This is a genomic window from Methylocaldum szegediense (assembly GCF_949769195.1).
Lineage (GTDB): Bacteria > Pseudomonadota > Gammaproteobacteria > Methylococcales > Methylococcaceae > Methylocaldum > Methylocaldum szegediense.
Map to the genome: position 1 here is coordinate 3,450,074 of NZ_OX458333.1, position 55,055 is coordinate 3,505,128.

Genomic DNA, 55,055 nt, shown 5'->3' on the forward strand with positions numbered 1-55,055 from the left:
TTCGGCGCTAAGACGATGGGAATATCGCGTGCGCTATGTTCGATGGTGGCTCTCTGTTCGGACGTGAACCCAGTCGTCCCGATGACGATCCGCTTACCGTACTCACGGCATATCGCGAGGTGTTCCATCGTAGCGTCGGGGCGGGTGAAGTCGATGACCACATCGAGATTTGAAATGGCTTTACGCAGGTCGCCAATCACAGGAAGATCTAGCCTGGGTATGCCCGTTAACTCCCCGGCGTCCTTCCCTACTGCGGGGCTGTCTTTTCGCTCCACGGCGGCTGTCAATGACATACCGTTGGTGCCAAGACAGGCGCGTATCAAGGCTTGTCCCATACGGCCAGCGGCGCCGACGATTCCAACTTTGATCATGATGACATTCTCGAGATTTGGCTAAAATTTTTTGCGCGGCGGGTGCTCGCTGCCAGATACGGTCGCCTCTAAAGTCCGAGCTTATCGAAGAACTGCCTTACGCCATCGAACCAGCTATGGGCTTGTGGACTGTGGTGACTGCCGCCGCCGCTCAGGGACTCGTCCAGCTTCTTGATGAGTTCAATCTGCTCCTTGTTGAGATGCACCGGCGTCTCGACGCGGACTCGACACAGGAGGTCGCCCGGGGGACCTCCGCGCACCGGTTTTACCCCTTTACCCCGAAGCCGGAACAGCCTTCCGGTTTGCGTTTCCGGTGGAATCTTAAGTACAACCTTGCCATCAAGTGTCGGCACTTCAAGTTCGCCGCCCAAGCACGCGGTCGGAAAACTGATTGGCACTTCGCAATAGAGATTGGCGCCATCGCGGGTGAAAATCGGGTGTTCCTTAACCGAGATTTGCACATACAGATCACCTGGGGGCCCGCCAAATTCTCCCGCTTCGCCTTCGCCCGCCAAACGTATGCGATCCCCGGTATCTACGCCGGGTGGAATTTTGACCGACAGGGTCTTGGTTTCCTGGACGCGTCCTAAGCCGTGGCAGACACGGCAAGGGTCCTTGATTTGTTGACCTGTGCCGTGACAGGTCGGACAAGTCTGTTGAACGGCAAAGAAGCCTTGCTGCATGCGGATGGCGCCATGGCCTTGACATGTCGCGCAAGTCGTGGGACCGCTCCCTTTTTTGGCTCCGGTGCCGTTACACTCGTTGCAGGTGACGAAAGTCGGAACGCGAATCTTGACTTCCGTTCCGGCCACCGCTTCTTCAAGAGTGATTTCCAGGTTGTAACGAAGATCGGCGCCGCGTTGGGCGCGGGTACCCCGCCTTCGGCTCGTGCCGGTACCAGCACCGAAAATGTCCCCGAAAACGTCACTAAAGATGTCGCTGAAGCTTTCGCCAGTGAATCCGAATCCTCCGGCCGCTCCCATGGACGGGTCGACGCCGGCATGGCCAAATTGGTCGTAAGCGGCGCGTTTCTTCGGATCCGAAAGTACGTCGTAGGCTTCCTTGATCTTCTTGAATTGTTCTTCCGCGCCTGGATTGTCCCGGTTGCGATCGGGATGATATTTCATTGCCAAGCGGCGAAAGCTCTTTTTGATCTCGCTATCGCTCGCGTTACGCGGCACGCCCAAAAGTTGGTAATAATCTTCTTTCGCCATAACGTAAAGAGCCGCAGGGCTTCGCCTGCGGCTGAATTGGGATCAAAACGCAGTATGCAGCCGAATTTGCCTCAAATACTCCAACGTTCAACTTGACCATCGGTACTCCCCCGCCGGAACGCAACCGTGTCATGCATAGCGTTGAAGGCGAAGGGCAGTGGATACTCGGTTTTTGCTCATCCGCACCCGAGGCTCGGTTTGATACCAAGCAACAGAACGCTTTATTTCTGATCCTCTTTCACCTCTTCGAACTCGGCATCGACAACATCCTCTGTGGTTCTGGATTCCGCCTTTGGTTCCGTCTCTGCGCCGGTCGAACCTGCCGTCTCGCCTTTCTGTTGGTATAAACGTTCGGCCAGTTTACCCGAAAGTTCAGTCAAGCGTTCCGTCTTTCGTTCGATTTCGGCTTTGTTGTCACCGCTCATCGCGGTTTTCAGCTCGCTGATCGCTGCTTCAATCTCGCTACGCTCGCTAGCCGTCACCTTATCGCCAAGTTCACGCAGTGTCTTGTTCGTCGCATGAATCATGGCATCTGCATTATTGCGTGCAGTGACCAATTCGTGCAGTTTCTTGTCTTCTTCCGCATGTAGTTCCGCATCCTTGATCATGCGCTTGATTTCCTCTTCGCTCAGACCGCTGGAGGCGGTAATACGGATCGACTGCTGCTTGCCAGTTGCTTTGTCCTTGGCCGAGACATGCAGGATGCCGTTGGCATCGATATCGAAGGTCACTTCGATCTGCGGTATGCCCCGTGGAGCCGGCGGAATATCGGTCAGATCGAATTTGCCGAGAGACTTATTGTCTTTGGCCATTTCGCGTTCGCCCTGCAGGACGTGAATGGTCACCGCAGTCTGGTTGTCTTCGGCCGTGGAGAAGACCTGACTGGTCTTGGTCGGAATGGTGGTATTTTTCTCGATCAGCTTGGTCATGACGCCGCCGAGGGTTTCAATACCTAGCGACAACGGCGTGACGTCCAAAAGCAGTACGTCTTTGACCTGTCCGCCTAAAACGCCGCCTTGAATCGCTGCCCCCAGCGCTACCGCTTCGTCCGGGTTGACGTCCTTGCGCGCTTCTCTGCCGAAGATTTCCTTCACAAACTCCTGCACCTTCGGCATACGCGTCTGCCCACCGACGAGAATGACTTCATTGATTTCACTGGGCTTGAGGCCGGCATCCTTGAGTGCGGTTTCGCACGGTCCTCTAGTCTTCTGAATCAAATCTTCGACCAAGGATTCGAGCTTGGCGCGCGTAAGCTTCATGTTGAGATGCTTGGGCCCGCTGGCATCGGCCGTGATGTAGGGCAGGTTGATGTCGGTTTGTTGGCTCGACGACAACTCGATCTTGGCCTTTTCGGCCGCTTCTTTCAGACGTTGCAGGGCCAGCGGATCGTTATGCAGGTCGATGCCGTTTTCCTTTTTGAACTCGTCGCAGATGTAATCGATGATGCGCAGATCGAAGTCTTCGCCACCCAGGTGAGTGTCGCCATTGGTGGAAAGTACTTCGAACTGATGCTCTCCGTCGACCTCGGCAATCTCGATGATGGATATGTCGAACGTACCACCGCCGAGATCGTAGACGGCAACTTTAACGTCTCCGTGCTTTCTATCCAAACCAAAGGCCATCGCTGCCGCGGTAGGCTCGTTGATAATACGTTTGACGTCGAGCCCGGCGATGCGACCTGCATCTTTTGTTGCCTGGCGCTGGGAGTCGTTAAAGTAAGCCGGTACCGTAATGACCGCCTCTTTAACCTCTTCGCCCAGAAACGCTTCGGCATCCTTTTTCAGCTTCATCAACACGCGTGCCGAGATTTCCGGTGGCGCCATCTTTTTGCCATTAACCTCGATCCAAGCGTCTCCGTTATCGGCTTCGACGATCTTGTAAGGAACGAGATGTATGTCTTTTTGTACCTCGGAATCCTTGAACCGGCGTCCGATGAGGCGTTTGACCGCGTATAGGGTGTTCTTCGGATTGGTGATCGCCTGCCGTTTAGCGGATTGCCCCACCAATACTTCATTGTCGGGCGTGAAGGCTACTATTGAAGGGGTGGTGCGAGCGCCCTCGGCATTTTCGATCACGCGCGGTTTGCCCGCTTCGAGAATGGCCACACAGGAATTGGTGGTGCCCAAGTCGATGCCAATAATCTTCGCCATTTAATTCTCCAAATTAATCGATAGCTTGTCGGGAAGGATGTGGATTTAGCGCTAATGTGGGGGCGGCCATGCGGATTTCAAGCTTGCTCGTCGATACGTGTGGGTTCTACGGCGGCTTGGGCGACCACCACCATGGCCGGACGCAACAGGCGATCATGTAGGAGATAGCCTTTCTGGAAAACCTTTATCACCGTGTTGGGCTCGCTGTCCGCAGCCGGCTGCATCGCCATGGCTTGATGCAAGTCGGGATTAAACTTTTCGCCCATTGGGTCCACGGCTCTGATACCGAATTTTTCCAGTACCGTATTCAACTGCTTTAGCGTGAGTTCCATTCCTTCACGCAATTTCGCCACGTCCGTGCTTTCTCCTGCAGCGGCTTGTAGGCCCAGTTCGAGGCTATCAACCACGTTCAGCAGCTCTTTCGAAAATTTCTCGAGCGCATATTTGTTGGCATTCTGGAGTTCCTTTTCCGAACGGCGGCGCAGGTTCTCCAACTCGGCCTGTGTTCGAAGGAACTTATCCCAGTTTTCATTTGCCCGCCGAGTTGCTTCAGCCAATTGTTCCGCAAGTTGTTCGATTGGAGCCGGTTCGATAATACCTTCTTTCTTTTCGGTTTCTTTCGTCTCGATTGGCGCATCGACAGATGCGGGTTGAGTCGCTTGATCTGGTGCGTTGGGCGTCGATTCGGGCGAAGCCTGGTCTTTGCTCATAGATACGCTCCGTTTAAAAAAACAGCGAACCTGGTGCGTCTACGCACCAGGTCAGCTATTTCTACCAAAGTGAATTAATGAATGAATTAAAGATTAAGATGGGGACAGTGATTTTTGATTCAAGGCGGCCCCCAACAATTTCGCTGTGACGTCGACTAACGGGATAACCCGTTCATACGCCATGCGAGTGGGACCGATGACGCCCAGTACGCCTACCGTTTCTCCATTCATTGAATAAGATGCGGTTACGAGGCTGCACTGGTCCAATGCACGATAACCTGATTCCTCGCCGATGAAGATCTTTACACCAGGAGTTTCCAGGCAGCGGTCTAACAGGTGAACTAGGTCTTCCTTCTGATGAAATGCTTCAAATAACGAACGAAGCCGTTCCATGTTGGCCAAATCGGCAAAATCCATCAGGTTGAACTCGCCGGTCAGAACAAACGGCTTCCGACGTTTTCCTCTCTCTTTGATTGCTAAATCGGCAAACTCAGCTGCATCTATAATTTCCTGACTCAGCCGGTTCCGCATTTCCTGCAAGTCATTGAATAGACTCTCGCGAATTGCACTCAAATCCTTGCCGCCATAAGTGGAATTGAGGAAATTCGCCGCCGCTTGCAGATCGGCAGCAGAGAATTGGCGAGACGTGTGAATGATCTTATTGTGGACTTCTTGCTCATTCGTTACCAAGATGACCAAAAGGCGTTGTTCGGACAGCGGGATAAATTCAATGTGTTTGAAGGCAACGCTTTCTCGGCGCGGCAGCATTACTAGACCCGCCATATGTGTGATTTCCGAAAGCGCGCGAGATGCCGCGTCGATCAAGTCTTGGGGGTCTTCCTGGGTGCTTAGTTCTTGGCGAAGCTGGTGGACGATCTCTTGCTGCAAAGGCTTAATAGTCAGCAAGGTGTCGACGAAAAAACGGTAGCCGGTCACTGTTGGCATGCGTCCAGCCGATGTGTGCGGCGACGTGACCAACCCGATATCTTCAAGGTCCGCCATGATGTTGCGGATGGTTGCCGGGCTTAAATTTAGCCCGGTTTCGCGAGCCAAGGCACGCGAACCGACCGGTTGGCCTTCACCGATATAGCGCTCCACCAACACTTTAAGCAAGTGCTGTGCTCGTTCGCTCAATTGGGGATATTTAGGCACCGGTATCCTCGAATGGCAGGGTTAGCACTCGAAACCATCGAGTGCTAGAAAATTAGCAACCCCTAGATAATGTGTCAAGAAGCTCATACCATATCGCTCAACGCGCGTCTAATCTAAGATGTAGTCGAACTTTGTGGGCAGACGCAAGCGGCTCCAAGGAGACATTCATGCAAGGCGACTCGACGGTCCTCAACTATCTCAATCGCGTACTCGGTAACGAGTTGACCGGCATCAACCAGTACTTCCTTCACGCGAGAATGCACAAGAACTGGGGATTGGAAAAGCTCGGTCAACGCGTATACGCCGCATCGATCGGCAAGATGAAGCGTGCCGATAAGTTGATCGAGCGTATATTGTTTCTTGAGGGACTGCCGAATTTGCAGGATTTAGGACATTTGAAAATCGGCGAGAACCCGGAAGAGACGCTTGGTTGTGACCTTCAATTGGAACTTCAAAGTACGTCTTCGCTGCGGGAAGCCGTCGAGTTCTGCGAAAAAGCCGGAGATTACGTATCCCGAGATCTTCTGGAAGAGATACTCGAAGACGAGGAAGAGCATGTCCACTGGCTTGAGACTCAAGTGGAATTGATTCAAAAAGTCGGTCTGCAGAATTATCTGCAGTCTCAAATGTAGATTCCGGTACGGGCTGGCCAGGTTTACAGGTACACCGGAAATTCGCTGCATCGAAAACCTATGTCGTCTATTTTCCGGAACGTGGCCTTGGTCGGAAAGCCCGACGCACCACGCATTGCCGAAACCCTTTCTGGACTTTACCGGTATCTTGTCGGGAGAGGTCTGTGTGTATGGGTGGAAAGGGGCTGCGCTCATTTTGTAGCCGATTTTTCACCGGAGACATGCACCGTTTCCGAAGTGGGGCAGCGTTGCGACCTAGCGATTGTTGTAGGGGGTGATGGCACACTGTTATCGGCTGCGCGTGTGCTGGTGAAGTTCAATATTCCACTGATCGGAATCAATCTTGGGCGACTCGGATTTCTTGTGGATATTTCTCCGTCCGACGCGTGTGCCAAGCTGGATGAAATTCTTGAGGGCCGCTACAGCGCCGACGAACGCTTCCTGCTTCGGGCGAAGATTTGGCGCGGCGATCGCGTAATTCACGAGCAGACTGCGGTCAATGAAGTGGTCGTCCATAGCTGGAACGCTGCCAGCATGATTGAAATCGAGACGTCGATTAACGGTGTCTTTCTGAATTCACAACGCTCGGACGGGCTAATCGTATCGACTCCTACAGGGTCTACCGCTTACGCGCTCTCGGCTGGAGGGCCGATTCTGCATCCTACACTTAAAGCGATCGTATTGGCGCCAATTAACCCGCATACCTTAACGAATCGCCCGATTGTTGTGGCTGATGAGAGTGTCGTTGAGATTGCGTTCAGGCCCGGCAAGCAGTTTAAAGTGCAGGTCGTTTGCGACAATGTGTCGATTCCCGGTGTGGAACTCGAGGATCGGATTGAGATTCGAAGGGAACCCGAGGCTTTTCGCATCCTTCATCCGCTGGATTACGATTTTTTCGAGATCCTGAGAGCCAAGCTCAACTGGAGTTCCGGTTATCGAAGCTGACTATGCTCGTCCATCTCAGCATCCGAGATTTGGCTATTGTCAGATTGCTCGAAATTGAATTCGAGCAGGGCTTCACTGTGCTGACCGGCGAAACAGGAGCCGGAAAATCAATATTATTGACTGCGCTCGGACTGGCTTTGGGTGATCGCGCCGACTCCGGGTTTGTTCGCCCCGGAGCGGCCCGTGCCGAAATCAATGTTTCGTTTGCTCTGGATGACGCGCCCGATGCGCTTCGTTGGCTAGAGAAAAATGAATTATTAGAGGACGGTGAGTGTCTGATTCGGCGGGTAATCGGTCAGGACGGCCGCTCTAAGGCGTTCGTCAATGGTCGCCCGGTGACCTTGCAAGCCCTTCAGGAATTAGGCTCCAATCTGGTTGAGATACACGGTCAGCATGCTCATGTGCATCTTCTAAAGGCGGCGGAACAACGCCGGTTATTGGACGAGGCAGCTGGGAACGAAGCGCTGCTGATGCGGGCGGGCGATCTTTATGAGCATTGGCGGCGCGTTCGGGCAGAGCTGGATACACTCACCGGTTCTGCTCGGGATCAAGCTGCGCGGGAAGAGTTGTTGCGGTACCAAATCGAGGAACTGGAACAGCATGACATTGCTGGCCTCGACTATGGGGCGCTGATCGAAGAGCATACCTTACTTGCCAATGTCGGCAAAATCCTCAGCACCGGTCAGGCACAGCTCGACCTTCTCTACGAAGACGAGAGCCGCTCGGTCAACGCGCAATTGGCGCAAGCCATCCATGCCTTATCGGACTTAAGCCGACTGGCCCCTGAAATGGAAGGAACGACGGCTCTCCTAAATGAAGCGCAAGTGTATGTCAAGGAAGCGGCGTTGCAGCTTCGTCGTCAGCTCGATCGAGTCGAAACGGACCCCGGGCGTCTCGATTGGCTAGAACGACGCCTCGGCGATATCCATAGTCTTGCCCGAAAACACCAAGTGCGGCCGGAAGAATTGCCTGAACGGCTCGATTCCTTACGCTCTGAGTTAAGCAGTATTGTGCATGAATCTGAAAGAATCGAAGCCTTAGAATCGGAGCTTCAGCGGATTCTCGCAGATTATCAGAAAGTCGCCGACGCATTATCCGAACGCCGAAAAGCCGCTGCCTGTACATTGCAGTCGCGTATTTCCGAGGTGATCCAGGAATTGGGTATGCCACAAGGCCAATTTGTGGTGGAAGTAAGAACCGAGAGCGCGAAAGAACCAACACCCCTCGGGTGGGATCATGCAGAGTTTCTGGTAAGCGCCAATCCGGGCTTGCCGCCGCGTCCTTTAGCCAAAGTCGCGTCTGGCGGCGAGTTGTCACGCATCAGTTTAGCCATTCAGGTGGCGGCGACGGATTCTAAGACCGTTCCAAGCCTGATATTTGATGAGGTCGATACGGGAATCGGCGGACGAGTAGCCGAGATTGTCGGTCAAAAGTTGCGCGCGCTCGCTCTGGGGAGGCAGGTATTCTGCGTGACCCATCTGCCTCAGGTGGCGGCTCAAGGCCATTGCCATTTATTAGTGGAAAAGGTTAACGCTGACGGCATCACGCGATCGATCGTCCGAAAATTGTCTCGTGAGGACAGAAAGCGCGAGATTGCACGTATGCTCGGTGGAATCCGGGTAACGGAGCAAACTTTAGCGCATGCCGAGGAGATGTTGGACAGTCACTTACAGAGCGAGTTGGAGGTGTAAGTGCGGTCCAACTTCGGTCAAGAGTTTGATCTCAGTAGTGGCAAAAAAGAAGGCCGTCAACGGGCTTATCCTGAACCCATTGACTTTAAGCTCAGGACACGCCCGCCTAAGGGCTCAGAGGAGAACAGTCTACGCACACGCACTCCGAGCATGAGGTATAAACCACGCCGGCCGCTTTGATGCTGACTGCAAGTTGCATGGGCGGAATGTCGCGCGGTTGAACTGCGCGACATTCCGCCAGCGTTTATTTTGTTCCCTAAGGTCAATCTAACTCCGTGCCGTTTTCCACACTTGAATTGTCAGGTACGATGACGGTGGCCGTGGTTCTGCTCTCTTCAGTTGGCTGGTACCCGTCGGAATAGCGGTTGTCGTCGGTTGCCGATAAATTCTCGCTTGTTTCATGGTGATCGTCCTGAGGCGCCGTGGCATCTTCTAGTCCTTCACCAGATTCAATACGCTTGACGCCAAATCTCCTGTCCCGTCTGCCGCGCCCCCGACGTCTGGCTAAAGACCGGCGAGGTGATTTTCTGACTTCGGGATTCGAATTTTCCGCTTCGATTTCTTCTTTGTTCTCCGAAACGGACTCGAGCTCAACGGTTCCGATGGCAGGCATGTGGATTGACCTAGCGTCTTCCCGCTCGGCTAGATTTTCTTCTGGTGCTATAGACCGTGGCAGGTAGATGATTGGCGCTTCGGAATTTTCCTCGCGTTCGTGCGACGTGCCGGTCAGTTCATCCACGGTTGAAGTCTCATCGCTGGGCGTTGGCACGGCCATTATGGCTTGGGGCGATTCTTCATTTGTCGATTCATGACTAATCGTCAGGCTCTCCTCCATCCGCAGAAGGTCTTCCTCGGCCCTCTCCGGGACAAAGTCTCGGGACTGACTTGGTTGGCCATCGCGTGCTAAGCCAGATTCGCCCCTTCTAGAGCGCCTTCTCCGTGATCCCGCGCGCCTTGACTGATCTCGGATTCGGTTGTCGCCGTTGCTGGACTCCTGTTTCTCCGGAACAATCGTGCGAGTTTCAGGCTCTCGCGGTTCAAGGATTTCTCCACCAATGAAATGTTGGCGTTCCTTGACCTCGGCGGGTCGATAAGGCTGCGGCTGAGCCGCCTGCAAAGATGTTGATCTAGGCTTTTGGCTTGCTCTCTCCGTTTCTTCGTCGATCTTGCTTCCGGTCAAAATAGACCAAAATCGTTTGATGAAGCCTCCTGCAGCCTGTTTGCTGGCTCCAGAGATTGGTGCAGGGTGGGTAGGTAGAAATTCCTTGACGGCCGGCTCAGGGCTGACCGATGCGGATTCCCTCGTAAATCGGGGGAGCTCGGGTTCAGCCGAGCGGAACATCTGATAACTGGGTTTTCGGTCGCTTTCCTCTTCCGTGCCGGTGCTTCGCACACGCTGGATTTCGTACGCCGGCGTTTCCAGGTGCTTGCTGGGCACTACGATAACGCTGACTTGGTGGCGCTTTTCGATATCCGCGATAGCCGAGCGTTTTTCGTTAAGCAAGTACGTAGCAGAGTCGATCGGTAAATGAGCGATAACCTTCTCGGTATTTTTTTTCATCGCCTCTTCTTCGATGATCCGCAGCACCGAGAGAGCCAGCGATTGTACGCTTCGCACGGAACCTTGCCCGTTGCACCGCGGACAGGTGAGTAGACTAGACTCGCCCAACGACGGGCGGAGCCGCTGGCGAGACATTTCCAGCAAGCCGAAGCGGGAAATTCGGCCGATTTGAACTCGCGCGCGATCCGCTTTGATGGCTTCGCGCAGCCGGTTTTCTACAGCGCGCTGATTGCGCGCCGCCATCATATCGATGAAGTCGATGACAAACAAACCGCCCAAGTCTCGAAGTCTGAGTTGGCGCGCAATTTCATCGGCAGCTTCCAAGTTCGTGTTCAGAGCAGTTTCTTCGATATCGCCGCCTTTAGTTGCGCGAGCGGAGTTGATATCGATCGCAGTCAGTGCTTCGCTGTGATCAATGACAATGGCTCCGCCGGATGGCAGGGGGACTTCGCGGCTGTAAGCGGTTTCGATTTGGCTTTCAATCTGATAACGACTAAATAGCGGAACCGGATCTTGATACAGTTTTGCCTTTTGGATGAACTGCGGCATGACCTGTTGTAAGAAGCTGCGTACCAGCTTGAAAGTGCCAACATCATCGATCAGGATCTCGTCGATGTCGCTGCGGAGGTGGTCCCTCAGTGCGCGAATGATCACATTGCTCTCCTGAAAGATCAGGAAAGGCGCCGGCTTTTCCTTTGCTGAGCGGTCGATTGCCTCCCAAAGTTGCAAGAGATAATTGAGATCCCATTGCAGCTCTTCGGCCGATTTACCGCCGCCAGCGGTTCGAACAATCAGTCCCATCCCTTCCGGAATTTCGAGCTGGCTCATGACCTCTCGCATGTCAGACCGAATGTCGCCCTCGATACGTCGAGAAATGCCGCCGGCACGCGGGTTATTTGGCATCAGGACCAAGTAACTCCCAGCCAAACTGATATACGTTGTTAATGCCGCGCCTTTGCTTCCGCGCTCCTCCTTCTCGACCTGAACAATGACTTCCTGACCTTCCTTGATTAAATCCTTGATATCGCGCCGGGAGAACTCCTCATCCACGGCGTGACCGAAATAATTTGGTGTGATTTCTTTGAATGGCAAAAAGCCGTGACGCTCCGCGCCGTAATTGACGAAAGCTGCCTCGAGACTGGGTTCGATTCGTGTGATGATACCTTTGTAGATATTGGCTTTCTTCTGTTCTTTGGAAGGAATTTCTATATCAAAATCGTAAAGTTTTTGTCCGTCTACCAGAGCAACCCGAAGTTCCTCGGGTTGGGTAGCGTTGATTAACATTCTTCTCATTCGGCTGATCCTTTAGCGGTTCCCCGAAGAAGCGGAAAAGCGGTTTCATACAGTAGCCTTGTTTCTATCAGTCAAAATTGGGTTCTTAATTGACGTAAATGCGCCTAATGCGCTGAAAAACCAAGCCTTGACGCCGAAAGAGACTCCTGCCTCGATCAAGAGGAGGGATTTCCGTTTTCTTCAGGTAACCTGATACTCGCTCGTCATGGGTCGAGCGAAAAAAACCCTGCTGTTTTCGTCTGTTTTGGTCAAATCGCCCTATTAGGCATTTGACCCTTTAAACAATGTTCTGTCTGTCGCCAATGAAGGATTCCGGTCGGTAAGCGGTTCTCAGTTGGGTCTGATATAAGGTCGGATGGTCTAGGGCAGCCGCCGTATGGGCGGTCAAACCGGCCCATTCAGTCGAAGATCAAGTCATTTTCCCCTGATCATGCTCGACGCCCCACGAACCGCGAACCTACGGCTTTCCGTCCCCGAGCCAGGTAACCCTGAGTTAAAGATCGCTTCTTTAGGCATTCTTATAGGCCTTTGAGTCCTGGCCGTTCAGCGCTTTATGGGTTTCCAGGGCTGGCTAACGACTTGGCGTTCGGTTGCTGGCAACCGTGAGTTAACTATAACAATCTTAAGGGGAGTCATCAATTTAGCCAGGTAAAGCTGCTATCATGTCCTCATGAAACAAGCAGTGAACGGTGCTACCGTAAAATGGATAGAAGTCGACGAGGAAAGTGCGGGACAGCGGATCGACAACTTCCTGTTCACACACCTTAAAGGTGTGCCCAAAAGCCATATCTATAGAATTCTGCGCACCGGGGAAGTCCGCTGCAATGGCGGACGCATTCAGGCGCAAGAACGCCTACATGTTGGGGATTTGATCCGTGTTCCGCCTGTTAGATTGACGATCCGCGATTCCAAGCGGGTACCCAAGGACTTTGTGCGAGCCCGATTGGAGTCTCGAATTTTATACGAAGACGACGACCTCTTGGTTCTCAATAAGCCTGCAGGAATGGCGGTGCACGGTGGTAGCGGTTTATGTTTCGGTGTGATCGAAGGTCTTCGAGAAATCCGTTCAGGAGCGGGACTTTTGGAGCTCGTGCATCGGTTGGATAGAGACACATCCGGTTGTTTGCTGATTGCGAAAAAGCGTAGCGCCCTACGAATCCTGCACGAGCAGTTTCGCAACGACGAAGTTGAGAAGGTTTACTTTGCCCTCCTGGCCGGGAGGTGGAGCAGAGCCCGGTGGATGATCGATGCGCCGCTAAAAAGGAACGTTCTGCAGAGCGGCGAACGGTTGGTTAAGGTAGCACGGGATGGAAAGCCAGCAGTTACCGAATTCAGAAGAAAGGAACGTTACGCCAATTCGACACTGGTCGAGGCTCGTCCAATTACCGGGCGAACCCATCAAATTCGCGTTCACGCCCGATCCATGGGGCATCCCATTGTCGGCGACGAGCGGTATGGCGATGACGAGGTGAATCGGGACTTCCGTCGGCGTGGTTTGAAGCGTCTTTTCCTTCATGCTTTGGAGGCGGGCTTCCGTCACCCACGTACCGGAAAGCTGATCGAGGTGAGAGCTCCGCTCGATCAGGACCTTCGCGACGTTCTGAAGGGATTGCCGCGGTGAAGGACCGATTTGACCTCCTGGTTTTCGATTGGGATGGCACGCTATTCGACTCGGTGGGATGGATTGTCGAATGCTTGCAGCTGGCGGCGTCAGACTGTGGTCTTCCGGTGCCTTCCGATATGGAGGCTAGGTCCGTCATCGGTCTTGGATTGAAAGAAGCGATGGAAGTTCTATTCCCCGAATACCCTGCTGAAATGGCGCTTCGTTTAGCGGGATGCTACCGGCGTTATTACAGTAGCAAGGTAATTGGCGCTGACGGATTGTTTGCTGGAGTGTTGGACATGTTGACGGAATTGAAGCAGCGCGGCTACCGCCTCGCCGTTGCAACCGGCAAGACGCGATCCGGACTCAACCATGCGCTTGCCTTAACGGGCACAGAAAGGCTTTTCGACTCAACTCGTTGCGCAGACGAAACAGTATCCAAGCCTAACCCGGAAATGCTCCTTCAACTCATGTCCGAACTCGGTATCGATGAAAGTAGGACTTTGATGGTGGGCGATTCGCTTCACGATCTTCGTATGGCTCGAAACGCCGGAGTTGCTGCGGTAGGCGTAGGGTGCGGTGCGAACGATTTGGCGCAATTGATGGAATTGAGTCCTCTCCTGTGCATAGAGCGGACCACCGACCTTTTAAGGTTTTTGAATTGAGAAATCGATTTTTGTTTTGTGAAAAACACTATGGACCAACACGATATAAACGAAAATCAACGCGAGGCCGAAAAAAGAGCGCCATCTTCCGCGTGGGAACGGGAGACCTTGGAAAAAGTACTGTTGGCGACTCTTATGGAGCAGCGGAGGGCGCGACGCTGGGGAATATTTTTCAAGCTTTTGATGCTGGTCTATTTCGGGGTCGCGCTTTGGCTAGTTGCGCAACCGTTCTCTGAGCAGCGGAGTCGGAGCGCGACGAGCCATACCGCGGTTGTCGACGTGGCTGGCATGATTGCCGCAGGGGAAAAGGCGAACGCGGACTCGATTATAGAAGGGCTCAGGGCTGCTGCGGATGCAGCAGGTGCCAAGGGAATCATTTTGCGCATGAATACGCCCGGCGGGAGCCCGGTCCAGTCGGCTTATGTCTATGAGGAGATTCGACGAATAAAAAAGCTTAAACCTGAACTCCCGATTTATGCCGTAGTTGCGGACATGTGTACTTCTGGGGGTTATTACATTGCGTCCGCGGCGGATAAGATTTTCGTTAATCAGTCGAGTATCGTCGGGTCCATCGGTGTGATCATGGACAGTTTCGGATTTGTGGAAGCCATTAATCGGCTTGGGATAGAGCGCCGGGTGATGACAGCCGGTGAGCACAAAGCGATTCTCGATCCGTTTTCGCCTGTGGATCCAGTGGCGAAAGAGCATATCCAATCGGTGCTCAATGCCATTCATAAGCAATTTATAGATGCTGTACGGCAGGGGCGGGGCGAGCGTTTGAGGGAAGACGTCTCGGAACTGTATTCGGGGTTAGTCTGGACTGGCGCCGAAGGTCTCAAGCTCGGATTGGTGGATGGGTTTGGGGACGTTCGCTACGTTGCAGAGACGGTGATAGGTGCCAAGGATATAGTCAACTACACGCCTGAAGAAAGCCTGTGGGCTCGTCTAGCGAGCCGCATCGGTACGGCGTTTGGTTATATGCTCCGTAGCGCAATCTCGGTCGAACCTAGCCTGCACTAAAACGGCTTCGTTAATGAAGGAGATCGAGAAAGCATTCGAATTGATCGAAGAAGAACCGATTTATTCCGGCTTCTTCAGTTTGTCGCGCATCCGCCTCAGGCACACATTGTTTCGTGGCGGTTGGAGCGAGCCTTTGGATCGAGAATTGTTTCATCGGGGCCGGAGTGTTGCGGTGATTCCTTACGATCCTGCAGTTGATCAAGTGGTTCTGATCGAGCAATTCAGGGTTGGGGCCATGTTCGTAAATGAGGACCCTTGGCTGCTTGAAGTGGTCGCGGGTGTTGTTGAAGAGGGGGAAAGCCCTGAAGATGTCGCTCACCGTGAGGCTCGCGAGGAGGCTGGTTGTCAAATTCGCCGCTTGATTCATATAGCCGAGTTCTTTCCGACGCCTGGCGGATGCGCCGAGAAAGTCACACTGTTTTGCGGAATTGTCGATTCAAAAGGGTTAGAAGGTATTCACGGGCTTGACGAGGAGCACGAGGATATTCTGGCTCGAGTGGTGAGTTTTGACCAGGCGATGGAGTGGCTTGAGCAGGGGCGAGTTCAAGCGGCTATTCCCATCATTGGCCTTCAATGGCTTGCGTTGAATCGTGATCGGTTACGGAATATTTAAGAGTGTGATTCGAGCATTTTTCGGAACGCATTCACAATCTTCGGTAATTTAGGTGTTTTTCACCTTATAGCGGCCGCCATTGTGAGTTTGCAGTCGATATTATTTCCATCTGCAACGGGCGGAAGGATCCCCAAGAGTAGTTCTCAGGTCAGTGTCTTACAAGCGCTGGGATTCAGTCCAAATAGTTTCATCGGTAGTGGGTAATCTGCCGAAGTAGCGCGGCGATGTTGTTCTATCAGAGGCGGCGATTTAGTCAGCGTTTCCGTGAAGACTTTCGCAGAGGCAGGCGCCGCGCGGAGGAGATAAGAAAAATTATTTGACGAAACGCGTGGCTTTATTGATAATACTTAGTCTCTTGCGCGCCTGTAGCTCAGTTGGATAGAGTACCTGGCTACGAACTAGGTGGTCGGGAGTTCGAATCTCTCCAGGCGCGCCATTCATAATGCGCGCGGTGTTTGACGGAGTTGAGTTCTGTCTTATAATAACGCGCTCAGTCTGTTCCCCTGTAGCTCAGTCGGTAGAGCAGCTGGCTGTTAACCAGCGGGTCGGCGGTTCGAGCCCGTCCGGGGGAGCCATTTTTTTCTTGCGAGTTTCTGTAGCGTTTATGCGGGCTCGCGAATTGGGAACCTTGTCAATTAGGCCGTTGGTCAATCGTAGCCATCCTGAATTTTCCCCTCTATTCCTTTAGCGGTGTGTTCGTCGCCGGTCTGTGGGGTGTGGCTGCATCGAGGGAGTGGCAGTGTTCTCGGTATCCGTCCGATTCGGATGACATATTAGGAAATAAATGGATGTGGGATTGGTTGTGCCTTCAGGCTGATTGAGCGGTCTTGCCTTCTATTATTCCCTCTCTCTGCCTTTTTGCTCGATGTGACTGATTAAGGTCGTTTTGAGTGGACTTTGATCAACCCCTAAGTTTTGGGGTTCTGGAGGGATGTCGGGTGTTGGGCGTCGCGGTTTTCGGATGTCCAGTCGAAAGGCAACGAACTAACGCTGTCGAGTAAGGAGGGTGTTGGTTCTATCATGGCTTCGATATGTCAGGGATGATATTGACAAGTCGGCCTTTTGATTTTAAATTTCGGCGCTTTACCAGCGCTTTTTGGTGTTTTTAGGTGGTACGGGGTCCCTGGTGCCAATTTTCCCGAAGGTTAAGCGAAAAAGTTTTGGAGTTCGGTGATGACAACGATTAACCAGTTGGTTCGGAAGCCGCGAGTCAGAAAAAAAGACAAAAGCAATGTGCCGGCTCTGGACGGTTGTCCGCAGCGGCGTGGTGTATGCACCCGTGTCTATACGACTACGCCTAAGAAACCGAATTCCGCGTTGAGAAAGGTGGCTCGTGTTCGCTTAACGAACGGTGCCGAAGTGACCAGCTATATCGGCGGCGAAGGGCATAACTTGCAGGAACACTCCGTGGTCTTGATCAGGGGTGGTCGTGTAAAGGACTTGCCGGGTGTGCGGTATCACATTGTGCGTGGCAGTCTTGATACGGCGGGCGTTCAGAAGCGTCGTCAAGGTCGGTCTAAGTACGGTGCGAAGAGACCGAAAAGTTAACTGAGTTCTGGGTTGCGTTATGTCTAGAAGAAGGGTCGCTCAAAGAAGACAGGTTACTCCGGATCCGCGCTTTGGCAGCGAAATTCTGGCGCGCTTTGTCAACATGCTGATGTTGAATGGGAAGAAATCGGTGGCCGAAAAGGTCGTTTATGGTGCTTTGGATCATATCGCGGCTAAGACCAGTCAGCCGTCGTTGGATATTTTGATTAAAGCACTAGAGAATGTGCAGCCGCTAGTAGAAGTTAAGTCGCGACGTGTCGGGGGTGCCACCTATCAGGTTCCAGTCGAGGTTCGTCCGGCCCGCAGGATGACTCTTGCAATGCGATGGCTTATCGATGCAGCGCGTAAGAGAAGTGAGAAGGGAATGGTTATGAGACTCGCCGCGGAAGTACTGGATGCGAACGAAAATCGGGGAGCGGCAGTGAAAAAGCGGGAGGACACGCACCGAATGGCTGAGGCAAACAAGGCATTTTCACATTATCGCTGGTGAGCAGCGGTTTTAGATTTTTTCCAATCCAGGTTAGCGAAGGTTAAGACAGTGGCACGCACGACTCCAATCGAGAGATACCGGAATATCGGGATTTCTGCGCACATTGATGCAGGTAAGACTACCACTACAGAGCGTGTATTGTTCTATACCGGCGTAAACCACAAGATCGGCGAAGTTCATGACGGCGCCGCTACGATGGATTGGATGGAGCAAGAGCAGGAGCGCGGAATTACCATTACGTCGGCGGCGACGACGACCTATTGGCGGGGTATGGGACTTAATTATCCCGAGCACCGTATCAATATTATCGATACCCCAGGGCACGTCGATTTCACGATCGAGGTGGAGCGCTCCATGCGTGTGCTCGATGGTGCGTGCATGCTTTACTGTGCCGTGGGTGGTGTTCAGCCTCAGTCGGAGACGGTGTGGCGTCAGGCTACGAAATATGGCGTCCCGCGTATTGCGTTCGTGAACAAGATGGATCGCACCGGGGCTGATTTCTTCAAGGTTTATAAGCAGATGCGCGAACGTTTGCGCGCAAATCCGGTTCCTATTCAGATTCCCGTCGGTGCAGAAGATTCATTCAAGGGTGTGGTCGACTTGGTCAAGATGAAGTCGATCGTCTGGAACGAGGCGGATAACGGTACGACGTTTACTTACGAGGATGTTCCAGAGGAGCTCGCGGAACTTGCTGCGGAATGGCGGGAAAAGATGGTTGAGGCGGCAGCTGAGGCCGACGAGGAATTGATGAATAAGTATTTAGAGCAAGGAGAGCTTTCAGAGGAAGAAATTAAGAAGGGCTTGCGTAAGCGTACGATCGCTCTCGAAATCGTTCCAATGCTCTGCGGTTCCGCTTTCAAGAATAAAGGCGTGCAGGCGATGTTGGACGCGGTCGTAGACTATTTGCCGTCCCCGGTTGATATTCCTCCAATTAAGGGCGTGGATGCTAATACTGGGGAGCCCATCGAGCGCAAAGCGAGTGACGATGAGCCTTTCTCTGCGCTCGCATTCAAGATTATGACGGACCCGTTTGTCGGTACTCTAACGTTTGTTCGGGTATATTCGGGCGTATTGAGTTCAGGTGATAGCGTCATCAATTCGCAAACCGGAAATAAAGAGCGAATCGGGCGGTTACTGCGCATGCACGCCAATAACCGGGAAGAAATCAAAGAAATTCGCGCCGGTGATATCGCTGCATGTGTAGGTTTGAAGGATATTGTTACCGGTACGACGCTTTCGGCGGTGGAGAAGCCGGTTGTCCTCGAGCGTATGGAATTCCCTGAGCCGGTTATCTCAGTTGCGGTGGAGCCGAAAACGAAGAGCGACCAGGAAAAGATGGGGCTCGCGTTGCAGCGGTTGGCTCAAGAAGATCCATCGTTCCGCGTTCACACGGATGAAGAATCCGGTCAGACGATCATTTCGGGCATGGGTGAGTTGCATCTGGAGATCATCGTCGATCGGTTGAAGCGGGAGTTTAAGGTCGACGCCAACGTAGGTGCACCTCAGGTGGCCTATCGAGAAACCATCCGCAAATCCGTTGAGCAGGAAGGAAAGTATATTCGTCAGACCGGTGGGCGCGGTCAGTACGGCCATGTGTGGTTACGTATCGAGCCTCTGGAAACGGGTGGCTACGAATTCGTAAATGCCATTGTCGGCGGAGTCGTACCTAAGGAATACGTTCCGGCCGTGGATAAGGGCGTGCAAGAGCAGATGCAAAATGGTATACTGGCTGGCTACCCTGTCGTCGGTGTTAAGGTCACTCTGTTTGACGGTTCGTATCACGACGTCGACTCCAGTGAAATGGCATTCAAGATCGCGGCGTCCATGTGCTTCAAGGAGGGTGCTCGCAAGGCAAATCCGGTGCTGCTTGAGCCCATTATGAGTGTCGAGGTTGAGACTCCCGAAGATTACATGGGGGACATCGTCGGTGATTTGAACAGGCGTCGCGGTATGATCCTGGGAATGGAAGATAATGCCGGTATTAAGGTGTTGAGGGCAGAAGTCCCATTGGCTGAAATGTTCGGTTACTCGACTACGTTGCGCTCTCTTAGTCAAGGTCGAGCCACTTATTCTATGGAATTTAAGAAATACCAAGAGGCCCCCGCGAACATCGCGGATGCGGTGATTAAGAAGGCATCTGTGGGTTAACGTTTTGAGAATTAAGAAGTAGAGAGGTATCTAGGTCGTGTCCAAAGAGAAATTTACGCGCACGAAGCCGCATGTGAATGTGGGGACGATTGGTCATGTGGACCATGGGAAGACGACGCTGACGGCGGCCTTGACGAAGGTGGGAGCGGAGCGCTTTGGTGGAGAGTTCAAGGCCTATGATCAAATTGATGCGGCGCCGGAAGAGCGTGCGCGCGGTATCACGATTGCGACGGCGCATGTGGAGTATGAGTCGCCGAACCGGCACTATGCCCATGTTGATTGCCCTGGGCATGCGGACTATGTGAAGAACATGATCACGGGTGCGGCGCAGATGGATGGAGCGATTTTGGTGGTATCGGCAGCGGACGGTCCGATGCCGCAGACGCGGGAGCACATACTGTTGGCGCGTCAGGTGGGTGTGCCGTACATCGTGGTCTTTCTGAACAAGGTGGACATGGTGGACGACCCGGAGCTGTTGGAATTGGTTGAGATGGAGGTGCGCGAGCTGTTGTCGAAGTACGATTTTCCGGGGGACGACACACCGATTGTACGAGGCTCGGCATTGAAGGCGTTGGAAGGGGATCGGAGTGAGATTGGGGTGCCGGCGATTGTGAAGCTGGTGGAAGCGCTGGATGCGTACATACCGGAGCCGAAGCGCGACGTTGACAAGCCGTTCCTGATGCCGATTGAAGACGTATTTTCGATCTCGGGTCGTGGTACGGTGGTGACGGGTCGGATTGAACGCGGCAAGATCAAGGTAGGTGATGAGATCTCGATTGTGGGGCTTCGGGAGACGACGAAGACTACGTGTACGGGTGTTGAGATGTTCCGCAAGCTTCTGGATGAAGGGGTAGCGGGAGACAATGTTGGGGTGCTGTTGCGTGGCACCAAGCGGGAAGAAGTGGAGCGTGGTCAGGTTTTGGCGGCGCCGAACACGATTACGCCGCACACGCATTTTGAGGCGGAGATTTACGTATTGTCGAAGGAGGAGGGTGGACGTCATACGCCATTTTTCAACGGTTATCGGCCGCAGTTTTATTTCCGGACGACGGATGTGACGGGAGCGGTGGAGTTACCGGAAGGCGTGGAGATGGTGATGCCCGGTGACAATGTGAAGATCACGGTGAAATTGATTGCGCCGATCGCGATGGAGGAAGGTTTGCGCTTTGCGGTTCGTGAAGGCGGTCGGACCGTCGGAGCCGGCGTCGTATCCAAGATTTTGGAGTAGTTCCGTGCAGAAGCAGCGAATCAGGATTCGTCTTAAGGCGTTTGACCATCGCTTGATCGATCAGTCCGCCAGCGAGATTGTTGAAACGGCGAAGCGTACCGGTGCTCAGGTGTTAGGGCCTATTCCGTTGCCGACGAAGAAGGAGCGCTATACCGTTCTTATTTCCCCGCACGTAAACAAGGATGCGCGCGATCAATACGAGTTGAGGACGCATAAGCGTCTGATGGATATCGTTGAGCCAACGGATAAGACCGTTGATGCATTGATGAAGCTCGATCTCGCGGCCGGCGTAGACGTACAAATAAAGTTGAATTGACGTATTAGGAGCGATCGATGGCGTTAGGTTTGGTGGGGCGGAAGTGCGGCATGACCCGCATTTACGCCGAAGATGGCTCGGCCGTGCCGGTTTCCGTGATTCATGTGGAGCCGAATCGCATTGTGCAAGTCAAGACTCCGGATACCGACGGTTATCGCGCAATTCAGGTCACGACCGGAGTTAAGAAAAGGTCGCGTTTGTCCCGGCCGGAAGCAGGACACTACGCCAAGGCGGGTGTTGAGGCGGGGCGTGGTCTTTGGGAATTCCGGTTGGCCGATGACGATACGGCTCAGTATTCGGTTGGGTCCGAGTTAGGTGTCGATATATTCGAAGAGGGACAATACGTCGACGTCCGGGGCACAAGCATCGGAAAAGGTTTTGCAGGTGTCGTCAAGCGGCACAATTTTCGAACGCAGGATGCCACACATGGAAATTCGTTGTCCCACCGTGCTCCAGGGTCGATCGGCCAGAATCAGACACCAGGGCGCGTATTCAAGGGTAAGCGGATGGCTGGCCATCTTGGTAACGTCACGGTTACCGTTCAGTCGCTTAAGGTGTGCGCGATCGACAAAGAGCGTTCGTTACTACTGATTAAAGGAGCGGTTCCGGGCGCCAAAGGCTCGGATGTCGTCATTAGCCCGGCTGTTAAGAAGTAAAGAGGGTACTATGGGGTTGCAGATTCCATCGGCGGTCGATGGCGCGGCGGCGCTCGACGTTTCCGAGACCGTATTCGGGCGAGACTACAACGAATCTCTTGTCCATCAGTTGGTAGTTGCATATCTTGCCGGATCGCGGTCTGGTACCAAGGCACAAAAGACACGTTCGGAGGTGAGTGGTGGCGGGGCAAAGCCCTGGCGGCAGAAGGGCAGCGGACGAGCCCGTGCCGGTACCACTCGAAGCCCGCTTTGGCGCACGGGCGGCGTCACGTTTGCCGCGCGTCCTCGGTCTTATGTTCAGAAGCTGAACAAGAAAATGTACCGGGCGGGGATGAGGGCGATTCTTTCCGAATTGCTGAGGCAGGGGCGGTTGGTGGTCTGCGATGATATTTATCCCCCGGCCCCGAAGACCAAGGAGTTTCTAAAGAAGCTCGAACCCATTGGCTTCAATCGTGGCTTGGTGGTTACCGATGCCATGGATGAAAACCTGTTCCTAGCCGCTCGGAATCTCCGAGACATCACAGTTTGTACGGTAAGGTCTTTAAATCCTGTGGCACTTGTGCACAGCGAGAAGGTTATTCTGACATCGCAGGCTGCGAAGCAACTTGAGGACGGCCTAGCATGAGACAGCTGAGATTAATGAATGTCATTGAGGCGCCGATCATTTCCGAAAAAAGTACCGCTGCAGCCGAAAAAGCGCGGCAGATCGCATTTCGTGTGAAGCGGAGTGCAAGCAAACCGGAGATCAAGAAGGCTGTAGAACTTTTGTTCAAGGTCGAAGTTCAGTCCGTGCATGTCCTTAATGTGAGCGGCAAAGTCAAGCGGTCCGGACGCTTTGTAGGTAAGCGGGCGGACTGGAAAAAAGCGTATGTCAAGCTCAAGCCGGGATACGATATCGACTTGTCGGCAGGATAGGCGAGACGCAACTACATCGAACAAAATAACTGCGGGAATATCCGATGGCACTTATTAAATCGAAACCCACGTCCGCAGGCTCACGGTTTGTGGTTCGAGTGCGAACCGAAGGTCTCTATAAGGGTAGACCCTACGCGGGCCTTGTCGAAAAGAAGACGAGAAGTTCAGGCCGGAACAACCAAGGGCGCATCACTACTCGTCATAAGGGAGGCGGTCACAAAAGGTTTTATCGCGTTATCGACTTCAAGCGGGACAAGCTCGATATCCCAGGCAGGGTGGAACGAGTGGAATACGATCCGAACCGGACTGCCCATATCGCACTCGTCGTCTATAAGGATGGTGAACGTCGCTATGTGATCGCGCCCAAGGGAGTGGGTGTCGGTAGCGAGATTTTGTCGTCCGAGTATGCGCCGATCCGCCCAGGCAATTGTCTGCCGATTCGAAATATCCCGATAGGAACTCTCATTCATTGCGTAGAGTTGAAGCCAGGCAAAGGTGCGCAGTTGGCGCGTAGTGGTGGCACCTCGGCCCAGCTGGTGGCAAAGGAAGGAGCTTACGCGACGATAAGGCTTCGCTCGGCGGAAATGCGTAAGGTGCTGGTCGACTGCAAGGCAGTGATCGGTGAGGTGTCTAACCATGAACATAACCTGATTTCCATGGGAAAAGCGGGGGCGGCACGCTGGCGCGGAATTCGTCCTACGGTGCGAGGAGTCGCGATGAACCCCGTTGATCACCCGCATGGTGGTGGTGAAGGCAGAACCTCCGGTGGTAGACACCCAGTATCGCCTTGGGGTGTCCCGACAAAAGGGTATAAGACCCGAAGCAACAAACGCACCGATGCTATGATCGTGCGGCCTCGCAAGCAGAAATAGATAAGAGGTAAGAAACGTGCCACGTTCGATTAAGAAGGGACCGTTTGTGGACCATCACCTGATGAAGAAATTGGCCGAGATGGCGCAATCGGGGACAAAAAGGCCCATTAAGACCTGGTCGCGCCGGTCGATGATAATACCGGAGATGATCGGGTATACCCTGGCGGTCCATAACGGACGCCAACATTTGCCAATCCTCATAACCGACAACATGGTGGGTCACAAGCTTGGAGAGTTCGCCCCGACTCGAACGTATAAAGGTCACCAGGCGGACAAGAAGACGAAGTAGAGGCGGGTAAAATGGCAACAGTAGCGAAGCTGAGCAATACACGGATATCTGCGCAAAAATGCAGGCTCGTGGCGGATCAGATTCGGGGATTGAAAGTTGATCGGGCGCTCGACGTTCTTACCTTTAGTACGAAAAAGTCCGCACGAATTTTGAAAAAAGTGCTTGAATCCGCGATAGCAAACGCAGAGCACAACGACGGTGCTGATGTGGACGAATTAATGGTGAGCGCGATCGAGGTGGCCGAGGGGCCAACGCTGAAGCGCCTTTCGCCACGCGCAAAAGGACGTGCGAACCGGATTCTTAAGCGCACGTGCCATATAACCATTCAGGTCTCAGAACACCGATAAAAGGGCATTTATGGGACAGAAAGTTCACCCGACGGGCATACGGCTCGGCTACATTAAAGACTGGAGTTCGCGGTGGTACGCGTCGAGCAAAGACTACCCAGTCTTTCTTTATAACGATTTGAAGGTTCGGGAGTTCCTTAAGAAAAAGCTAGGGCATGCGTCAATTAGCCGGATCCAAATCAACCGGCCGGCGAATAACGCGCACATTACGATTCACACGGCGCGGCCGGGCCTCGTGATTGGAAAAAAAGGCGAGGATATTGATGCGCTCCGCCGGGATTTGTCGTCGATGATGGGGATCCCTGTACAGATTAGTATTGAGGAAATTCGGAAACCAGAATTAGACGCGCAGCTGGTGGCAGAAGGGGTGGCTCAGCAGCTAGAGAAACGGATTATGTTTCGCCGTGCCATGAAGCGGGCCGTCACGAATACGCTCCGCCTTGGTGCAGAAGGTGTAAAGATCAATGTGGCTGGTCGATTGAACGGCGCTGAAATCGCGCGCAGCGAGTGGTATCGCGAGGGGCGGGTCCCGCTCCACACGTTTCGAGCCGACATCGACTACGGTTTCGCAGAAGCGAAGACCACATATGGCGTTATCGGCGTGAAAGTGTGGATTTTTAAGGGCGAAGTTTTTACGACCTCAGAGAGCGAAGCGAAGAGCATCGCGCCGTCTGAAGCTTAATCGGGGCTAGTCGACCATGTTGCAGCCGAAAAGAACGAAGTACAGAAAACAGCAGAAAGGTAGAAACACGGGGCTGGCCACCAAAGGCAACCGGGTAAGTTTCGGCGAGTTCGGTTTAAAAGCCGTGGAGCGGGGGCGTATTACCGCAAGACAGGTCGAGGCTGCGCGGCGAGCCATTACGCGCCATATTAAACGCGGCGGGAAGATGTGGATTCGGATATTCCCCGATAAACCGATTTCGAAGAAACCTCTCGAAGTTCGGATGGGAAGTGGAAAAGGCAGCGTCGAATACTGGGTTGCGGAAGTCAAGCCGGGTACGATGCTCTATGAACTTGAAGGGGTAAGCGAAGAATTAGCGCGCGAGGCGTTTAGCCTTGCGGCCGCAAAGCTTCCGATAAAAACCACCTTTTCGTTTCGGACGGTTATGTAATGAAAGCCAACGACCTGAGATCGAAAACGCCGGGCGAACTCAAAGATCTGCTGCTTGAGCTTCACCGAGAACAGTTCAATCTGAGAATGCTGAAGGCAACTGGGCAATTGACCAAGCCGGATCAGCTACGGACCATCAGGCGAAATATCGCTAGAGTCAATACGGTTCTGACGGAGAAGAGTGGCGCAGTATGAGCGAAACAGTCAAGGCGCCCCGTACCGTAACGGGGAAGGTGATCAGTTCGAAGATGGACAAGACTATAACCGTGTTGGTGGAACGACTCGTATCCCATCCGGTTTACGGAAAGTATGTTCGAAAGACGAGCAAGTTAATGGCTCACGACGAGAACAACGAGTGCCAGGAGGGTGATGTCGTGGTTGTTTCGTCGACGCGCCCGTTGTCCAAAAGAAAGGTTTGGAAACTCGACAGAATTATTGAGCGGGCGAAGTGAGAGCTGTCAGCACAAAGAGAAAATGTGAGGGGTATTGAAGATGATTCAGATGCAAAGCAACCTGGATGTCGCCGACAACAGCGGAGCAAGAAAGGTCATGTGCATCAAGGTGCTGGGCGGTTCGCATCGCAGGTATGCAAACATCGGCGACGTCATCAAGGTCAGCGTCAAGGATGCCATCCCAAGGGGGCGTGTCAAAAAAGGCGAAGTCTACAACGCTGTAGTCGTTAGAACCAAAAAGGGCGTTCGTCGTGCCGATGGTTCGGTCGTTCGGTTTGACGGGAACGCGGCGGTGTTGCTTAACAATCAACTTCAGCCCATCGGCACCCGCATTTTCGGCCCTGTCACGCGAGAACTGCGCTCGGAAAAATTCATGAAAATCATCTCCCTCGCACCCGAAGTGCTTTAACGAGGAGCCTAGCTTCATGCGAAAGATTAAGAAAGGTGATCAGGTCATCGTAATCGCCGGTAAAGACAAAGGGAAGAGGGGAGTAGTGTTGACAGTGTCGTCCGATAACCGCGTTGTCGTCGAGGGTGTAAACGTGGTGAGGAAACATCAAAAGCCTATTCCGATGAGGGGAATAAGCGGCGGTATCGTAGAAAAACCCATGCCGATACATCGTTCGAACGTTGCATTGTTCAATCCGGCTACGAATAAACCCGACAAGGTGGGCATTAGACTTTTGGCCGATGGTAGGAAGGTTCGATATTTCAAGTCCACCAACGAAGTTATTGACGTTTGATTAGGCGGAAAACAAGTATGGCTAGGCTTCAATCCCTTTACAAAGAAAAGGTAGTTCCGGAGCTAATGAAGCGATTCAACTACCGGTCAGTAATGCAAGTTCCGCGACTGGAAAAAATAACTCTCAACATGGGTGTAGGCGAAGCCGTGGCCGATAAAAAAATCCTCCAGAACGCGATGGATGATCTTCAAAAGATTTCCGGACAAAAGCCTGTTGTGACTACGTCGAGAAAGTCGATCGCAGGCTTCAAGATCAGAGAAGGAATGCCTATAGGCTGCAAAGTCACCCTACGGCGTGATAGGATGTATGAATTTTTAGATCGACTAGTGAACGTTGCCATACCGAGAATTCGGGATTTCCGTGGATTAAACCCACGTTCGTTCGACGGTCGAGGGAACTATAGCATGGGTGTTCGGGAACAGATAATTTTCCCGGAGATCGATTACGACAAGATCGATGCGATAAGGGGTATCGATATAACGATTACGACCTCAGCGGTCAGCGACGAAGAAGCGCGGGCGCTGTTGGAGCAGTTCAAGTTTCCTTTTAGAACGTAAAAACGGCAATGGCAAAAAAATCGATGATTGCGCGCGAGAAGAAGCGTCAGGCGTTGGTGAGCAAGTATTACGAGAGGCGGTCAGCTTTGAAGGCCATCATCAAAAGTGCCTCCGCGACCGAGGAAGAAAAACATCAGGCTCAGCTTAAGCTTCAACAGTTACCCCGCGATGCGTCGCCATGCCGTTTACACAACCGGTGTAGCCTAACCGGGAGACCCCATGGCTTCTATCGAAAGTTCGGACTTGGACGGAACAAGCTACGGGAAGCCGTCATGCGTGGGGATGTGCCCGGCGTAACCAAGGCCAGCTGGTAATGGCTGATTAGCCCGACGAGAACTCGTAAAAAAACCAACCGTTTTTAGCGGAGAATAGAAATGAGTATGACAGACCCGTTGGCTGACATGATTGTCCGCATACGGAACGGGCAAGCCGCCGGAAAAAGTGAGGTCGTTATGCCCTCATCAAAGATAAAGACAGCAGTATGTCGGGTCTTGAAGGACGAAGGATATATCGCGGACTACGAAGTGATAGGCCAAACGGGCGGCAAGGCCGAACTCCGGGTACAGCTGAAATATTACAAAGGGCAGCCGGTGATCGAGTCATTCGAACGAGTTAGCAAACCCGGTCGCCGAATTTATAGATCGAAGGACAAACTACCGGTTGTTTTGGGGGGGCTAGGGACAGCTATCGTCTCTACCTCGAAAGGGGTCATGACCGACAAGGAGGCAAGAGAGGGTGGTCATGGTGGCGAGGTTCTCTGTCTGGTGTCTTAGTCGAGTGTAGGCAATGTCGAGAATTGCAAAAAATCCCATTCGTTTGCCAAAAGGCGTAGAAGCGAACATCGCCGGGGATTCGCTTACCGTGAAAGGGGCAAAAGGTTCGTTGACACGCCGCCTTAGCCCGAAGGTTCACGTTGAGATCGATAGCGGTGCTATAGTGGTCCGAGCCACCAATGGCGGTGATAAGCATTCTAACGCCATGGCCGGTACGACTCGAGCAACCATTGCGAACATGGTCACTGGAGTAAGCGAAGGGTTTGCTCGAAGATTAACGATGGTTGGAGTCGGTTATAGGGCGCAGGCGAATGGTAATGCGCTGAGCCTATCCTTAGGGTTCTCACACCCTGTTGAGATCAGGGCACCGGAAGGGATCACTATTGAAACACCGTCTCAAACCGAGATTGTGGTTAAGGGGTGCGACAAGCAAAGGGTAGGTCAGTTCGCTGCCGACATACGTGCGTATCGGCCGCCGGAGCCTTACAAGGGAAAAGGCATACGGTACGCTGACGAGGAAGTCGTCAGAAAAGAAGCGAAAAAGAAATAGGTGATTGATGGATAAGAAATTGGCGAGACTGAGACGAGCGGCAAAAGCCAGAGCGATCATTAGATCGCTGGGGGTTAACCGTTTGACTGTGCATAAAACCCCACGACACATCTATGCGCAGGTAACGAGTGCCGATGGCGCTCGTGTGTTGGTATCGGCTTCCACCGTGCAAACAGAGATTAAAGGAAATCTGAGGGCGACGGGAAATATAGAGGCAGCGAGAGTAGTTGGCAAAACGATAGCGGAAAGGGCGCTATCGGCGGGAATAACGAACGTTGCCTTCGATCGTTCCGGCTTTAAATATCACGGGCGCATCAAGGCGTTAGCTGACGCGGCGCGCGAAGCGGGCCTTTTGTTTTAGGAGGGCACCATGGCGAATCTAAGTGTCCAGAGCAGCTCATCTGAGGGCTTTCAGGAAAAGCTGGTAGCGGTCCGGCGCGTGGCCAAAGTAGTGAAGGGCGGACGCCAATTTGGGTTCACGGCTCTCACTGTCGTCGGTGACGGAAACGGACGTGTTGGTTACGGATTGTGCAAGGCCCGTGAGGTTCCGGTGGCGATTCAAAAGTCAATGGAACAGGCGCGAAGAAACATGCGCAAAGTCCACCTGAATGGTGATACTTTGCACTACGCGATTACAGCGAGCACAGGCGCTGCAAAGGTTTTCATGCAACCGGCATCTCAAGGTACAGGCATCATCGCAGGCGGGGCGATGCGTGCTGTATTCGAAGTGGCGGGTGTGCACAATGTCCTAGCCAAATGTATCGGCACGAACAACCCGATCAACGTCGTTCGTGCAACCATCAAGGGCCTGTCGGAGATCAAAGACCCGCGATATATTGCGGCAAAGCGCGGGAAATTGACGGAAAGTCGATCGGGGAAAAGTAAATGAGTGAAAAACAGCTCAAAGTTACGCAAATAAGGAGTGCGATCGGGCGGCTGAAGTCCCATAAAGCGTGTCTTCGTGGCCTCGGTATTAGACGGATGCACAAGCCCGTTTATGTCCAGGCAACAGCGGCGAACTATGGAATGATCAACAAGGTTGCTTATTTGCTCGAGGTCGAGGAAATTTAGATGTTTCTCAATTCGATTAAGCCATCCGAAGGCAGCAGAAAAAAGAAAACCCGAGTTGGTCGCGGAATCGGATCTACGCTTGGTAAGACCTGCGGCAAGGGGCATAAAGGCCAAAAGGCACGTGCTGGTGGTTTTCATAAAGTGGGGTTCGAGGGCGGGCAGATGCCGCTTCAGCGCAGACTCCCCAAGATTGGTTTCAAGTCGCGATCGAAAACGTTCTCCGCGGAGGTGCGGTTGAGCGAACTGAATAAGCTTGCCGGCTCGAGGATCGATATCCACGCACTAAAGCTTGCAAATCTGATCCCGGCGCGCGCGCGTTCAGTCAAGGTTATCGACTCTGGCCAATTAAACGCGGCTGTCACTCTCGTCGGCATAAAAGCGACCAAGGGTGCACGCGCGAAAATCGAAGCCGCGGGCGGATCAATTGAGGTATAAGTGAGTACGGCGAATTCTATTTTTACTGACCGATTCGGGAGGCTAACAGAGCTTCGTCAACGGTTGCTGTTCGTCATCGGTGCTCTGGTTGTTTATAGAATCGGGGCACATATCCCGATTCCAGGGGTAGATCCGAAGGCGTTGGCTGCAATGTTCGCGCAGCAGGGCGGATCTATCCTCGATATGGTGAATATGTTTTCGGGGGGCGCACTGAAGCGCCTCAGCATATTTGCGCTCGGTATCATGCCGTATATCTCGGCGTCGATTATCATGCAGCTGATGGCGGGCGTCATTCCAAAGTTGGAGCAAATAAAGAAGGAAGGCGAATCCGGAAGGCGAAAAATCAATCAGTACACCCGGTATGGCACCGTATTTCTTGCGACCTTTCAAGCCATCGGTGTTGGCCTTGCGCTGCAGAATCAATCGGCGTCAGGTGTTCCTGTGGTGATCAGCCCCGGATTCCATTTCATTTTTATAACCGCAGTGTCCCTGGTCTGTGGGACTATATTTTTGATGTGGCTAGGGGAGCAGGTAACCGAGCGGGGAATCGGAAACGGTATTTCCATCATAATCTTTGCCGGTATCGTCGCTGGATTGCCATCGGCTGTCGGGGGCACGCTTGAACTGGCTCGGACCGGGGAGTTGAGTATGATCAGCATACTCGCTCTGTTCGGAATCGCGCTCGGAGTGACCGCGCTCGTTGTTTTCGTGGAGCGTGGACAACGGCGAATCACTATTAATTACGCGAAACGACAAGAAGGGCGGCGGATGTACGCGGCCCATAAGAGCTTTTTGCCGCTGAAATTGAATATGTCGGGCGTAATTCCTCCGATCTTTGCGTCGAGTATAATCCTGTTCCCCGCGACACTCGCCGGCTGGTTCGGTAATAGCAAGAGCCTCGCTTGGCTGCAGGATATCGCGACCACATTATCGCCCGGTCAGCCGCTGTATGTCATTTGTTACGCGGCAGCGATCGTATTTTTCTGCTTTTTTTACGCCGCTTTGGTCTTCAATTCCAACGAAACGGCGGAAAATCTTAAGAAATCAGGTGCTTTCATACCCGGTGTGAGGCCCGGTCAACAGACGGCGGCATATATCGACGCTGTGATGACCCGTTTAACACTGGCAGGGGCGATTTATATAACGGCAGTATGCTTATTGCCCGAATTTCTCATCCTCTATTGGAATGTGCCATTTTATTTCGGCGGAACGTCTCTGCTTATCATTGTGGTTGTTGTAATGGATTTTATGTCGCAAATTCAAACCTATATTATCTCGCATCAGTATGAAGGGTTGCTGAAGAAATCGAATATCAAGCTCAGTTAGTCTGGTGCTAGTGTTAAGCGGTCAATCTATATCAGGGGAATTTCAATGAAGGTTCGTGCCTCGGTTAAGAAAATTTGCCGAAACTGTAAGGTTCTGAAGAGGAAAGGGGTTGTTCGCATTATATGTAAGGACGCGCGTCACAAGCAGCGTCAAGGCTAGGTTTAAGATGGCCTATTTTTACGTCAGATGATATGATGCGAGATTCAGCCCGATTCCAAGATGAAGTGGAGGCAGGATAAATGGCACGAATTGCGGGAGTAAATATTCCCGATCATAAGCACCTGGTCATTTCGCTTACAGCGATTTACGGAATTGGTCGATCCAGGGCGGCTTTAATTTGTCAAAATGCCGGAGTGAATCCGGCAGCTAAAGTCAGAGAATTGGCTGACAGCGATATTGAGCGTATCCGCGAGGAAGTTGCGAAGTTCGTGGTAGAAGGAGATCTGCGGCGCGAGACGGCAATGAATATTAAGCGGTTAATGGATCTGGGGTGCTATCGTGGTTTACGGCACCGACGCGGTTTGCCGGTCAGGGGGCAGCGAACGCGGACAAACGCGCGAACCCGAAAGGGTCCGCGTCGACCGATTCGCAAGTGATCGCTAAAAAGTTCGAGGTAAGACATCACTATGGCTTCATCTAGTCGTCCGGCAAAACGGATTAAAAGAGATATTTCCGACGGGGTTGTTCATATCAGCGCGTCTTTCAATAACACGATAATTACCGTTACGGATCGTAAAGGTAACGCGCTCGCGTGGGCTACCGCGGGAGCCTCCGGATTCCGAGGGTCTCGAAAAAGTACGCCTTTCGCGGCTCAGGTTGCTGCGGAAAAGGTCGGGAATATAATCAAGGATTTTGGCGTGAGAAATTTGGACGTCCGAATTAAAGGTCCGGGGCCGGGCCGCGAGTCGGCGGTCAGGACGCTGAATAACATGGGCTTTAAGATCACGAACATTATTGACAACACGCCGATACCGCACAACGGATGTCGTCCTCCGAAAAGGCGCCGGGTATAAGCAGAGGGGTAAAGAATGGCTAGATATCTAGGGCCAAAGTGTAAGCTTAGTCGAAGAGAAGGGACCGATCTGTTTCTTAAGGCGCGGGGCAAATCGCTGGAGGGAAAGTGCAAGTTGGACCAGCAGCCGGGGCAGCACGGCCAGAAGCGTGCTCGCATGTCCGATTACGCCATTCAGCTCCGGGAAAAGCAGAAACTACGTAGGATCTACGGTGTCCTGGAGCGTCAATTCCGAAATTACTATAAGACGGCTTCGCGCAGGAAAGGTTCGACAGGCGAGAATTTATTATCTCTGCTCGAATGCCGTTTAGACAATGTCGTCTACCGCATGGGGTTTGCTTCGACCAGAGCCGAGGCGCGACAGCTGGTCAGCCATAAGGCAATTATGGTCAACGACAGAGTATTGAATGTGCCGTCTTATCAAGTCATGCCGGGAGATGTGATCAGCGTTCGGGAGAAGGCGAAAAATCAGATGAGGATTAAGGATGCGCTGCAGGTCCTGGAACAGTACGGATTTCCTAGCTGGGTTGACGTTGATCCGAAGCAAATGCGAGGCGTATTTAAGTCGGTACCGGAGCGTAGCGATTTGGGTTCTGAAATAAACGAACAGCTGGTTGTCGAGTTGTACTCCAAATAATTGTTGGCCCGATTCGATGCAAAACTACTTAGCGAATTTAATTAAGCCGCGACTGGTTGACGTTAATCCTATTGATCGCAACAGCGCGCGGATCGTAATCGAGCCACTCGAAAGAGGGTTCGGTCACACGCTCGGGAATGCGCTGAGACGGGTACTACTTTCGTCAATACCCGGCTGGGCAGTCACGGAAGTGACGATAGAAGGTGTATTGCACGAATACTCGACCATTGACGGCGTGCAAGAGGACGTTATTGATATCCTCCTAAATCTTAAAAACCTCGCTATTCGCATTCCCGGTGGGCAAGAGGCAACGCTTAGGTTAAATAAAACAGGGCCTGGAAAGGTCACGGCAGCTGACATCGAGCTTACGCATGATGCGGAAATTTTCAACCCGGAACTCGAAATCGCGAATCTGACCCATTCGGGGAAGTTAAGCATGACCCTGAAGGTTGAAAAAGGTCGCGGTTATCAACCGGTCGGCGCCCGCAGTGCGGGACAAATGGAGTCGGCTGTCGGCGTGCTTAGAATCGACGCGTCGTTCAGTCCGATTCGTCGGGTGTCCTATCTGGTGGAGAATGCACGTGTCGAGCAGCGGACGGATTTGGATAAGCTCATCCTCGAGCTCGAGACAAACGGCACGGTTGACCCGGAAGAGGCTGTTCGTCAAGCGGCAACAATCTTGAATGAGCATTTGTCGGTGTTTGTTGCTCTTAAGAGCGAAGAGACACCAAAGGTTAGCGAGGAAAAACCGCGATTCGATCCGCTTTTGCTAAGATCGGTTGATGATTTGGAATTGACCGTACGGTCAGCGAACTGCTTGAAAGCGGAAAACATATTTTACATCGGCGATCTGATTCAAAGAACAGAAGTGGATTTGTTGAAAACGCCGAACCTTGGAAAGAAGTCGCTGACCGAGATTAAAGACGTTTTAGCTACAAAAGGGTTGTCGCTCGGCATGCGACTTGAGAATTGGCCCCCGGAGGGTCTTAAACGAGAGCAACAAGACTCCTAAAAATTGTTTGGTATTACAAATGCGGCATCGTAATTCGGGTAGAAAACTAAACATCACCGGTAGTCACAGGAAAGCGGTGTTTCGGAATCTCACGGCATCGTTGATTCGTCACGAAATCATTCAGACTACGTTGCCCAAAGCGAAGGAGATCAGGCGGTTTGCTGAGCCTCTGATAACGCTGTCGAAGAATAATAGCGTGGCCGCACGCCGAATTGCATTTGCACGTATTCGGGATCGCCGAGCCGTCGTTAAACTCTTCGATGAGCTCGGGCCGCGATTCAAGGATCGCCCGGGTGGTTACTTGAGAATCTTGAAGTGCGGCTTCCGCAAGGGTGACGCCACCCCGATGGCGTACGTAGAGCTTGTCGACCGCGTGAACAGATAAGCTTCAAACGGTCGAGGTGAATGAGGTAAAAGCGGCTCTACCCAAGCGTTGCTCCATGTCTACCTCCCTCGGTACGGGGAGGTCGCTTCGACCGGGGTCGGTAGCATATTCGATGCGGGTCCTTGAACAGAAAGCGCGGTTATGCAGGTATTTCGACCTGCGTAATCGCCCCCTCATAAACGGAAACTTCGACATCAAATAAACTTTGCGCGAGAGATGTCGGGCATCCGGCCGAAACCCCTCATTATGGGGATTCTGAACGTAACTCCAGACAGTTTTTCTGACGGCGGAAAATATTGTTCACCGGACGCCGCCCTGGCGCACGCGCAAAATATGGTGTCTGAGGGTGCGGATATTATCGACATCGGGGGTGAGTCCACCCGGCCTGGCTCAGAGCCTGTTAGCGAGAGAGAACAACTCGCGCGAATCATTCCGGTCATCAAGACGCTGCGGACCCATTTACCTGCGAACGTAATGCTAAGTGTCGATACGACAAGGAGCCGAGTCGCTCAGGAGGCATTGGCCGCCGGGGCGAATATGCTAAACGACATTTCGGCTGGCAGGGATGACCCCGATATGTTTACAGTAGCAGCAAAGGCAGGCGTGCCAATCGCGCTTATGCATATGCGAGGCAAACCGAAGAACATGCAAGACAATCCGGAATATGAGGATGTCGTCGAAGAGGTATTGAAATTTTTGGTGGAAAGGGCGGAGGTTGCCAAAGCCGCGGGTGTTGCCTCGGAAAATATTATCATTGATCCAGGTATTGGATTTGGGAAGCGAAAAGAGCACAACCTTAGGTTGATAAGAGAACTGTCCCGTTTTGTAGCAACGGGCTACAAAGTTCTACTCGGGGCGAGTCGGAAGCGCTTTATGGGGGCGATTTGTGGAGAGACGCGGCCGATGGAATTGGTTGGGGCGACTATCGCAACAACGGTGCTCGGCGTATCGGCCGGGGTGACGATGTTTCGAGTACACGATGTAAAGGCTAATCGTCAGGCTGCGGATGTCACAGCTGCGGTTTTGCAGATGTGATGTAGTTCCGCAGGTTGTCATCCGGTGATTATACTCGGCTAACGCCGGTCAATTGGTAGAGGGATAATACGCGGTTAGACAGCGGTGGTCATGCCGCTTGGACTGGAATGGCATGACTTGAACGGACGATCTGGTTATTTTCCCCTAAATAAATCAGCGTGGGTTTATAGCCTATAAGCTCGTTTTGATTCAGGCCGACATAGGCACATATGATTACCAAGTCGCCCGGAGCGGCAAGTCGGGCGGCCGCACCGTTAACAGAAATTATGCCTGATCCCTCTTGAGCACGGATCGCATAAGTCGTAAACCGTTCACCATTATTGATGTTATAAATCTGAATTTGCTCGTATTCCTTGATGCCTGAGCAATCGAGTAGCAAACCGTCAATGGCACAAGAGCCCTCATATTCGAGTTCAGAGTGTGTCACTCGAGCTCTATGTAACTTTGCTTTAAGCATCATCGTTTGCATACGTTCAACCTGGGCGTAGGCTCGTTAAATCTGGGAATTATCCGTAAAATCTACGGACCTAGCAACCCCGCACCGACCTAGTGCCCAAAAGAAGAGCGTACTACCCGTGATAGTGACAGAATTTCGCAATCAAAGTGCCGTCATTTCGTGTATCGTTGGATTGACCCTGTGATGGTGACCAGCGGCCGACGGCAAAAACCGGTTGACGACTCATGGCAGTGGAACGAAACGGTCGCTCGGGGCGATAAAAGCGACCTATCGTGTGCATGCTTTCTTTATGAGGAGGTCCGAGCAAGTCGAGTCGGTACAGGGTTCGGCGAGCTCACCATGTACGGAATCAAAAGGTTCCGTTCGTGTTGAGCCTGTCGAAGGACTTAATCAAAGCTTCCTTAACGTACCCAGGACCATGGACATCAAGTTCGCGCAGTACGTCCCAACTTATCGGCTATGTTTTGGTCTTAAATTGCAGCAGAGATTTCGGTTCGTTAGCGAAAAGTCTGTTTGGAGAATGGGCGTTATGATTTGATGACCGGCTATCAACATCTGGAATCGTACATCCGTGTCGCTCTGACAATACGGGCGGGTATCCCGGAAGTTTTGAGCGATTGAGTTTTATTAGTTTCTTGCAGATAAGAGTCCGCTGAAAACATGTAGGAGAAGATCGATGGGTATAGGCGTCTGGGAATTGCTGCTCCTCTTCCTGATTGTGCTGTTGTTGTTCGGCACCAAGCGGTTACGAAATATCGGTAGCGATCTAGGGTCGGCGATAAAGAGTTTTCGTAATGCGATGAGCGAAGGGGACGACGAGAAACCGGGGCGAACGATCGACGGAGAGGCTGTCCACGAAAACAAGGATAAGCCCTGACCGTAATGCAAAAAGCATGTTCGACATAGGCTTTTGGGAATTGGTTCTAGTTGGCGTTGTGTCGCTTCTGGTGTTTGGTCCGGAGCGTCTTCCTAAAGTTGCTAGGGAAGTCGCACTTTGGATTCGTAGGGCTAGAGCGATGGCCAATTCGGTCAAGCAAGAGATTGACCGTGAGCTTCAATTGGAGGAACTGCGTCAATCATTGCTAGAAGAAAAGCGGAAAGTGGAGTTGCTATCCATGCCGGTTCGGCACAATCAGAAGGAGAATCAGGAGCCCAAAGCCGATTCGGACGACGCGGACGAGAAAGTGATTGCTTCTAAGAGCAGCGATGGCGAACCGTAACAAGCAAGGTCAGCAACAGATAGAAGAAGACATCGAGCAGCCCTTTATTTCTCATCTGGTGGAATTGCGGGACAGGTTGCTGCGCTGCATTTTCGTAGTTTTATTCGTCTTTCTGAGCATGGCTTATTTTGCCAATGACATTTACGCCTATTTGGCCGGGCCGCTCATGAAGCATTTGCCGCCGGGGTCGCAAATGATTGCGATCGATGTCGCCTCGCCATTCCTGACGCCTTTCAAACTCACTTTGGTGGCGGCGGTATTTTTGTCGGTGCCTTATATTCTCTACCAGGCTTGGGCTTTTGTTGCTCCAGGTTTATACGCGCATGAGCGCCGATTGGTTCTGCCGCTTCTGGTTACGAGTACAGTGCTGTTTTACGGCGGTATGGCGTTCGCCTACTATGTCGTCTTTCCCTTGATCTTCGGGTTTCTCACCGCTACGGCGCCGGACGGTGTCGCGGTAATGACGGACATCACGCATTACCTGGATTTCGTACTGACCTTGTTCTTCGCTTTCGGCGTGTCGTTTGAAGTTCCGATAGCGACCATCGTCCTGATCTGGAGCGGCATCTCGACGCGTGAAAGCCTGTCCGAAAAACGCCCGTACATCATTGTGGCCGCGTTCGTCATCGGAATGGTACTTTCTCCGCCGGATGTAGTGTCACAATGTCTTCTCGCAGTACCGATCTGGCTGCTGTTCGAGCTGGGACTGGTGTTTTCCAGGTTGTTCCGGCCCAGACGGGCAGAGCAGCTCGTAGAACTACAGGACGAGTAGACTCAAATCTTGGGGTACCCACCCGCTGTCGCTGTCTACCCTCGTGATGATTTTTCTGTTTACGGATTTTGGCACCGAAGGACCTTATCTGGGACAAATGGAAGCGGTGCTGCGATTGCAGGCTCCGGGCGTCGATATCGTAAACCTCGTCAGCAACGCGCCAATGGGCGAACCCCGCTGGAGTTCGTACTTACTGGCCGCCCTGTGCAGGCAACTTCCCGTCGGGAGCGTGTTTCTGGCCGTGGTCGATCCCGGTGTCGGCGGCGAACGGTTGCCGGTTGTTCTGCATGCGGATGGACGGTGGTTCGTTGGGCCGGACAACGGTCTCTTGAATACGGTGGCGGTACATTCGAATGAAACGCACTGGCGGATCATCGAATGGCGCCCAACATCGCTTTCGTCGAGTTTCCACGGCCGTGACCTTTTCGCCCCTATTACGGCACGTATCGCCAATCACGATTTCAGCTGGAGCAGCCGTGACTATCAAAAACCGGGTTTGGATGAATGGCCGTCGGACATCTCCGAAATCGTCTATTTCGATCATTATGGCAATGCCATAACAGGGCTACGTCACAGAAAGGAGTACGACGGCATGGCGCTTCGTGTGAACGGCCAGCGATTGGCTCAAGCGAACACCTTTTGTTCGGTGCCTGTCGGGCAGGCCTTCTGGTATCGAAATTCGATGGGACTGGTCGAGATCGCTGTTAACCGTGGCCGCGCCGACCGCGAGCTAGGGCTTTCGCTCGGCACGCTCATTTCGTTCGAGTCGTAGGGGCACCGACGGCTGGGGACGCGTTGCGTTTATACTCTTCGAGAAAAGTTAGTACGCGTCGACGGTTGTTCTCTTGTCCAAAGGTGCCGATGTGGGGGCCGCGAGTGATCCAGAGCGCCTTTGGTTCGCCGGCTGCTTCGAACAGCGCGGCGCTATGGCGGGCGGGTACGATATCGTCGGTCTCGCTGCAGATGATGAGTAGCGGCAACGGCGACAGCTTGGCGATATTTTTGATCGGACTGTAATCGTCCGGCATCAGGAGCGAGAGCGGATATTGGAGCGGCCAGGTCACGGGGAATAGGGCAAGTTTTTCACGGGTAAGTTCGCGATAGCTTGCAAACGGCGCGTCCAGGACGATCGCAGATAGCCGAGCGCGGGCTTCTGGATTCGCACCTACGAAATAGGCCCCTAGGGTCGCTCCCAGGCTTTGGCCTAAGAGGTACAAGTCTCTGTCGGCTACGCGCGGTTCGCTCAAGAGCCATCGAAAGCCGGTGGCGACATCGGTCAGCACATCCGGCAGATCGGGCGAGCCTTCGGATAAGCCGTAGCCGCGGTAATCGAGGAGAAAAACTTGGTATCCCTGACCCGGCAACCAGGCGACGCTATGAATGTGAGTGCTGATGTTTTCAGCGTTGCCGTGCAGGAAGAATATGGTTCCGCGCGGTTCATTCTGCGCTGACAAGAACCAGCCGTGCAATTTAACGCCATCCGGTGTGGTTAGGTTGACGTCTTCGTATTCGAGACCGAGTGTTTTGGGCGTCAGCCGCATTGTTTGGTCCGGGTAAAAGAGAAGGCTGGCGCATCCGGAAAGACTAAAGGCGAGCGGGATAATCAAAAGAATCCCGAACGAGCGCCGGGACATGTCACGTCTCCGTCAGGGCCGGTTGTACAAGGTGCGGCACAAACTTTATCAGTCTCTCAAAAATACCGGCGCACCGACAACAGGAACTCGCTTGCATAGGCGTTTTCTCCCCGTTCCCGGCCAAGACGCAGGTTGAGTGCGTAATCCCGGCCCAGGTTTACGGTGTGATCCAGGTGAAGTCCGCCCGCACAATAGTCATCATCTACGACATAGCAGACGATTCGGAAGTCAATGAATCCCTGGCCTCCGAAACCCTGATACAGCCAGCCGAATCGAGATCCTAGGCCGACATCGACGCCCGGCTGAGTGGCGTCGCTCGCTTCCAGTGTAGTGTTCACCAGGCCGAAGATGAGCCCGCTGCCGATGCCGTAGCTCAGACCCATTCCTCCATCCAAATAACCCACCAGTGGGCGACTCGATTCAAGTAGTTTTCGTCGGGCACCGAGGCTGACGGTCCAGGATAAAGGCTTGATGAACTCGGTGCGAGGTGTCAACGATGCGATATCGATCACATCGACAGCTTCAATCTGGAATCTATCGTCTTCGTAATAACGGAAGCTGGCATCGAGGAACTTGATCTGAGCACCTAGTCGATAGCCGGCGAGAGGATCCGTCAGATCATGATAGGCCGAGCGCAGTCGGAATGAGCCGAAAGCCTTATGGTCGAAAAAACCGAAGCCGAGATCAGCACGCCACGGTTTGTGTCCCTCGTCGTCCCGTGTCGAGGGACGACGAGGAGGTTTTAACAGTGAATCGGCATCGATTCGGCTGCGGGCCGCCAGGAGTTTATAACTTAGGCCTGCAACACTTTCCCTAGGCAATTTGTCGGACAAAGCTCGGTAACGCAATGATTCATAAGCGACTTCCAAGGTAGCCGCTTGTTCCGAGGCCGACAGTTTATTGAGTGCATCGCTGTTTACAGCGACTTTACCAGCAGCTAACCGTTGGGCTAGATCTCTCTGTTCGGAGGTGAGCTGGCGGGTATGTTCGTTCAGAACGGTTGCAGCGGATGCGCGGTATTCCACATGATCCACTAGTCCCGCATCGACGACAGCGCGCACAGTATCCGAAGGGATAGCACGATGGGGAAACTTCTCTCGAAGTCCAAGACCCGGGCGTGCTACGTCCAATAGGCTGAGAATGCGAAAAGAACAGTTTTCTCCAATGAAATAATAGTCAAAGCGGATGGGGCGAATCTCCCAAACGTGACGGACCAGTTGCGCGGTTTCGTCGGGTGTCAGGTTCAGGGCGTATTCCCAAATGTCGCGGTTCTCGAAATCGCTGTATTCCTTCACCTTGTCATAATACGGCTGCACCGATATAACACCTGGATAACCGCCAAACAAACCTCGATAAGCGTAGAACAGTTCGTTGTCGGCAGGATTTACGTCAGCCGCATAATTGATGGTATAAGCCAAGAGACGCGCGTCTTCATCCTGATTTTCTCCGTCCAGGCGCAGAAAAGTATGCCCGAACATGGATGACGGACTGTTCAGGTACGAGGCAGGGAAGATCAGGCTAACCGAGTGGGCGTTCAACGTTTCGGCCCATTCCGAAAACGCTTTGCAGTCGCTGTTCGATGTCGGCGAGCCGGCGAAACCGAGGCGGCTTTTCAACCAATGATAGCGGGCAGGAAAACGGCACCGAGGGTGATGATCTCCGCCTCCCGGCGCGAAGTAAGCCAGAATGGTGGCGGACAATTCGGCTTCGGGGTCGTGTTGTCCCGACTCAGCAAGAAAAAAGGCCGGGTCATCGGCGTCACTGACCCAGTTTCCCAAGCCGTTGCGTCGGTAATGGCCTAGGGCCAACCAGGCCGGATCATCATACAAACGCATCGCGCGCGCCTTTCGAATCAGCATCAAGGGATTTTCAGACTCGAAGGCGCCGAAAGCGGCTGTCGGAAGCGTTAGAGCCGCAAGCAGGCACAAGACCGATTTCACGGGCGAAGAAGAGAGGCGCTTCAGCTTTTCTGGCAGCGCCTCATTTTGTCCGGGATTTAGCCGACGTATTTCGACAGTATAGGGTCGGACTTCATCACAACGATCAAAGCATCCATGACTTCATCGCTGGTGACGGAGTCTCGGGGAAAAATCACGGCAAAGTGCTTCTTGAGCAGTGCATAGAAGGCCGGCCGGTCTTCTTTTGCAATGCCCATGACTTCGGAGAGTCCGGCAAGCGTTTCGCCGGAACCGCGAGACATGTCCTCGGCCAATTTGGTCATGTTGGCGCCGATGTAAACGCGTCCGCCCCTGTAGCGAATGGGCTGCTCAGCGTCGCAGCCATTAGTGCCCGACGATAAGCCGAAGGTATTGTTGCCAAAGCTGCCGTTGGTCGTAACGGCGAGCACGTGAGCGCCGACGCCGCTGTTACCGTCGAACAGCAAGGCACCCCAGCCGCAACCGCTAGCGCCGTCTCCCCTCGGGCCCGCGCCTTGGACATGGTTGGTCGAGTGGGCCAGCATAGGGCCGATTAACAACAGACCACCGATCACGATCGTCATCTTCTTCATTGGAATTCTCCTTGAGGTTGTTGAACGTGGACTGACATCGGGCGCACGAAAGCGATCCGCCTTTTACCCTTAATACCAGATTGTGGCGAAGCTTGTAAATTTATCCGCCGGTTGCGTATAGTTTTTGAAGAAAAGTTTTCCGATTCGAATAAAATCACATGGCAAACAGGCCATTGACGATATATCAAGACGAATCCGCTTCCAAAGCCTTCGAATCCACCCAACCACTTTATACGTCGATCCAGCATTTCAGCGAAACCCGTGTAATTGCGATTGATAGGGGCCGTTCCATATCGTTGGGAGAATATTGGCGGGAAGTCACGAGTCTTGCGGCAAATCTTCCCAATCGACCTTACATGGTCAATCTGTGCGAAAACCGCTACCGGTTTCTCGTCGCTTTTGCGGCGGCCCTTATCAGGGGGCAGGTCAATCTCTTACCGCCGAGTCGCGCGCCCAAGGTGTTACAGCGGGTGGCGGAGCAATTTCCCCAGCTGTATTGCTTGACCGATGGTTCGGACGTTCCCGAAGGACTGGATGAGGTCGTCCGCTACGATGATCGTGTCCCGCAACTGATATCGGTGCGGGACGCTTGCATTTTCGACATCCCCGGAGAGCGGGTTGCCGCGATTGCTTTCACATCAGGAAGCACCGGCCATCCGCAGCCTCATGTCAAAACCTGGAGGACCTTTTGTGAAAGCGCGAAACTGATTGGTGCGGCGTTAGGCTTGGCGAAGCATCGATTGGTTACCGTGGTTGCGACTGTCCCTCCGCAGCACATGTACGGTCTCGAGACTAGTATCCTGCTGCCATTCTGCCTAGACGAGGTGGCGCTGTATTCTGGGAGGCCTTTTTTCCCGGCCGACATCGGAGCGGCTCTGGAACAGTGCCCAAAGCCACGAATGCTCGTGACAACACCGGTACATATTCGAGCTCTCGTCGAGGCGGGAGAAAAACTGCCGGACATCGAGCTCATCGTGTCGGCAACGGCACCACTTTCCCGCGACTGGGCGCTCAAGGCAGAAACCCTGTTTCAAACCCGCGTGCTGGAAATATACGGCTGTACGGAAGCAGGCTCGATCGCCTTCCGCCGTACAACCGTGGATGACCTGTGGCAGGCGTTCGATGGTGTGCGTTTTCAAAGCAAAGCCGAAGAATCTTGGGTCGAAGCGGAGCACCTTCCCGAACCTGTCGTGCTGAACGATGTGATCGAATGTCACAGCACTCGGCGTTTCAGGCTCCTGGGGCGCAGTGCGGACCTCGTCAACATCGCCGGTAAGCGCACGTCCATCGGGGCGCTGAATAGCGTACTGAACGAGATCGAAGGGGTTCGGGATGGGGTCTTCTTTTTGCCAGACGGACCTGAAGCGAGCGTTCGCCTAATCGCTTTCGCCGTGGCGCCGAGTATGACCAAGGATGACCTAATGGCGGAATTGCGGGCCCGCCTCGACCCGGTTTTTCTACCTCGGCCATTGTATCTATTAGACGAGTTGCCTCGCTCCGAGACCGGCAAATTGCCCCGGCAAGTTTTGGCGGAACTGGCGGATAAACTTGCAAAGACGTGACGAGGTGGTTCGTTCCCGGTGCTCGGTCGAGTACGCGTGGCTTTTGTGATACCAAAACCCAGCCAATTGCAGCGGGGTTTCTATGTGCAAAGCCGCTCAAACGGTCATTTGACTTTGATCAGTTCCTGCCCTTCGCTATCGAAATGACAAATGCCCGCGACGAAATATTTGCAATCAGGCGACTGCTCAACCTTGGCACCGTCGTTGGTCAGCAAGATTCTCAGCGAGCAGTAGTGAGCTTCTCCTTCCGCCTGTTTTTTTAGCACGATCTCGTTTTCGCTGACTGCCTTGGCTTCGCCTGAAATTTCCGCAGAGCACGATCGCCGACCTTCCTCAGCCGCGCCGGTGGGCTCGAAATCCACGTCCATGGTCACCTTGAGATCGTCCCCGAACTTGCGGATCTTGAGATGCTGAACATGGTTGCCTTCGCGCCGGATGTAATGATCCGTGGAGGCGAAGACACTGGCGGAAAACAATAGGGCGAAACTTAGGAAAAGGCTTTTCTTCATGTTATTACCTCATGCTTGATATGGGCCTCTCCCGAACGGATTCGCCCATCGTGAAATTTCGTCAGTCGCGCAGCAGCTCGTTGATGCCCACTTTACTGCGTGTTTTTTCGTCCACTTGCTTGATGATCACTGCACAGTAAAGGCTGTGGCTTCCGTCTTTGGCAGGGAGGCTTCCGGGTACTACCACCGAGCCCGCCGGTACCCGTCCGTAAGTGATTTCACCGGTCATGCGGTTATAAATCTTTGTGCTCTGCCCAATATACACACCCATGGAGATGACCGAGCCCTCTTCGACGATGACACCTTCAACGATTTCCGAACGGGCGCCAATGAAGCAGTTGTCCTCGATGATAGTGGGTGCGGCCTGCAAAGGTTCCAAAACGCCGCCGATGCCGACTCCGCCGGATAGGTGAACATTCTTGCCGATCTGAGCGCAGGAACCCACGGTAGCCCAGGTATCCACCATCGTGCCGGCATCCACATAAGCGCCGATGTTGACGAAAGACGGCATCAATACGACGCCGGGGCCAATGTAGGCACCGCGCCGGACGGTGGCGGGTGGCACCACACGCGCCCCCATGGCGGCAAAATGTTCCGGTCTGAAGCCGCCGAATTTAGGTTCGACTTTGTCGAAGTACTTGGTTTCGCCACCTTCCATCATCCGATTATCGGCGATTCGGAAGGACAGCAGCACGGCTTTCTTGAGCCATTGGTTGACCTCCCATTCCCCATTCTTCTTCTCGGCGACCCGCGCGCGTCCGCTGTCGAGCAGCGCCAGCGCCTCCTGAACAGCTTCGCGGATCACAGCACTGGTCGACGTGGGGGTGAGGTGGGCTCGGTCTTCAAAGGCTTCGTTGATGATGTTTTCTAAGGACATGACTTTACTTTTTCGATTGACGACGATTATTGAATGAACTCCCGAATGCGGTAGGCGGCTTCCACGCATTCCTCCAAAGGCGCGACCAAGGCCATCCGGATATGGTTTTGGCCAGGATTGACTCCGCGAGCGTCGCGTGACAGAAAACTCCCAGGCAGTACCGTTACGTTTTGACGGGCATAGAGATTCCGCGCGAACTCGCAGTCGTCGCGCTGCGTGTTGAGCCATAGATAAAACCCGCCGGAGGGCAGAGACACGTCGAGCAGATCTTTTAGAACCTGGTAAACGGCCGAGAACTTTCGCCTATATTCCGCCCGGTTCTCGGCGACATGTTTCTCGTCCTGCCAGGCTTTCATGCTCGCGTGCTGCACGGGCAACGGGAGCGTACAGCCATGGTAGGTGCGATACCGCTGGTAGAGCGTCATGACCTCCGCATCTCCGGCAATGAAACCGGACCGGAGTCCGGGCGCATTGGAACGCTTGGAAAGGCTATGGAACACGATGCAGCGCTTGAACTCCGTATTGCCCATGGCGTAGGCGGACTGCAACAAGCTGGGAGGCGGAGCCGATTCGTCCAAATACAGCTCGGAATAGCACTCATCCGACGCGATCAAGAATCCATAGCGATCCGACAACTCGATGAGTCTTCGGTGTGTTTCGGCTCCGATGACCGCCCCGGAGGGGTTGGCCGGAGAGCAGAGATAAATCAGCTGACAACGCGCCCAGACCTCGTCCGGCACCGAGTGGAAGTCCGGCAAATAGCCGGCTTCCCGCGTTGCATTCAAAAAATAAGGTTCTGCACCGCTCAGCAGGGCCGCTCCCTCGTAAATCTGATAAAACGGATTGGGCACCAAAACCAGCGGTCGTTTGGAGGCATCAATGACGCACTGGGCGAAGGAGAATAGCGCTTCGCGGGTCCCGTTACAGGGTAGGATATGGCGTTCCGGGTCCACGCTTTCCGCAGGTAGGGAAAAACGGCGCGACAGCCAGTCCGCGATCGCCCGGCGCAGTTCCGGAAGCCCCTTGGTGGCTGGATAATTGGCCAGCCCGTGAAGATGAGCGATCAGGCTTTCGGTAATGAATTGCGGCGTCGGATGTTTGGGTTCCCCTATCGATAACGCGATATGAGGTTTGTCAGTGGGCGGCGTGATCCCTCGCTTGAGTTCGAACAGCTTCTCGAACGGGTAGGGCTGTAGTTTTTGTAGATGGGGATTCATGCGGGGCTATTCGATTTCAAAGTTCAGCGCCTTGCCGACGAAAAAGCGGCGCATAGTATAAGAGGATATCGGCCACGTTCCAATGTGCCTGGCGGTACGTCAGAGAGAGATTCTTCTGGCGTCCCTGCACGGACTCCGAACATCCTTCAACCGATACTGTTCAGCCGCGTTCGAAGGAAAGGCACGACCTCCTCGAGCGGAATTTGAATGGCTTCTCCGTCCTGCCGGCCCTTGTATTCCGCCTGATTCGATTCGAGCAAGCGCTCGCTGACCACGACGCGGTGGGGAATTCCGATCAGTTCCAAGTCTGCGAACATAACACCGGGTCGGATTTTTCGATCGTCGAACAGGACGTCTATGCCTTCGCTTAAGAGAGCGTTGTACAAGTGCTCGGCTACTTCTCTTAGCCGTTCCGATGTATGCATGTTGATCGGGGTTAGAGCCACCTGGAACGGGGCTAGTGCTTCCGGCCAAATGATTCCCCGTTCGTCGTGATTTTGTTCGATGGCGGCGGCGACCACGCGGGACACTCCTATGCCATAGCAGCCCATGATCAGCACCTGGTTCTTTCCTTCTTCATTCAGCACCGTAGCATGCATCGCTTCGCTGTATTTGGTACCGAGCTGGAAGATATGTCCAACTTCGATGCCGCGGGCGATGTGTAGATTTCCCTTGCCGTCCGGGCTGGGATCGCCCTCTTGGACCTTGCGAATGTCGTGAACGTGCAAGGGCGTCGGCTGGTCGCGGTCCCAGTTGACGCCGACGAGATGGAACCCTTTCTCATTTGCGCCGCAGACGAAATCGCTCATCGCCGGTACGGCACGGTCCGCAACCATGTTGATGACTCCTTTCGCGCCGGTTATTTGGATCGGGCCGATGTAGCCCGCACGGCAGCCCATGTGCTGCTCGATTTCATCGTCGGTGGCGAAGCGGAACTTGCCGAGAATTTTACCGACCTTGACTTCGTTGAGTTCATGATCGCCTCGCAGCAGCAACAGGCAAAATTCCTCCCATTCGCGGTCGAGATCGCGTTTCGCGATCATCACGGCGATGGCTTTGAGGATTTTTTCGGGCGGAACGTTCAGAAATTCCGCTACTTCGGCAATGCTGGTCTTGCCGGGCGTCGCGACCTTCTCCATGGGGCGGCTCGCGGGCTGGCGCGCCTCGGCTGGCGCGAGGGCTTCGGCCAGTTCCACATTGGCGGCATAATCGCTCTGGTCGGAAAAAGCGATGGCGTCTTCTCCGGACTCCGCGAGTACGTGAAACTCGTGAGACATGCTGCCGCCGATGGCTCCGGTATCGGCGAGTACGGCACGAAACCGCAATCCCAGCCGTTTGAAGATTCGGGAATAAGTCTCGTACATCCGGTCGTAGGTTTCCTGCAAGGACTCCTGGTTGAGATGGAACGAGTAGGCGTCCTTCATCAGGAATTCGCGGGCGCGCATGACGCCGAATCGGGGGCGGATCTCGTCCCGGAACTTCGTTTGAATCTGATAATAGTTGACCGGCAGCTGCTTGTAGCTCTTGATCTCGCTGCGGACCAGATCGGTGATGATTTCCTCGTGTGTAGGTCCGAGGCAGAAATCCCGCTCGTGGCGATCCTTGAAGCGGCAAAGTTCGGGGCCGAACATATCCCAACGGCCCGATTCCTGCCACAGCTCGCCGGGTTGCACCGCCGGCATGAGTACTTCGAGCGCGCCGCTGCGATCCATTTCCTCGCGGATGATGTTTTCCACCTTGCGGAGTACGCGCAGTCCCAACGGGAGCCACGTGTAAAGGCCGGCGGCAAGCTTGCGGATTAAGCCGGCGCGGAGCATCAGTTTATGGCTGACGACTTCGGCATCGGCCGGGGTTTCCTTGATCGTGTTAAGCGGAAATTGGCTAGTGCGCATGAGGGTGAAATTAGATTGGGATAAAAAACGGCCTTACTATTGTATCGTCAGCCTAGTTAGACCGTCAGGGCTCGTTTTTCAATCAGGCGAGAATGTTTGCCTGAAACTATGAGTACGTGCCGTCCGCCATCAGCGGCGAAGCCGTGTTGGTTCTTTTGCTTGTCGAATCGTACGATGACGGCGATCGGGTGCGAAATCCTCAATTCGTTGCACGCGTTGGAGCCGGCTAAAATCACCGTCAAGCTCGGCGAAAAGTGGGGGTTTAAGGTCTCGCTTGAATCACTTCAAGGTTTCGGCTTGGAACTGAAGAACGAAATTCGAGTCAGTTTGAGTGCGGCGGTGAACGTGTTTCGAGTGTTGTCAATTCACCGTTAGTTTTCCTGCGCCCTAATTGTCGCGTCTCGTGTGATTATTTACCGAGAAGGAGTTATGCTTGGTTCGAAGCCCGGAGCCTTCTCCAGGAGATATTCGGTTCGTCCAAGTGAGGTTTCTCTCCATGCAGATTCGTCTTCATAAGAACGCCCGTACCACCCCGGCCGTTCGGCAGGCCATTCAAGCGTCCACGTTGAGCGAGCGCGCCTTGGCCCAAAAGCATGGCATTAGCCGAACGACCGTCCGCAAGTGGAAACACCGCTCCTCGGTCGAAGATGCCTCACACCGGCCCCACACCCTCAGAACCACGCTCACGCCCGCCCAGGAAGCCATCGTGGTCTACCTCCGCCAAGCTCTGCTCCTCCCCTTGGATGATCTCCTGGCCGTGACCCGGGAATTTCTCAATCCCGCCGTGTCCCGTTCCGGGCTAGACCGCTGCCTGCGCCGCCACGGGGTGGCGTCCCTCAAGACCCTGCTTCCGCCTACAGAGAAGGCGAAGGTCAAACCCTTCAAGGCCTATGAGCCCGGCTTCCTTCACCTGGATGTTAAGTACTTGCCCGCCATCGACGGCGAACCCCGCCGATACCTGTTCGTCGCCATCGACCGCGCCACCCGCTGGGTCTATGTCGCCCTCAAGCCCAACCGCACCGCCTTAAGCGCAAAGGACTTCCTCAAAGCGGTGATTCAGGCCGCGCCTTTCCGCATCCAGAAATGCCTGACCGACAACGGCTCGGAGTTTACCGACCGTTTCCTGACCCGAACTCGGCAGCCCTCGGGGACGCATGAGTTTGACCGCCTCTGTACTGAACAAGGCATCGAACATCGCCTGATTCCGCCGGGCCGGCCCCAAACGAATGGCCTGGTGGAACGCTTCAATGGCCGCATCGAGGAGGTGTTGCAAACCCATCACTTCGATTCAACCGCCGATCTGGACACCACCCTGCACCGCTATGTCGAGCTGTACAATCATCACATTCCCCAAAAGGCCTTACGCCATCTCACCCCGATCCAGGCTCTCAAAAACTGGCAACTGTCCCATCCTCATCTTTTTCGAAAGAAGGTTTACGATCTTGCGGGACTTGACACCTAATCAAGTTAGAAAAACTCGTATTTACGCCCTTCGACGGATTGTTTATGGTGGCTCCATAATTACAATCCATGCAAAACGTTTCACTAACCAAATGTGGCTGCAAAAACGAATTACATTAAAACCGCGGCCGCGCGGATTTCATCTCATCACCGAAGAACTATTGGGGTTCTTGCCAGAACTGAGAAAATTCCGCATCGGCATCGCTCATTTTTTTGTTCAACATACCTCCGCGTCGCTGGTTATCAATGAAAATGCCGACCCAAGCGTGCGGCGGGACCTCGAAACGCATTTAAGAACTCTGGCGCCCGATGGATTGGCCCATTACACCCATACCCTGGAAGGGGCGGACGACATGCCGGCGCACATCAAATCTTGTCTGATGGGCTCGAGCGTGACCGTTCCGGTCGGCGACGGACGTTTGCTGTTGGGTACCTGGCAGGGAATTTATTTAGGCGAGCATCGCGATCGTGGCGGCTCGCGCTCTGTGATCGCCACTTTGAACGGCGAGACATTTTGAACCTGGAGTGATCAATGAAATTTTTGCGTTTGACGTTGATGGCGGTAGTTCTGTCTACATTTTCGGTTCACGCCGAGGAGAGCATATGGGATAAAGGCGCCCCACTCCTCGAAAACCCAGTGGAAATGACGGTTTACCGCAGCCCTACCTGCGGTTGCTGCGGAAAATGGCTGGAACATATGAAAAAACATGGGTTTGTCGTGCGCGATATCAAGTCTAACGACATGGACAGGATCAAGAAAGAACTCGGAGTGCCGGATAAGCTGCAGTCTTGCCATACGGCTCTGGTCAATGGTTACGTGATTGAAGGCCATGTTCCTGCCGCGGATGTCCAGAAGCTAATTCAAACCAAGCCAGAGGTTTCGGGATTGACAGTTCCCGCGATGCCTGTGGGCACCCCTGGTATGGAAATGGGCGGAAAGAAAGATCCTTTCGCCGTCTTGATCTTTGACAAGAGCGGGAAAGTCGACACGTTCCAGGAATACCGCTTCTATTAACTTCGCCTAAACGACAGGAGAACGGTCATGTTGTTGGCGGGTGATGTAGGCGGAACGAAAACGCTCCTTGCATTGTACGACGTAGGAATGGAAGGACTGCCCGCAACTATCGTGAGGGAGGCGACTTACCCAAGTGCGGGATATGGCGCGTTCGAAGACATGATCGAAGATTTCTTGAGGAAAGGACGCGAGTTGCTCGACGCCGCTTGCTTCGGCGTTGCCGGTCCCGTTATAGATGGCCGCTGCCAAACCACCAATTTGCCTTGGGTAATCGACGAGATGCGTTTGGTAGCCTTATTGGGCACACCCAAGGTGAAACTGTTGAACGATCTTCAGGCCATGGCCTTGGGTTTGCTTCGGCTGCGGCCCGACGAGTGGGTGGACCTAAACCCTCATGCGAAGCCCGCAACCGGTAATCGGGCCGTCATAGCAGCCGGTACCGGCTTAGGACAGGCGATATTGTACTGGGATGGTCACCTCTACCATGCGTTGGCGACCGAAGGCGGACATGGGGATTTTGCGCCAAACGATGCGCTGGAAGACGGTTTGCTCGTTTATTTGCGGAACAAATTCAGCGGACATGTGAGCTATGAGCGCATTTTATCGGGTCCCGGGCTCGTCAATGTGTACGAATACCTTCGGGACATGAAACAGGCGCCTGAAAGGCTTGGATTAGACGCTTCGATAAAGAATGCGGACGACCCTGCTCGGGAAATCAGCACGCGTGCATTGCGCGATGGAGATGCGCTATGTCGTGAAGCTTTGACCCTGTTTGCGCGCATTTTTGGTGCAGAAGCCGGTAACTTGGCTTTGAGGTGTTTCGCTACCGGTGGTGTTTTGGTCGGAGGCGGAATCGCACCGAAGATTTTACCGGCACTTCAAGATGGTTCTTTCATGCAAGGTTTCTGTGCTAAAGGCCGGCTTTCGGAGTTTCTATCCGCCGTTCCGGTTCGCGTCGCATTGAACTCTCATACGGGCTTGATGGGTGCCGCCGATTATGCGGCACGCATGTTGCTTTGATGATCGTAAGACGCTTGCCGGCCGGGCTTTCTCCTGGCCGGCACCGTCGCCGTAACGCATTCGTCAAATTGATATCTCAGAGTTGAGTCGATCATCGGAGGAGGTTCGTTATGCGTGTTGATGAAGTTCGCGCGATCGCTAGACGTATGGGCGTGGCTCCAGGCCGTCTGAGTAAGCGGGATCTGATCCGAAGGATTCAGATTGTTGAAGGAAATTTCGATTGTTTCGGTACGGCTCGCGATGCGATTTGCGACCAATACGGTTGTTTATGGCGGGACGAATGTTTCATTCAAGCTAGAAAGGAGAATTAGGCACCATAAATCGACAAATTCAGGCCCAAGGACGTGAAGGCGCAGAATCGCGCCATCTTTTTTTATGCTTTTAAACCAAGAAGAGGTCGATGATCGCTGCGGAGCTTTTGGATATCGCCCGTCACGAGGGTATCCGGGATTTGGAATATTTCCGTACAGAAAAACAACTCGTGTGGGCAATTCAACGCGCTAGAGGCAAGGCCGCATGTTTTTTGTCCGAAAATCGTATGTCTTGCCGGGAACATGATTGCCAATGGCGTCAGGAGTGTCTTAAGCTGGTTGTCGAGAGGCGCGGGTGATTGACGGCAACCGGAGTCTTTACGATCTCTCATTCGCGTGCCGGCGCGAATGAGCACGCTCGTAATGAGGCGGAGACAGGGACTTTCGCCTCGCGCACGATAAAACAATCGAGTTTGGGATATTGCTCGCTTTGGGCGGGTGGCAATGCCGCCGTGCATCGCCGTATCGCGCGGTCGACCGTTAAGCACGAGGTGAGCGGCTGCAAGCGGAAGATCGTAGTGTCGGTTACGGCCGGTCCTGGTATCGGCCGAAGCCGTTATGAGCATGGTTGCTCCAAGCGTATACAATCGTTTAGAAATTTCGAGATCCGTTGAGGCGCGCACTGCCATGAGAGTCGGAGTACCCAAAGAGATCAAGGACAACGAAAACCGCGTCGCACTGACGCCGCGCCACGTATCGGTACTCGTCGAGGCAGGGCACGAGGTTGTCGTTGAAACGAATGCTGGACTTGGTTCCGGATTCAAAGATGACGAATACCTTCGGGCGGGTGCCCGTATTGGCGGGGTGAAGGATGCGTGGGATGCCGATTTGGTTCTCAAGGTCAAGGAGCCTATCGAATCGGAGTACGCCTACCTCCGAAATCAAATCGTGTTTACCTTCTTCCATCTGGCCGGGGCTCCCCGCTCACTCACCGAGGTTCTGCTGGAACGCGGCACTACGGCCGTGGCTTACGAAACACTAGAGGACGAGCTCGGCCGACTTCCGATTCTCGCGCCTATGAGCGCCGTTGCGGGCAACATGGCGGCGTTGATTGGCGGCTATTATCTGGCGGAATTTAACGGCGGCAGGGGCGTTCAGCTCGGTAAGGTTTTGGGAATGCGCCACGGGCGAGTCTTGATTGTTGGCGACGGCGTCGTGGCTTATCACGCCGCTCAAACAGCCTGGGGACTCGGGGCTGAGGTTTCGGTTGCCGGGATCGACAAGGCCAAGGGCGAGCGGATACGGCGTGAAATCGCGGACGATATCGCTTTTTTTGTAGCGGAACCGGACGCTGTCGCACGCCATGCGTGCGAAGCCGATCTAGTCATCGGCGCGGTATTGCGGCATGGTGCCAGGGCGGATTACGTAGTGACCGAAGATATGGTCCGATCGATGCAGCCCGGTTCCGTGATCGTCGATGTCAGCATCGATCAGGGGGGGTGCGTGGAGACATCACGGCCTACAACGCACTCAAAACCGGTTTATGTGAAACACGGCGTCATCCATTATTGCGTGACTAACATGCCGGGGGCGTATCCCAGGACATCGACAATTGCGCTCACTGAGGCAAGCTTTCCGTATATCCTGTCGTTGGCTAGCCAGGGCTTGGCGGCGCTGCGGGACAATCCGGGATTAGCCAAGGCCGTGAATGTTCACCGAGGTTATCTCACCTGCAAACCGGTGGCCGAGACTTTCGGACTCATGGAGCGTTACACGGCGTTTTCTGAATTGTGATGATCATCGGCGATTTCGATACCGATGGACCTAGGCCGAAATCAGTACTCGTCTTCTTGGTCTAGAAAATCGTCCAACGTGAGATCCCGCTGAGCGGGCTCATGTAAATCCGCATCGGTGTAACCGAGGTCATCCATTTCCACGTCGTCGAACGGGGCGCTCCAGTCCTCAGGGGGGTCGATCGGCACGAACGGCGACTCGTACCAAGAGGCGAAATCGAATTCACCGAGATCGCCGTTGAGATACTGAATTTCAATGGTGTCGTTATCCTCGTCCACTGCGACGACGCGAAACGATCTTCCGGTCTCGGTGTCTTGATACCAATTTTCGAGTAGTGGATCCGCAACCGTCGGCATGGCTTAATCCTCCGATAATGCTTGGAAACAAGCGTCCAAAAAGGATGTTCCATTCACCAGTCGCGGCAAGCATAACACGAGTTCTTGTCGAAAATACCCAAGTGCGGTTTTAGTCGGATACGATAGGAAAAACGGGCTCAACTTGTCCCGACAAGTGCGATGATCGCTTCGCTCAGCTGGCGCTTTTGGCGCTCACTGCTTAGTGGGTGATCCTGTTGATCGGTGATGTAGAAAATGTCCTCGGCGCGGCTGCCGATAGTGGAAATTTTCGCATTGTAAAGGCGCACTTCGCATTGCAAGAAAGCTTGGCCGACCTTCGACAGTAGACCGGGGCGATCGGTGGCGACCAGTTCCAGAATCGAATAACGGTTTTGCGGGTCCTCATGAAAATAGATTTGAGTCGGCACCGTAAAATGTTTGATTTGACGAGGTTCGCGCCGGTGAACACGAAGCGGTGCGCAGCTCGGCTGGAGCAGACATGCGCGCAGCCGGCTGCAGATCTGGGTTTGCCGCAGGTGATCGTCGATCGGTTCCCCTGTCTGTTCGAGCACGTGGTAGCTGTTCAACACATAGCCATCGGCGGAGGTGACGATTTTGGCGTCGAAGACGGTCAGACCGAGCTGGTCCAGGACCGCCGTGCTGTAGGCGAAAATGAAATCCTGGTCCTTCGCGTACAGGAAAATCTCCGCGCTCCCCCGCTGGCTGACCGGGCGCAGTAGGACTAAGGGTAGGTCTCCCGGCTTACAGGCACTAATCGCCACCGTGTGCCAAGCGATCTCCTCTGCCAAGTAGCGCAGAAAATATTCGTCGTTGACCGTTTGCCATACTTTGTCGATGGTCCGGTCGCTGATGCCCAAGCGCCTCAACAAGGCGCGGCTTTCCGTCTTGACCGCGTTGATCTTTTCCTGTTGTTCGAGCGGCTTTGCGAGTCCCCGGCGGAATGCCCAGCGTGCGGTGAGGTAGAGTTCCTTGAGCAGAGCG

Annotated in this window: 66 protein-coding genes and 2 tRNA genes (2 of these 68 running past the window's edge); 52 read left to right on the plus strand and 16 right to left on the minus strand. The window is 53.6% G+C overall.

The window, feature by feature from the left end; genetic code table 11:
* The 5 genes from dapB to hrcA all read right to left on the minus strand — a co-directional run.
* Window positions 1-371 carry the 5' end (the start) of a 4-hydroxy-tetrahydrodipicolinate reductase gene (gene dapB / locus QEN43_RS14815; protein WP_026609144.1) on the minus strand. The gene continues 436 nt to the left of window position 1, outside the view, so 371 of the gene's 807 nt are visible here — the first part of the coding sequence; it begins with the start codon at window positions 369-371; its stop codon lies beyond the left edge, outside the window.
* 68 nt (window positions 372-439) lie between these two features.
* Window positions 440-1,585 (minus strand): molecular chaperone DnaJ, encoded by a 1,146-nt coding sequence (gene dnaJ / locus QEN43_RS14820; RefSeq protein ID WP_026609145.1) that lies wholly within the window; start codon window positions 1,583-1,585, stop codon window positions 440-442.
* Between the two features lie 221 nt (window positions 1,586-1,806).
* The gene (dnaK, locus tag QEN43_RS14825; RefSeq protein ID WP_026609146.1) at window positions 1,807-3,735 is read right to left on the minus strand and encodes a molecular chaperone DnaK; all 1,929 of its coding nucleotides are present in this window, start codon (window positions 3,733-3,735) and stop codon (window positions 1,807-1,809) included.
* A 77-nt stretch (window positions 3,736-3,812) separates the two neighbouring features.
* Window positions 3,813-4,445 carry a nucleotide exchange factor GrpE gene (gene grpE / locus QEN43_RS14830; RefSeq protein WP_026609147.1) on the minus strand — a complete coding sequence of 211 codons (633 nt, stop codon included), beginning with the start codon at window positions 4,443-4,445 and terminating at the stop codon, window positions 3,813-3,815.
* Between the two features lie 93 nt (window positions 4,446-4,538).
* Window positions 4,539-5,597 (minus strand): heat-inducible transcriptional repressor HrcA, encoded by a 1,059-nt coding sequence (hrcA, locus tag QEN43_RS14835; protein ID WP_036267805.1) that lies wholly within the window; start codon window positions 5,595-5,597, stop codon window positions 4,539-4,541.
* Window positions 5,598-5,764: 167 nt separating this feature from the next.
* Between hrcA and bfr the strand changes: the two genes are divergently transcribed.
* From bfr to recN, 3 genes are read left to right on the plus strand one after another with little or no spacing between them, the layout of a single operon-like run.
* Window positions 5,765-6,229, plus strand: a complete 465-nt coding sequence (gene bfr, locus QEN43_RS14840) for a bacterioferritin (protein WP_026609149.1) — start codon at window positions 5,765-5,767, stop codon at window positions 6,227-6,229.
* A 60-nt stretch (window positions 6,230-6,289) separates the two neighbouring features.
* A complete protein-coding gene (locus tag QEN43_RS14845) occupies window positions 6,290-7,174 on the plus strand; it encodes an NAD(+) kinase (RefSeq protein WP_026609150.1) in 885 nt (294 codons plus the stop codon).
* Between the two features lie 2 nt (window positions 7,175-7,176).
* Window positions 7,177-8,865 carry a DNA repair protein RecN gene (recN, locus tag QEN43_RS14850; protein WP_026609151.1) on the plus strand — a complete coding sequence of 563 codons (1,689 nt, stop codon included), beginning with the start codon at window positions 7,177-7,179 and terminating at the stop codon, window positions 8,863-8,865.
* 262 nt (window positions 8,866-9,127) lie between these two features.
* On the opposite strand, the gene QEN43_RS14855 is transcribed toward recN, so the two are convergent.
* Window positions 9,128-11,719, minus strand: coding sequence for an Rne/Rng family ribonuclease (locus QEN43_RS14855; RefSeq protein ID WP_317963375.1), 2,592 nt, complete (start codon window positions 11,717-11,719; stop codon window positions 9,128-9,130).
* 670 nt (window positions 11,720-12,389) lie between these two features.
* Here QEN43_RS14855 and rluC point away from each other — a divergent pair.
* The 39 genes from rluC (at window position 12,390) to folP (ending at window position 35,528) form a co-directional block, all read left to right on the plus strand.
* A complete protein-coding gene (gene rluC / locus QEN43_RS14860; RefSeq protein ID WP_026609154.1) occupies window positions 12,390-13,340 on the plus strand; it encodes a 23S rRNA pseudouridine(955/2504/2580) synthase RluC in 951 nt (316 codons plus the stop codon).
* Window positions 13,337-13,987 carry an HAD-IA family hydrolase gene (locus tag QEN43_RS14865; RefSeq protein WP_026609155.1) on the plus strand — a complete coding sequence of 217 codons (651 nt, stop codon included), beginning with the start codon at window positions 13,337-13,339 and terminating at the stop codon, window positions 13,985-13,987. The genes rluC and QEN43_RS14865 overlap by 4 nt, the downstream gene beginning before the upstream one ends.
* Window positions 13,988-14,017: 30 nt before the next feature.
* Window positions 14,018-15,007, plus strand: coding sequence for a signal peptide peptidase SppA (gene sppA / locus QEN43_RS14870; RefSeq protein WP_026609156.1), 990 nt, complete (start codon window positions 14,018-14,020; stop codon window positions 15,005-15,007).
* 22 nt (window positions 15,008-15,029) lie between these two features.
* A complete protein-coding gene (locus QEN43_RS14875) occupies window positions 15,030-15,620 on the plus strand; it encodes an NUDIX domain-containing protein (protein WP_026609157.1) in 591 nt (196 codons plus the stop codon).
* 359 nt (window positions 15,621-15,979) lie between these two features.
* Window positions 15,980-16,056: transfer RNA gene (locus QEN43_RS14880), tRNA-Arg, on the plus strand.
* A 63-nt stretch (window positions 16,057-16,119) separates the two neighbouring features.
* Window positions 16,120-16,195: transfer RNA gene (locus tag QEN43_RS14885), tRNA-Asn, on the plus strand.
* A gap of 598 nt (window positions 16,196-16,793) precedes the next feature.
* Window positions 16,794-17,168 (plus strand): 30S ribosomal protein S12, encoded by a 375-nt coding sequence (rpsL, locus tag QEN43_RS14890; protein WP_026609158.1) that lies wholly within the window; start codon window positions 16,794-16,796, stop codon window positions 17,166-17,168.
* A gap of 19 nt (window positions 17,169-17,187) precedes the next feature.
* A complete protein-coding gene (gene rpsG / locus QEN43_RS14895) occupies window positions 17,188-17,658 on the plus strand; it encodes a 30S ribosomal protein S7 (protein ID WP_026609159.1) in 471 nt (156 codons plus the stop codon).
* Window positions 17,659-17,706: 48 nt separating this feature from the next.
* Entirely contained in the window at window positions 17,707-19,806 is a 2,100-nt protein-coding gene (fusA, locus tag QEN43_RS14900; protein ID WP_026609160.1) for an elongation factor G, read from the plus strand.
* Between the two features lie 37 nt (window positions 19,807-19,843).
* Window positions 19,844-21,034: an elongation factor Tu gene (tuf, locus tag QEN43_RS14905; RefSeq protein ID WP_026609161.1), complete on the plus strand. Its 1,191-nt coding sequence runs from the start codon at window positions 19,844-19,846 to the stop codon at window positions 21,032-21,034.
* A 4-nt stretch (window positions 21,035-21,038) separates the two neighbouring features.
* Window positions 21,039-21,350: a 30S ribosomal protein S10 gene (gene rpsJ / locus QEN43_RS14910; protein WP_026609162.1), complete on the plus strand. Its 312-nt coding sequence runs from the start codon at window positions 21,039-21,041 to the stop codon at window positions 21,348-21,350.
* 17 nt (window positions 21,351-21,367) lie between these two features.
* On the plus strand, window positions 21,368-22,006 hold the full coding sequence (gene rplC, locus QEN43_RS14915) for a 50S ribosomal protein L3 (RefSeq protein ID WP_026609163.1): 639 nt from the start codon (window positions 21,368-21,370) through the stop codon (window positions 22,004-22,006).
* Window positions 22,007-22,016: 10 nt separating this feature from the next.
* Window positions 22,017-22,631, plus strand: a complete 615-nt coding sequence (rplD, locus tag QEN43_RS14920) for a 50S ribosomal protein L4 (protein ID WP_026609164.1) — start codon at window positions 22,017-22,019, stop codon at window positions 22,629-22,631.
* Window positions 22,628-22,921, plus strand: a complete 294-nt coding sequence (gene rplW, locus QEN43_RS14925) for a 50S ribosomal protein L23 (protein WP_026609165.1) — start codon at window positions 22,628-22,630, stop codon at window positions 22,919-22,921. The genes rplD and rplW overlap by 4 nt, the downstream gene beginning before the upstream one ends.
* 44 nt (window positions 22,922-22,965) lie before the next feature.
* The gene (rplB, locus tag QEN43_RS14930) at window positions 22,966-23,793 is read left to right on the plus strand and encodes a 50S ribosomal protein L2 (RefSeq protein ID WP_084161619.1); all 828 of its coding nucleotides are present in this window, start codon (window positions 22,966-22,968) and stop codon (window positions 23,791-23,793) included.
* Window positions 23,794-23,809: 16 nt separating this feature from the next.
* Window positions 23,810-24,082 carry a 30S ribosomal protein S19 gene (rpsS, locus tag QEN43_RS14935; RefSeq protein WP_026609167.1) on the plus strand — a complete coding sequence of 91 codons (273 nt, stop codon included), beginning with the start codon at window positions 23,810-23,812 and terminating at the stop codon, window positions 24,080-24,082.
* A gap of 11 nt (window positions 24,083-24,093) precedes the next feature.
* The gene (gene rplV / locus QEN43_RS14940; protein WP_026609168.1) at window positions 24,094-24,429 is read left to right on the plus strand and encodes a 50S ribosomal protein L22; all 336 of its coding nucleotides are present in this window, start codon (window positions 24,094-24,096) and stop codon (window positions 24,427-24,429) included.
* Window positions 24,430-24,439: 10 nt separating this feature from the next.
* Window positions 24,440-25,111, plus strand: coding sequence for a 30S ribosomal protein S3 (gene rpsC / locus QEN43_RS14945; protein ID WP_026609169.1), 672 nt, complete (start codon window positions 24,440-24,442; stop codon window positions 25,109-25,111).
* A 16-nt stretch (window positions 25,112-25,127) separates the two neighbouring features.
* Entirely contained in the window at window positions 25,128-25,541 is a 414-nt protein-coding gene (gene rplP / locus QEN43_RS14950; RefSeq protein ID WP_026609170.1) for a 50S ribosomal protein L16, read from the plus strand.
* Window positions 25,541-25,735 (plus strand): 50S ribosomal protein L29, encoded by a 195-nt coding sequence (rpmC, locus tag QEN43_RS14955; RefSeq protein ID WP_026609171.1) that lies wholly within the window; start codon window positions 25,541-25,543, stop codon window positions 25,733-25,735. Before rplP ends, rpmC begins: the two co-directional genes overlap by 1 nt.
* Window positions 25,732-25,992, plus strand: a complete 261-nt coding sequence (rpsQ, locus tag QEN43_RS14960) for a 30S ribosomal protein S17 (protein ID WP_026609172.1) — start codon at window positions 25,732-25,734, stop codon at window positions 25,990-25,992. The genes rpmC and rpsQ overlap by 4 nt, the downstream gene beginning before the upstream one ends.
* Window positions 25,993-26,032: 40 nt before the next feature.
* Window positions 26,033-26,401, plus strand: a complete 369-nt coding sequence (gene rplN / locus QEN43_RS14965; RefSeq protein ID WP_026609173.1) for a 50S ribosomal protein L14 — start codon at window positions 26,033-26,035, stop codon at window positions 26,399-26,401.
* A gap of 16 nt (window positions 26,402-26,417) precedes the next feature.
* Window positions 26,418-26,735: a 50S ribosomal protein L24 gene (rplX, locus tag QEN43_RS14970; protein ID WP_026609174.1), complete on the plus strand. Its 318-nt coding sequence runs from the start codon at window positions 26,418-26,420 to the stop codon at window positions 26,733-26,735.
* A 17-nt stretch (window positions 26,736-26,752) separates the two neighbouring features.
* Window positions 26,753-27,292 (plus strand): 50S ribosomal protein L5, encoded by a 540-nt coding sequence (gene rplE / locus QEN43_RS14975; protein ID WP_026609175.1) that lies wholly within the window; start codon window positions 26,753-26,755, stop codon window positions 27,290-27,292.
* Between the two features lie 8 nt (window positions 27,293-27,300).
* Window positions 27,301-27,606 (plus strand): 30S ribosomal protein S14, encoded by a 306-nt coding sequence (gene rpsN, locus QEN43_RS14980; protein WP_026609176.1) that lies wholly within the window; start codon window positions 27,301-27,303, stop codon window positions 27,604-27,606.
* Window positions 27,607-27,666: 60 nt separating this feature from the next.
* Window positions 27,667-28,065, plus strand: a complete 399-nt coding sequence (rpsH, locus tag QEN43_RS14985) for a 30S ribosomal protein S8 (protein ID WP_026609177.1) — start codon at window positions 27,667-27,669, stop codon at window positions 28,063-28,065.
* A 13-nt stretch (window positions 28,066-28,078) separates the two neighbouring features.
* Window positions 28,079-28,615, plus strand: coding sequence for a 50S ribosomal protein L6 (gene rplF / locus QEN43_RS14990; protein WP_026609178.1), 537 nt, complete (start codon window positions 28,079-28,081; stop codon window positions 28,613-28,615).
* A 7-nt stretch (window positions 28,616-28,622) separates the two neighbouring features.
* Window positions 28,623-28,976 carry a 50S ribosomal protein L18 gene (gene rplR / locus QEN43_RS14995; protein ID WP_026609179.1) on the plus strand — a complete coding sequence of 118 codons (354 nt, stop codon included), beginning with the start codon at window positions 28,623-28,625 and terminating at the stop codon, window positions 28,974-28,976.
* Between the two features lie 9 nt (window positions 28,977-28,985).
* On the plus strand, window positions 28,986-29,504 hold the full coding sequence (gene rpsE, locus QEN43_RS15000; RefSeq protein ID WP_026609180.1) for a 30S ribosomal protein S5: 519 nt from the start codon (window positions 28,986-28,988) through the stop codon (window positions 29,502-29,504).
* Window positions 29,501-29,686, plus strand: a complete 186-nt coding sequence (gene rpmD / locus QEN43_RS15005; protein ID WP_026609181.1) for a 50S ribosomal protein L30 — start codon at window positions 29,501-29,503, stop codon at window positions 29,684-29,686. Before rpsE ends, rpmD begins: the two co-directional genes overlap by 4 nt.
* Entirely contained in the window at window positions 29,687-30,121 is a 435-nt protein-coding gene (gene rplO / locus QEN43_RS15010; RefSeq protein WP_026609182.1) for a 50S ribosomal protein L15, read from the plus strand.
* The gene (gene secY / locus QEN43_RS15015; protein ID WP_317963376.1) at window positions 30,122-31,447 is read left to right on the plus strand and encodes a preprotein translocase subunit SecY; all 1,326 of its coding nucleotides are present in this window, start codon (window positions 30,122-30,124) and stop codon (window positions 31,445-31,447) included.
* 45 nt (window positions 31,448-31,492) lie between these two features.
* The gene (gene rpmJ / locus QEN43_RS15020; protein ID WP_084161621.1) at window positions 31,493-31,606 is read left to right on the plus strand and encodes a 50S ribosomal protein L36; all 114 of its coding nucleotides are present in this window, start codon (window positions 31,493-31,495) and stop codon (window positions 31,604-31,606) included.
* Between the two features lie 80 nt (window positions 31,607-31,686).
* Window positions 31,687-32,043 carry a 30S ribosomal protein S13 gene (rpsM, locus tag QEN43_RS15025; protein WP_026609184.1) on the plus strand — a complete coding sequence of 119 codons (357 nt, stop codon included), beginning with the start codon at window positions 31,687-31,689 and terminating at the stop codon, window positions 32,041-32,043.
* A 30-nt stretch (window positions 32,044-32,073) separates the two neighbouring features.
* Window positions 32,074-32,460 (plus strand): 30S ribosomal protein S11, encoded by a 387-nt coding sequence (gene rpsK / locus QEN43_RS15030; protein ID WP_026609185.1) that lies wholly within the window; start codon window positions 32,074-32,076, stop codon window positions 32,458-32,460.
* A 15-nt stretch (window positions 32,461-32,475) separates the two neighbouring features.
* Window positions 32,476-33,096: a 30S ribosomal protein S4 gene (gene rpsD, locus QEN43_RS15035; RefSeq protein ID WP_317963377.1), complete on the plus strand. Its 621-nt coding sequence runs from the start codon at window positions 32,476-32,478 to the stop codon at window positions 33,094-33,096.
* A 16-nt stretch (window positions 33,097-33,112) separates the two neighbouring features.
* The gene (locus QEN43_RS15040) at window positions 33,113-34,108 is read left to right on the plus strand and encodes a DNA-directed RNA polymerase subunit alpha (RefSeq protein WP_026609187.1); all 996 of its coding nucleotides are present in this window, start codon (window positions 33,113-33,115) and stop codon (window positions 34,106-34,108) included.
* Between the two features lie 19 nt (window positions 34,109-34,127).
* The gene (rplQ, locus tag QEN43_RS15045) at window positions 34,128-34,493 is read left to right on the plus strand and encodes a 50S ribosomal protein L17 (protein ID WP_026609188.1); all 366 of its coding nucleotides are present in this window, start codon (window positions 34,128-34,130) and stop codon (window positions 34,491-34,493) included.
* 246 nt (window positions 34,494-34,739) lie between these two features.
* Window positions 34,740-35,528, plus strand: a complete 789-nt coding sequence (folP, locus tag QEN43_RS15050) for a dihydropteroate synthase (protein ID WP_317963378.1) — start codon at window positions 34,740-34,742, stop codon at window positions 35,526-35,528.
* Between the two features lie 88 nt (window positions 35,529-35,616).
* Here folP and panD read toward each other — a convergent pair whose 3' ends face one another.
* Window positions 35,617-35,997, minus strand: coding sequence for an aspartate 1-decarboxylase (gene panD, locus QEN43_RS15055; protein WP_026609190.1), 381 nt, complete (start codon window positions 35,995-35,997; stop codon window positions 35,617-35,619).
* A 664-nt stretch (window positions 35,998-36,661) separates the two neighbouring features.
* Here panD and tatA point away from each other — a divergent pair.
* From tatA to QEN43_RS15075, 4 genes are read left to right on the plus strand one after another with little or no spacing between them, the layout of a single operon-like run.
* The gene (tatA, locus tag QEN43_RS15060) at window positions 36,662-36,862 is read left to right on the plus strand and encodes a twin-arginine translocase TatA/TatE family subunit (protein WP_026609192.1); all 201 of its coding nucleotides are present in this window, start codon (window positions 36,662-36,664) and stop codon (window positions 36,860-36,862) included.
* 16 nt (window positions 36,863-36,878) lie between these two features.
* The gene (gene tatB, locus QEN43_RS15065; protein WP_084161622.1) at window positions 36,879-37,205 is read left to right on the plus strand and encodes a Sec-independent protein translocase protein TatB; all 327 of its coding nucleotides are present in this window, start codon (window positions 36,879-36,881) and stop codon (window positions 37,203-37,205) included.
* The gene (gene tatC, locus QEN43_RS15070) at window positions 37,192-37,977 is read left to right on the plus strand and encodes a twin-arginine translocase subunit TatC (RefSeq protein WP_051331424.1); all 786 of its coding nucleotides are present in this window, start codon (window positions 37,192-37,194) and stop codon (window positions 37,975-37,977) included. The genes tatB and tatC overlap by 14 nt, the downstream gene beginning before the upstream one ends.
* 46 nt (window positions 37,978-38,023) lie before the next feature.
* Entirely contained in the window at window positions 38,024-38,749 is a 726-nt protein-coding gene (locus QEN43_RS15075) for an SAM hydrolase/SAM-dependent halogenase family protein (protein WP_026609195.1), read from the plus strand.
* On the opposite strand, the gene QEN43_RS15080 is transcribed toward QEN43_RS15075, so the two are convergent.
* The 3 genes from QEN43_RS15080 to QEN43_RS15090 form a co-directional block, all read right to left on the minus strand.
* Window positions 38,730-39,611: an alpha/beta hydrolase gene (locus tag QEN43_RS15080; protein ID WP_051331425.1), complete on the minus strand. Its 882-nt coding sequence runs from the start codon at window positions 39,609-39,611 to the stop codon at window positions 38,730-38,732. The genes QEN43_RS15075 and QEN43_RS15080 overlap by 20 nt on opposite strands.
* A gap of 56 nt (window positions 39,612-39,667) precedes the next feature.
* Complete coding sequence (locus QEN43_RS15085; RefSeq protein WP_156912642.1) at window positions 39,668-41,470, minus strand: Lnb N-terminal periplasmic domain-containing protein; 1,803 nt, start codon at window positions 41,468-41,470, stop codon at window positions 39,668-39,670.
* A gap of 137 nt (window positions 41,471-41,607) precedes the next feature.
* Window positions 41,608-42,120, minus strand: a complete 513-nt coding sequence (locus tag QEN43_RS15090) for a DUF3015 domain-containing protein (RefSeq protein WP_026609196.1) — start codon at window positions 42,118-42,120, stop codon at window positions 41,608-41,610.
* Between the two features lie 158 nt (window positions 42,121-42,278).
* On the opposite strand from QEN43_RS15090, the gene QEN43_RS15095 reads away from it, so the two are divergent.
* The gene (locus tag QEN43_RS15095; RefSeq protein ID WP_051331427.1) at window positions 42,279-43,682 is read left to right on the plus strand and encodes an AMP-binding protein; all 1,404 of its coding nucleotides are present in this window, start codon (window positions 42,279-42,281) and stop codon (window positions 43,680-43,682) included.
* A 104-nt stretch (window positions 43,683-43,786) separates the two neighbouring features.
* Here QEN43_RS15095 and QEN43_RS15100 read toward each other — a convergent pair whose 3' ends face one another.
* The 4 genes from QEN43_RS15100 to QEN43_RS15115 all read right to left on the minus strand — a co-directional run bounded on the left by QEN43_RS15100 (window position 43,787) and on the right by QEN43_RS15115 (window position 48,177).
* Complete coding sequence (locus tag QEN43_RS15100; RefSeq protein WP_026609198.1) at window positions 43,787-44,191, minus strand: hypothetical protein; 405 nt, start codon at window positions 44,189-44,191, stop codon at window positions 43,787-43,789.
* Window positions 44,192-44,252: 61 nt separating this feature from the next.
* Entirely contained in the window at window positions 44,253-45,068 is an 816-nt protein-coding gene (gene dapD, locus QEN43_RS15105) for a 2,3,4,5-tetrahydropyridine-2,6-dicarboxylate N-succinyltransferase (protein ID WP_026609199.1), read from the minus strand.
* Window positions 45,069-45,094: 26 nt separating this feature from the next.
* Window positions 45,095-46,285 (minus strand): succinyldiaminopimelate transaminase, encoded by a 1,191-nt coding sequence (gene dapC, locus QEN43_RS15110; protein ID WP_026609200.1) that lies wholly within the window; start codon window positions 46,283-46,285, stop codon window positions 45,095-45,097.
* 146 nt (window positions 46,286-46,431) lie between these two features.
* The gene (locus QEN43_RS15115) at window positions 46,432-48,177 is read right to left on the minus strand and encodes a proline--tRNA ligase (protein ID WP_026609201.1); all 1,746 of its coding nucleotides are present in this window, start codon (window positions 48,175-48,177) and stop codon (window positions 46,432-46,434) included.
* 496 nt (window positions 48,178-48,673) lie between these two features.
* On the opposite strand from QEN43_RS15115, the gene QEN43_RS15120 reads away from it, so the two are divergent.
* From QEN43_RS15120 to ald, 5 genes are all read left to right on the plus strand, one after another.
* A complete protein-coding gene (locus QEN43_RS15120; protein ID WP_317963379.1) occupies window positions 48,674-49,639 on the plus strand; it encodes an IS481 family transposase in 966 nt (321 codons plus the stop codon).
* Window positions 49,629-50,156 (plus strand): secondary thiamine-phosphate synthase enzyme YjbQ, encoded by a 528-nt coding sequence (locus QEN43_RS15125; protein WP_449814790.1) that lies wholly within the window; start codon window positions 49,629-49,631, stop codon window positions 50,154-50,156. Before QEN43_RS15120 ends, QEN43_RS15125 begins: the two co-directional genes overlap by 11 nt.
* Before the next feature lie 14 nt (window positions 50,157-50,170).
* Window positions 50,171-50,653 (plus strand): DUF411 domain-containing protein, encoded by a 483-nt coding sequence (locus QEN43_RS15130; protein WP_026609204.1) that lies wholly within the window; start codon window positions 50,171-50,173, stop codon window positions 50,651-50,653.
* Window positions 50,654-50,680: 27 nt separating this feature from the next.
* Window positions 50,681-51,673 (plus strand): glucokinase, encoded by a 993-nt coding sequence (gene glk / locus QEN43_RS15135; protein ID WP_026609205.1) that lies wholly within the window; start codon window positions 50,681-50,683, stop codon window positions 51,671-51,673.
* Between the two features lie 938 nt (window positions 51,674-52,611).
* Window positions 52,612-53,718 carry an alanine dehydrogenase gene (gene ald / locus QEN43_RS15140; RefSeq protein ID WP_026609207.1) on the plus strand — a complete coding sequence of 369 codons (1,107 nt, stop codon included), beginning with the start codon at window positions 52,612-52,614 and terminating at the stop codon, window positions 53,716-53,718.
* A gap of 41 nt (window positions 53,719-53,759) precedes the next feature.
* Here ald and QEN43_RS15145 read toward each other — a convergent pair whose 3' ends face one another.
* Together QEN43_RS15145 and glnD are read right to left on the minus strand one after the other, a co-directional pair.
* Window positions 53,760-54,074: a DUF6763 family protein gene (locus QEN43_RS15145; RefSeq protein WP_026609208.1), complete on the minus strand. Its 315-nt coding sequence runs from the start codon at window positions 54,072-54,074 to the stop codon at window positions 53,760-53,762.
* A gap of 137 nt (window positions 54,075-54,211) precedes the next feature.
* A protein-coding gene (glnD, locus tag QEN43_RS15150; RefSeq protein WP_026609209.1) for a [protein-PII] uridylyltransferase crosses the window boundary here: on the minus strand, window positions 54,212-55,055 show its end. Its footprint extends 1,820 nt past the window's final position; 844 of the gene's 2,664 nt are visible here — the last part of the coding sequence; its start codon lies off the right edge, out of view; it ends in the stop codon at window positions 54,212-54,214.

Coding starts and splice junctions, on each gene's coding strand:
- dnaJ (WP_026609145.1), bottom strand. CDS start 1,585: ATGGCGAAAGAAGATTATTACCAACTTTTGGGCGTGCCGCGTAACGCG.
- dnaK (WP_026609146.1), bottom strand. CDS start 3,735: ATGGCGAAGATTATTGGCATCGACTTGGGCACCACCAATTCCTGTGTG.
- grpE (WP_026609147.1), bottom strand. CDS start 4,445: ATGAGCAAAGACCAGGCTTCGCCCGAATCGACGCCCAACGCACCAGAT.
- bfr (WP_026609149.1), top strand. CDS start 5,765: ATGCAAGGCGACTCGACGGTCCTCAACTATCTCAATCGCGTACTCGGT.
- QEN43_RS14845 (WP_026609150.1), top strand. CDS start 6,290: ATGTCGTCTATTTTCCGGAACGTGGCCTTGGTCGGAAAGCCCGACGCA.
- recN (WP_026609151.1), top strand. CDS start 7,177: ATGCTCGTCCATCTCAGCATCCGAGATTTGGCTATTGTCAGATTGCTC.
- QEN43_RS14855 (WP_317963375.1), bottom strand. CDS start 11,719: ATGAGAAGAATGTTAATCAACGCTACCCAACCCGAGGAACTTCGGGTT.
- rluC (WP_026609154.1), top strand. CDS start 12,390: ATGAAACAAGCAGTGAACGGTGCTACCGTAAAATGGATAGAAGTCGAC.
- sppA (WP_026609156.1), top strand. CDS start 14,018: ATGGACCAACACGATATAAACGAAAATCAACGCGAGGCCGAAAAAAGA.
- rpsL (WP_026609158.1), top strand. CDS start 16,794: ATGACAACGATTAACCAGTTGGTTCGGAAGCCGCGAGTCAGAAAAAAA.
- rpsG (WP_026609159.1), top strand. CDS start 17,188: ATGTCTAGAAGAAGGGTCGCTCAAAGAAGACAGGTTACTCCGGATCCG.
- rplC (WP_026609163.1), top strand. CDS start 21,368: ATGGCGTTAGGTTTGGTGGGGCGGAAGTGCGGCATGACCCGCATTTAC.
- rplD (WP_026609164.1), top strand. CDS start 22,017: ATGGGGTTGCAGATTCCATCGGCGGTCGATGGCGCGGCGGCGCTCGAC.
- rplW (WP_026609165.1), top strand. CDS start 22,628: ATGAGACAGCTGAGATTAATGAATGTCATTGAGGCGCCGATCATTTCC.
- rplB (WP_084161619.1), top strand. CDS start 22,966: ATGGCACTTATTAAATCGAAACCCACGTCCGCAGGCTCACGGTTTGTG.
- rplV (WP_026609168.1), top strand. CDS start 24,094: ATGGCAACAGTAGCGAAGCTGAGCAATACACGGATATCTGCGCAAAAA.
- rpsC (WP_026609169.1), top strand. CDS start 24,440: ATGGGACAGAAAGTTCACCCGACGGGCATACGGCTCGGCTACATTAAA.
- rplP (WP_026609170.1), top strand. CDS start 25,128: ATGTTGCAGCCGAAAAGAACGAAGTACAGAAAACAGCAGAAAGGTAGA.
- rpmC (WP_026609171.1), top strand. CDS start 25,541: ATGAAAGCCAACGACCTGAGATCGAAAACGCCGGGCGAACTCAAAGAT.
- rpsQ (WP_026609172.1), top strand. CDS start 25,732: ATGAGCGAAACAGTCAAGGCGCCCCGTACCGTAACGGGGAAGGTGATC.
- rplN (WP_026609173.1), top strand. CDS start 26,033: ATGATTCAGATGCAAAGCAACCTGGATGTCGCCGACAACAGCGGAGCA.
- rplX (WP_026609174.1), top strand. CDS start 26,418: ATGCGAAAGATTAAGAAAGGTGATCAGGTCATCGTAATCGCCGGTAAA.
- rplE (WP_026609175.1), top strand. CDS start 26,753: ATGGCTAGGCTTCAATCCCTTTACAAAGAAAAGGTAGTTCCGGAGCTA.
- rpsN (WP_026609176.1), top strand. CDS start 27,301: ATGGCAAAAAAATCGATGATTGCGCGCGAGAAGAAGCGTCAGGCGTTG.
- rpsH (WP_026609177.1), top strand. CDS start 27,667: ATGAGTATGACAGACCCGTTGGCTGACATGATTGTCCGCATACGGAAC.
- rplF (WP_026609178.1), top strand. CDS start 28,079: ATGTCGAGAATTGCAAAAAATCCCATTCGTTTGCCAAAAGGCGTAGAA.
- rplR (WP_026609179.1), top strand. CDS start 28,623: ATGGATAAGAAATTGGCGAGACTGAGACGAGCGGCAAAAGCCAGAGCG.
- rpsE (WP_026609180.1), top strand. CDS start 28,986: ATGGCGAATCTAAGTGTCCAGAGCAGCTCATCTGAGGGCTTTCAGGAA.
- rpmD (WP_026609181.1), top strand. CDS start 29,501: ATGAGTGAAAAACAGCTCAAAGTTACGCAAATAAGGAGTGCGATCGGG.
- rplO (WP_026609182.1), top strand. CDS start 29,687: ATGTTTCTCAATTCGATTAAGCCATCCGAAGGCAGCAGAAAAAAGAAA.
- rpmJ (WP_084161621.1), top strand. CDS start 31,493: ATGAAGGTTCGTGCCTCGGTTAAGAAAATTTGCCGAAACTGTAAGGTT.
- rpsM (WP_026609184.1), top strand. CDS start 31,687: ATGGCACGAATTGCGGGAGTAAATATTCCCGATCATAAGCACCTGGTC.
- rpsK (WP_026609185.1), top strand. CDS start 32,074: ATGGCTTCATCTAGTCGTCCGGCAAAACGGATTAAAAGAGATATTTCC.
- rpsD (WP_317963377.1), top strand. CDS start 32,476: ATGGCTAGATATCTAGGGCCAAAGTGTAAGCTTAGTCGAAGAGAAGGG.
- QEN43_RS15040 (WP_026609187.1), top strand. CDS start 33,113: ATGCAAAACTACTTAGCGAATTTAATTAAGCCGCGACTGGTTGACGTT.
- rplQ (WP_026609188.1), top strand. CDS start 34,128: ATGCGGCATCGTAATTCGGGTAGAAAACTAAACATCACCGGTAGTCAC.
- folP (WP_317963378.1), top strand. CDS start 34,740: ATGGGGATTCTGAACGTAACTCCAGACAGTTTTTCTGACGGCGGAAAA.
- panD (WP_026609190.1), bottom strand. CDS start 35,997: ATGCAAACGATGATGCTTAAAGCAAAGTTACATAGAGCTCGAGTGACA.
- tatA (WP_026609192.1), top strand. CDS start 36,662: ATGGGTATAGGCGTCTGGGAATTGCTGCTCCTCTTCCTGATTGTGCTG.
- tatB (WP_084161622.1), top strand. CDS start 36,879: ATGTTCGACATAGGCTTTTGGGAATTGGTTCTAGTTGGCGTTGTGTCG.
- tatC (WP_051331424.1), top strand. CDS start 37,192: ATGGCGAACCGTAACAAGCAAGGTCAGCAACAGATAGAAGAAGACATC.
- QEN43_RS15075 (WP_026609195.1), top strand. CDS start 38,024: ATGATTTTTCTGTTTACGGATTTTGGCACCGAAGGACCTTATCTGGGA.
- QEN43_RS15080 (WP_051331425.1), bottom strand. CDS start 39,611: ATGTCCCGGCGCTCGTTCGGGATTCTTTTGATTATCCCGCTCGCCTTT.
- QEN43_RS15085 (WP_156912642.1), bottom strand. CDS start 41,470: ATGCTGATTCGAAAGGCGCGCGCGATGCGTTTGTATGATGATCCGGCC.
- QEN43_RS15090 (WP_026609196.1), bottom strand. CDS start 42,120: ATGAAGAAGATGACGATCGTGATCGGTGGTCTGTTGTTAATCGGCCCT.
- QEN43_RS15095 (WP_051331427.1), top strand. CDS start 42,279: ATGGCAAACAGGCCATTGACGATATATCAAGACGAATCCGCTTCCAAA.
- QEN43_RS15100 (WP_026609198.1), bottom strand. CDS start 44,191: ATGAAGAAAAGCCTTTTCCTAAGTTTCGCCCTATTGTTTTCCGCCAGT.
- dapD (WP_026609199.1), bottom strand. CDS start 45,068: ATGTCCTTAGAAAACATCATCAACGAAGCCTTTGAAGACCGAGCCCAC.
- dapC (WP_026609200.1), bottom strand. CDS start 46,285: ATGAATCCCCATCTACAAAAACTACAGCCCTACCCGTTCGAGAAGCTG.
- QEN43_RS15115 (WP_026609201.1), bottom strand. CDS start 48,177: ATGCGCACTAGCCAATTTCCGCTTAACACGATCAAGGAAACCCCGGCC.
- QEN43_RS15120 (WP_317963379.1), top strand. CDS start 48,674: ATGCAGATTCGTCTTCATAAGAACGCCCGTACCACCCCGGCCGTTCGG.
- QEN43_RS15130 (WP_026609204.1), top strand. CDS start 50,171: ATGAAATTTTTGCGTTTGACGTTGATGGCGGTAGTTCTGTCTACATTT.
- glk (WP_026609205.1), top strand. CDS start 50,681: ATGTTGTTGGCGGGTGATGTAGGCGGAACGAAAACGCTCCTTGCATTG.
- ald (WP_026609207.1), top strand. CDS start 52,612: ATGAGAGTCGGAGTACCCAAAGAGATCAAGGACAACGAAAACCGCGTC.
- QEN43_RS15145 (WP_026609208.1), bottom strand. CDS start 54,074: ATGCCGACGGTTGCGGATCCACTACTCGAAAATTGGTATCAAGACACC.